Here is a 56,992-nt window from a genome sequence, read left to right as displayed (position 1 = left end):
AGGGGCTCGCAATTCGCGGCCGTCGATCACCACTCGACCGGCAGGCCCTGCGATCCACGAATCGACGCCGATGCGGACCACGCCACCACCACCCTCGATCTGGAGTGCCTCGGCACCCGCCGCACGCAATTCCTGCAGCGCGTCGAGCAACACCTCGGACCCGATACCGGAGTTCGGGTCATCGATCACGAGCGTCACGCCCGGCCCCTGGGCGGCGACCGTACCGACTTGAATCGACAACGCGGACAAACGTTCCTGCGCCTCTGTCATTGCGGCCTCCGATCCCGAACCGGACTGGCGCAGAGTCGCCAGAGTGGCCTGCAGTGTGCTGATCTCGTCGCGGATCGACGCCTCTCGGCGGGTGAGGGTGTCCAACACGACCAACAAGTCCTCGGGCCGGGCATTCTCCAGGTTGTCGGAGGTACCGGTCTCGCGTACCTGGGTGGCGATACCGATGCCGAGAACACACAGCAGAACGAGCGCGAGAATGCCGAACCCCGTTCCGCGCCTGCGGCGATCCGGATCGATCGCCCGCGCGCGCCAGCCGTGCCGACCGGTCCGTGCCGTCATCTACTACGCGCCGAACAGTCTGCGGCGCAACGCCGCCGCATTGCCGAAGATGCGAATACCCAGAACGACGACGATGGCCGTGGACAGCTGCGTTCCCACTCCGAGCTGATCACCGAGCCACACGATCAGGGCAGCGACGAGGACGTTGAAGACGAACGAGACGACGAACACCTTGGCATCGAAGATTCCGTCGAGAAACGCTCGCAGACCACCGAACACCGCATCGATCGCAGCGACGACGGCGATCGGCAGATAGGGCGCGATCACCGCGGGAACTTGCGGCCCGGCAACCGTACCGATCACCACGCCGGCGATCAGGGCAGTCAGAGCGGCGACGGCGTACATGCCGTGGGTAGGGGTGATCGGAGCATCCACGGTCGCGTCGGCATTCGGTTCGTCTACCTGTTCGGCCGGTACGGCCGTCGACTCGTGCTCGGTCATCGTGGGCCGACCTCCTCTGCCTCGAACGACTCTCTCACAACCGCGGGACCCAGTCGAAGATCATCGGCCGCGCGAATCGAGAACTCGACACCGTACAGCTGCGCCACGGTACTCATCCGGAGATACGCGTCGCTGACGAAGAACTGGACTTGAATACGCTGCGGGGGCCCGATGGCTCGAATGTCGTAGGGCGAGTCGATCGGTCGGTTGTCCAGCAACATGGCACCACCGGCCTGCCTGATCGTCACGTTCGGGCCTACTCGAACGCCGTCCACGGACACCGCCTCGGCTCCGCTCGCCCACAACGAGTTGACGATCGAGGCAATGTCCCGGTCGAGCACTGCCGCGCCCGAGCCCGGGCGAACCGTCGAACCGCCGGCTCCCGCAGGTTCGGTGACGACGACGGCGAGACCCGGGCCGGAGACGGTGTCGATACCCGCCGCAGATTCGACGGCACTCAATCGGTCCAGTAGTTCGCTCCCCGCGGCGTCGGACTGTAAGGCTCGATCGCGTTCGGTCGACACCTGTTCGGCCAGGCCGTCTCTCGTGGATTCGAGTTCGGTGCTGCGGTCCTGGGCAGCGCGGACGGCGGCCGACGCATCGGCACTGGCGCGGTCGACTGCGACAGACCCCGATGCCAGCCTGGAGAGCGCGATACCGAATATCAACCCGACCACGACAGCACCGGTCAGCAACCAGACAGCGGCAGGCACGCGTGACGTGCGGGTGTGTTGCGCCGTGCGTTCGGCGGCAGCGGCTGCATATCCGGGGTCGAGGTGGTCGGTCAGCAACGAGGTCAGGAGCGACGCGACAGGGTTCCTTCCGGCCCGAGGCCTCGGGCGTTCCGCAGGCTCCACTGCTGCCGGTTCCGCAGACTCCACCGTCAGATGCCGGCCGCTGTCGGTTCGACCGCTCTGGCCACCGCGATGGCTTTGCCGAGGTAGAGCAGGCCTGTCCAGGAGTACAACGCGGTGCCCCAGACGAGGAGTGCGTACCCGAGAGGTCCTGCCGCGTCGGCCACCGAACTGGTGCCCGCGGAGACCAGGAGCACCGGCAGCGCGATCATGACGACGAAGGTAGCGGCCTTGCCCAGGTAGATGACGTCAGGAGGCGGTAGGGACCGACGCCGGTAGACGAACATCGTCAATCCGAGAACCGCATCGCGTCCGATGAGTATTGCCGCCACCCACCACGGAATGATGCCGCGCACAACGAAAGCGACGAGGGTACTGACCACGTAGAGCCGATCCACCAACGGATCGAGTAGGGCACCCAACTTCGATGCCTGTCCGAGCATACGAGCGAGTTTGCCGTCCAGCCAATCGGTTCCGCCGCTGACCAACAGGATGACCAGCGCCCATCCGTCGGCTTCCGGGCCGAGCAGCAGGTAGAGGAAAAGCGGAACGCCGGCGAGCCGAATGGCACTGAGCAGGTTGGGAACGGTGACGATGCGATCGGACACTTCGAGCTCACGGTTGTCCGTCATCGACGATCACCTCCTGTCGCTTCTGCTGTCGTGCGGTCGGGCCGACTCTGCGGCCACGTTAGCGCCACGCGAACACGGGCTGCTCGAAGTCGGCGACTCTGGTGTGTCTTCCGTGCAACGCCACCTCGCGAAATTGATGGACTATCGCACCGGTCGGAGCGTGGATGGCACCGGTTCGGTACGGCCAGCGAACAACCGGGCGGGTCGATTCGGGAATCGTAACGAACTGCGCGTCGACGTCGAGTTCGTCGACCGTCACCTCGAAGACCTCGGACACCTCGTCCTCGTTGGGACACAACCTGGACGAGTAGTCACCGACCCACACCACGAACGGTGTGATGACGTAGCCGGACCGGGTGACGTAGTCGTCGAGCCGGCCGAGCACGTCGCCCACCGCCGCACCGATGCCCAGCTCTTCGTGTAATTCCCGTAAACAGGCCTGCATCGCGGACTCACCCGGGTCGACGCCTCCGCCTGGCAAGGCGTACTGGCCGGGGTGTGCGCGCAATCGGCTCGGCCGTTTCGTCAGCAGCATGCGCCGATCTCCCGGCGCTCCGCCGAGTGCAACGGCCACCGCCGCGGCCCGCAGCCCGGTCCCCTCGGCGGTGCGATGGGTGAAACGCGCCAGTTCGCGCGCGACAGAAGCGCGATCGAGCCGGTCCTCGTTCGACTCCACGAAAATTTCGTCACTCACAGCACGAACACTAGAGCTCCGCAGATGTGCGCGGGCGGAAGGCAGCGGGCGGCAGCAGATCGTCGGTGGCAACCGGCCAACCGAACGGGTCGTCGGCCAGGACCGACAGCTGTTCCACCTGCGTCCGGCACCAGGGTGACACGTCGACGGTGCCGTCGAGCACGCCCGCCGAGAACTCCGGCCACGACACCCACCGCGTCTCGTCGACCTCGAGTGGGTCGGGATCGAGCGTCGCGCGCTCGTCCACGCGCACTCGATACACCGGGCAGATCTCGTTCTCCACGATGCCGTTGTCCATGACGGCCCGGTAGCGAAAATGCGGAAGTATCAGTTCGGCCGAGGTCGCGCGCAGCCCCAGCTCCTCGCCGATCCGTCGCAGCACCGCTTCGGCCAGATCCTCACCGGGGGCGGGATGACCGCAGCAGGTGTTGGTCAACACGCCGGGCCACGTGGTCTTGTCGGACGCTCGTCGCGTGAGCAGAACCGCACCGTCCGATCGGACGACGTAGCTCGAGAACGCGAGATGCAGCGGCGTCTGCAGCGTGTGCACGGTTGTCTTGTCCTGTGTGCCGACGGCGCGGCCTTCGTCGTCGAGCAGCACCACGTGCTGCGCCCGGGATCGATCCATCGTTCCATGGTCCCATGACCGTTCCGGCGGTCTAATGTCGAACCATGGGAAGTGAAGTCGACGCAGACGACCAGATGCCGACCGAGGACACGAAGTCGGCCACGACCGATTCGCCGAAGGGCGGTCGACCCGGACCGGTGGACGGAGGTGGTGGCGGCGGAATGGCGACCCGGGCGAACGCACCGGACATTGCCGAAGATTCCGCTTGAACTTCTGCGAGCCGTTTGAAGAACAGAGTTTGCGTCAATACCCTCGTTGTTCTCGCGCTGGACGAGGACACGAACCTCCACGACTGGAAGGACCTCGATGAGCATCAACGACGACGACATCACCACCACGGGCGGAGCCGCAGGCGAAGGACCCGCTGACGGCGGATCGAACCCGGGCGGTCACGACGGCGGAGCAGACGGCCCCGCGGGAGCCGGCGAAGGCCCGGCCGACGGCGGTTCCAACCCGAGCGGGCACGACGGCGGTGCGGACGGTACCGCTTGACCACTGAGTTGAGCGACGAGCGCGGATCGGATTTCCGGTCCGCGCTCCGTCGTCTCACCGGTACCGACCTCGAGTCGTTCGCGGATCGGTTCTGGGGCATCGCTCCCAAGTTGACCCGGTCCGCCGAGCTGTCGGATTCCTTTCACGACCTGATGACGCTCGGCACCGTGGACGAGCTGATCTCCGAACGTGGCGTTCGAACCCCGTTCGTCCGCATGGCAAAAGATGGCCGCTTGTTGGACAAATCCGAGTTCACGGCGTCCGGCGGTTTCGGCGCCGAGGTAACCGATCAAGTCGACTCTGCAGCCGTTCTCGCGGCGTTCGCGGCCGGCAACACGCTCGTTCTGCAGGGCCTGCACCGACTGTGGCCCCCGCTCATCCACTTCGTGGGGGATCTCGTTCGAGAGCTCGGCCATCCGGTTCAGGTCAACTGCTACGTCACACCCGCTGCATCGCAAGGGTTTTCGCCACATTACGACGTGCATGATGTTTTCGTCGTGCAGATCGCCGGGACCAAGCGGTGGAGCATCCACTCGCCGGTGCACGTGCATCCCCTCAACAATCAACCGTGGTCGGACCGGCGGTCGGCCGTGGAGGACCACGCATCGAACACTCCCGAACTGGACATCGTTCTCGAGCCCGGAGACGTGCTCTACCTCCCGCGCGGGTGGATCCATTCGGCGCAGGCGCTGGGCGACACCACCGTTCACCTGACCATCGGCGTCGCGTCGTACAACGACTACGACCTCGCACATCAGGTCGTGAAGGCGTTCGGTGACATCGAAAGTCTGCGTGCTCCGCTGCCCGCCGGACTCGACCACTCCGACCCGGGCTCCATCGTCGCGCACGTCCACCGAGTTCTCGATGCCATGCGTACCGCAATCGACGAGATCGCCCGAGATCCCGGGGCGGTACTTCGTATAGCCGACCGCGTCGCAGATCGTCACGACGAACTGGTCCGGCCGAACCCGGTACGTCCTCTGGCGAGCGTCGCCGCGATGGGCGCGTTGCGCGGCGAAAGTTCGATTCGGTTGCGGCCCGGCATCTTCGCGCGAATCGCGCACGGAGAGAACGGCGTCTCGATGGTGCTCAAGAACAAGACCGTCACACTGCCACCCCAGTGCGCCGACGCGATCGAGAGCCTGATGAAGGGCGCTCCGTGCCGTCTCGATTCGATGCCGGGCCTCGACGTCCACGATGCATCGGTGGTTGCCCGCAGACTCATCCGCGAGGGGATCGCCGTGACGGTGGCCGAGTGACAGCGGTCAGGTGATCGTGACTCCGCCGTCGACAGCGATGGTCTGACCCGTCACGTATCCCCCGGCGTCGGAGGCAAGCCAGATCGCGGTGGCCGCCAATTCCTCGGGATCACCTTTGCGTCCGAGGATCATGCGCGGAGCCATCGATTCGAGATACCCGGGCTGGTAGGAATCGGTCATCTCGCTCTGAAAGAAGCCCGGTGCAATCGCGTTGACCCTGATGCCTTTTCGCGCCCCCCACTGCTGTGCCAGGTCGCGGGTGAGACCGACGATCGCTGCCTTGCTGGCGCTGTACGCTGCCTGCGGTAGCCCCGCGGTGGTCAGCCCGAGCACGCTGGAGATGTTGATGATGGAACTGCCGGGTGCCATGACCCGCCCACACGCCTGGGCTGCCCAGTAGGAGCCGTTCAAGTTGATGTCGATCACCGAGCGAAACTGCTCGGGGGTCTCGCGGGTCGCCGGGAAGGCGGTGCCGACACCGGCATTGTTGATCAACACGTCGACCTTGCCGAACTCCGTCACGGCGGCATCGACCATCGCGGTGCACTGGTCCGGATCGACCACGTCGGTAGCGACGGTGATCGAACGTCCTCCCACACTCTCGATCAGCTGCGCGGTCTGCGCCAACTTCTCCACTCGGCGTGCTGCGAGCACGACATCGGCTCCGGCCTCGGCAGCTGCCTTGGCAAAGGCGACGCCCAGTCCGGAGGATGCACCGGTGACGATGACCACCGAACCGTCCAGGCGGAATTTGTCCAAGATCGACATATGCGTGACTCTCCTTGTAGCTGGTCGTCAGAACCAGGCGGGGGACATATCGAGGGTGGTGCGATCCAGTCGCGCCAAGAGATCGAGCTGAACATCCACCTTCGGTAGCTCGTAGACGAAGAAATACCGTGCTGCCGAGCGCTTTCCGTCGTAGAAATCGCCGGACTTCGCGCCGACGGCGAGTAACTGCTCGAGCCACATCCATGCGATGACGATGTGTCCCATGGCTTCGAGGTAGGCCGTGGAGTTCGCCAGTGCCACGGCTGCGTCACCGGTCCCCCACACCGCCGCGGTGACCTCGACGATTCTGCTGAATCGTGCGTGCAGTTCCGCGCCGTAGGCTGCACTGTCACCGCCGACCGCGTCTGCACGAGAGACCGTCTTCGAGATCTCCTCTTCGAGAAGAGCCAAACCAGCGCCGCCCTGCATGACGACCTTGCGACCGAGCAGGTCCAACCCTTGGATACCGTGCGTTCCTTCGTGAATCGGGTTGAGTCGGTTGTCCCGGTAGTGCTGCTCGACATCGTAATCGCGGGTGTATCCGTAGCCGCCGTGCACTTGGATGGCCAGACTGTTCGCCTCGAGGCACCACTGCGAGGGCCAACTCTTGGCGATGGGGGTCAGTACGTCGAGCAGCAGTGTCGAGCGCGCCGATTCGGCATCGTCGGACGCCGAATCCTGTAGGTCGACCAGATGCGAGCAGTAGAGACCGAGCGCCAGCGCACCCTCGACATAGGACTTCTGGGCCAACAACATTCGGCGCACATCGGCATGTTCGATCAGAGCCACCGGCGGCGCTGCTGGATCCTTCGCGCCGAGCGGTCGTCCCTGGGTACGCGTCTTCGCGTACTCGACCGATTTGAGGTACCCGACGTAGCCGAGGGCAATGGCGAGAAACCCGACGCCGATCCGGGCCTCGTTCATCATGTGGAACATGTAGGACAACCCGCGGTTCTCTTCGGCCACCAGGAACCCGACCGCACCGGGTTGCCCTGCGGGCGAGTGGGTTCCGTCGCCGAACGCAAGCAATGTGTTGGTGGTGCCGCGGTTGCCCATCTTGTGATTGAGGCCGGTCAGCACGATGTCGTTTCGCTCGCCTGCGCCACCGTCGCCGTTCGGAAGGAACTTGGGAACGATGAACAGTGAGATTCCCTTGACACCGGGAGGGCCGCCGGGTGTCTTCGCGAGCACCAGATGCACGATGTTCTCGGTCAGTTCGTGATCGCCGCCCGAGATCCACATCTTGGTACCGGTGATACGAAAGCTGCCGTCGCCCTGAGGGACCGCTTTGGTCGTGATGTCCGCCAGCGATGACCCTGCCTGTGGCTCCGACAGGCACATGGTCCCGAACCATCGTCCTTCGAGCATGGGCCCGACGTAGTCACGCACCTGATCCGGCGTGCCATAGGTGGCGATCAAGTTGGCATTGGCCATGGTGAGAAAGGGGTAGGACGAGGTCCCGGCGTTGGCTGCCTGGAAGAACGCCATGGCGGCCCGCGACACCGTCGCAGGCAGTTGCATGCCGCCGATCGACTCGTCGAACTGCCCGGCGATCAGACCTGCCGACGCATACACGTCGAGCGCTTCCTTGACCTCGGGAATCAGCTCCACCGAGCCGTCCGCATTCATGGTCGGCTCGTGCGCGTCGGCCTTCTTGTTGTGCGGCGCGAAGTGTTTGCGGGCGATGTCCGCGCTGAGATCGAGTACTGCATCGAAGGTCTCGCGCGAGTGTTCGGCGAAGCGGGGACGGGCGGTCAGGCCGGCTACGTCCAACCACTCGTACAGCAGAAAATCCAAGTCGCGGCGCGAGAGGACATCCGACATTCACTTCTCCGATCGCGAGGGGTGACGCGTGCGCACGATGATGACGAGCACTGTGACGCACGTGACTGTGGATTCACCATACAAGTTGCGCTCCCCCGATTTCACCGAGCACCCACGCGAGCTGTCGCCGTGGATCCGTGCGCGCAGCATGGGCTCGAAAAGCACAGCCAGACAGACTTTTCCGACCAATCGGACTATGAGCAGCGTCACGATTGATCGACCCGCCGTCTGCATATACTTACTTTTGATAACGATTAAAGCCGGACAAGCGCGAGGGAGTCGAGCATGACGCAGACATTGGCCGTCGACAGCCGACAGGATCGTCAGGGCAGGCAACACGATCGATTCCTGAAGCTGCACGAGTCCGACCGGGAGTTTCGTGCCGCCGAACCGGACAGCTCGGTGGCCGACGCTGCCCAGGAATTGTCTCCCAACCTGGCCCGCGTGGTGGCCGAGATCATGACGCGCTATTCGGATCGCCCGGCCCTCGGGCGCCGAGCGCGAGAGATCACCCGGACCGGTGAAACACACACCCTCCGACTGCTCCCCCGCTTCGAAACCGTCACCTACGGGCAGGCCTGGAAAGACGCCGGTGCATTGGCATCGGCGCTGGCGCACGACGGCGTCGGCCCGGGCACCTTCTTCGCAACCCTCGGGTTTGCAAGTGTCGACTACGTCATCGCCGAATTGGCCACGATCCGACTCGGTGCGATTGCCGTCCCGCTCCAGGCGGGTGCCACCGCGGGCCAACTGTCGGCGATCGCCGACGAGGTCGAACCCGTAGTCCTCGCAGCAGACGTCGACAATCTGTCCGTCGCGGTCCAGGTTGCCACTCACTGTCGGTCCGTTCGACGAATCGTCGTCCTGGACTACGACGGCGCCGTCGACACGCAGGCCCGGATCATGAAGTCCGCGCTCGACGAAGCCGAACAGGCAGGAATCGTCATCCGACCGCTGAGCGAACTGATCCAGGACGGCGAGCAGCTACCGGAAGTTCCACTGCCCGATGCCGAAGATCCCGATCGACTCGCGACACTGATCTACACCTCGGGCAGCACCGGAACTCCCAAGGGAGCGATGCACACCGAGCGGATCGTCTGCGGGGCCTGGACCGGGGCCTGGCACCCAACCGGAGCGTCCGCCGAATCCGGGGACGGGCCTGCGTTCCCCGTCGTCACACTCGACTATCTGCCGATGAGTCACCTGGCCGGCCGCGGCCTCGTCTTCTCTGCGCTCGCCGCCGGCGGGACTGTGCACTTCGCCGGAGCCAGTGACCTGTCCACATTGTTCGATGATTTCGCGCTCGCTCGACCTACGATGGCGCTGTTGATTCCCCGTGTCTGCGAGATGATTCGGCACGACGTCCTTGCCGAGATCGACCGCGAGGTGGAACGCTCGAGCGATGCAGACGAAGACCGGGTTCGGCGAGATGTGCTTGAGCGCAGTCGAAACGAGCGATTCGGCGGACGCATCCTGGCAGCGATGGTCGGCACGGCACCGATCGCTGCGGAGGTCAAAGATTTCGTCACCGAGCTCCTCGATATCGAGGTCCGCGACAACTACGGCTCCACCGAAGCAGGAATGGTGCTGCACGACGGCGTCGTCGCGCGCCCACCGGTGATCGAGTACAAACTCGAGGACGTACCCGAGCTGGGTTACTTTTCCACCGACACACCGCATCCGCGCGGGGAACTCCTGCTCAAGACCGCGTCCATCATTCCCGGGTACTACAAGCGCCCGGACGTCACCGCGGAGGTGTTCGATTCGGAGGGCTTCTATCGCACCGGAGACGTCGTCGCCGAGATCGAGCCGGACCGACTTGCCTACGTCGACCGCCGCAAGAACGTTCTCAAACTGGCCCAGGGTGAGTTCGTGGCCCTGGCCCGTCTCGAGGCAGTGTTCGGTACCAGCGAACTCGTCGACCAGATATTCCTCTACGGCAACAGCCAACGCGCATATCTCCTGGCCGTCGTCGTCCCGGCTCGGCCGGATACGACCACTGCCTCGATAATCGAGTCACTGCAAGAAATCGCTCGTACGGAATCGCTGAACTCGTACGAAATTCCGCGCGACGTGACGATCGAGCACCAGCCGTTCACTCAGGACAACGGGCTGCTCTCCGGTGCCGGGAAGCAGCTTCGGCCGAAACTGGTCGAACGCTACGGTGCCGACCTGGAGCGTCGCTACGCAGACCTGGAATCCGGGCAGAACGATCGCCTACGTGAGCTCAGACGCAGCGGTGCCGACGCTCCGGTGCTGCAGACCGTCGGCGATGCCGCGCAAGCATTGCTCGGATGCGATGGATCCGATGTCCGACCGGACGCCCACTTCAGCGATCTGGGCGGAGACTCGTTGTCGGCGTTGACGTTCTCGACACTCCTGCGAGACATCTACGGAATCGACGTACCGGTGGGAGTGATCACCGGGCCGGCCATGGATTTGTCCGCCTTGGCCGACTACATCACCTCGGCTCGGGACAACGATTCCGACACAGCAACATTCGCCTCGGTACACGGACGCGACGCTACTGTCGCCCATGCCTCCGACCTACGCCTGTCCGCATTTCTGGACGAGCAGTTCCTCGAGACTGCCCAGCACGTCTCGGGCTCTCGTACCCGAACGGAAACCGTGTTACTGACCGGTGCCAACGGATATCTCGGCCGCTTCCTCTGCCTGGAGTGGCTCGAGCGTATGGCCGAGGTCGGCGGAACGGTGGTGTGCCTGGTTCGCGGACGCTCGGCCTCCGACGCGCGGTCCCGACTCGATGCAGCGTTCGACAGTGGGGATGCCGAGCTGACCGCTCACTACCGAGCGCTGGCCGAGACTGCCCTCGAGGTAGTAGCGGGAGATCTCGGCACGCCTCGATTCGGCTTGGACAACAACGAGTTCCAAGCGCTTGCCGAGCGGGTCGATCGTATCGTTCACCCTGCTGCGCTGGTGAACCACGCACTACCGTACGAGCACCTGTTCGGCCCCAATGTCGTCGGCACGGCAGAGGTGATTCGGCTCGCGCTCACCGACCACGTCAAGCCGGTGACCTACCTGTCGACGGTTGCCGTCGCTGTGGGCGTCGACGACTTTCGGGAGGACGGCGACATCCGCACGGACAGCCCGTCTCGGTCGGTCGACGATTCTTACGCCAACGGCTACGGAAACTCCAAGTGGGCCGGCGAAGTGTTGCTGCGCAATGCATTCGACGAATTCGGTCTGCCTGTGTCGGTCTTTCGCTCGGACATGATCCTCGCGCACAGCAGGTGGTCGGGCCAGCTCAATGTGCCGGATGTGTTCACACGGCTGATTCTGTCGGTCGTCGCCACCGGCTTGGCCCCTCGGACGTTCTACGCCACAGGAACCGGTGCGCCCACGGACGACAGTGGGCGACCGCTGGCCCATTACGACGGACTTCCTGCCGACTTCAGCGCCGATGCCATCACATCGATCGCCGGTGCCGACGTGTCGGGCTACCGAACCTTCGACATTCTCAATCCGCACGACGACAACATATCGCTGGACACGTTCGTCGATTGGATCCGTGAGGCGGGTCGTGACATCGAGATCGTCGAGAACTACGACGAATGGTTCGAACGTTTCAGCGCCGCAGTGGAGGGTCTGCCGGAGAAGCAGCGTTCGCACTCGTTGCTTCCGTTGATCCACTCGTACGCACAACCGCAGCAGCCGTCATCGGGTGCGATGTTGCCGGCGGACGAATTTGCTGCAGCAGCCGGGGAGATTCCGCACCTCGGTCGTGGGCTGATCGAGAAGTATCTGTCCGATCTCGTTGCCCTCGGTCTGGTGAGCACGCGGTAGTCCACTTCCCTGTGCGGGCGATCGGCCCGCACAGGGAACCGGCCGATCGGCGGCGTTAGACTCGAAGGTCTATGTGGATTGGATGGATAGAATTCGATTTCCTTCTCGGCGATGTGCACTCACTCAAAGAGAAACGTTCCGTTGTCCGGCCGGTGATCTCCGAGATGCACCGAAAATTTGCGGTATCGGTCGCAGAGACCGATCATCGCGAACTTCACCGGCGAGCAGGTGTCGGCGCTTCGGTCGTGGCCGGCGACCTCGATCACGTCACCGATGTTCTCGATCGACTCGAGCGCGTTGCGGCGTCTCGGCCCGAACTCGAGCTCGTATCGGTTCGCCGGCGCACCATCCGAAGCGACGACATCTGATACTCCGTCGGCAACTAACGGCGGACGTCGAACACCTGCTTCTGGATACCGTTTCCGTAGACCTCGTGTTCCACCAGATCGAGATGCGTGGTGTCCTTGTCGGCCGAACTGAACAGGCGCTTTCCCGCACCGAGCAGGATCGGGAACACCAGTAGGTGGTAACGATCGACCAGCCCGGCATCGGCCAGACTGCGACCGAGAGTGGCGCTGCCGTGCACGGAGATGGGTCCCCCGTCGGAGTTCCTGAGCTCGGCGACATCGTCCACGCTGCGCAGAATGGTTGCGGGCCAACGGGAATCATCGCTTTCCAGCGTGGTCGACACCACATATCTGGGCATGGCGTTGTATTCGGCGAAATCGTCCATGGTGGGCCAAACCGGCGCGAATGCCTCGTACGAAGTGCGGCCGAGCAGCAGCGCAGACGCCTCGCTTTGCTCACGGCCCTTGATTTCGTACGCCGCCGGATCGAACTCGATGTCCTTGAACGTCCACCCGGAATTGCGATAGCCCACTTCACCGCCCGGTCCTTCCATCACTCCGTCGAGCGAAATGAACGCGGTCACGATCACAGTGCGCATCGGTGGTCCTCACAGTCATGGGTGTCGGGTGCCGGAATCGTAGACCATGTGATCATCGGTCCACCGATACCATCGTTCGATGACGGTAACCGGCCCCATCGACACCTCCCGGCCGGCGTGGGACGACGACCCTGCTGTCTCCGGTTGGCGGGGCTTGCCAATGTTGGACGGCGACTGCACCGCAGACGTCTGCGTCGTCGGTCTCGGCGGTTCGGGCCTGGCTGCGGTCGCCGATCTGCTCGACCGAGGCCTCGATGTCGTCGGGATCGACGCAGGGCGAGTCGCAGCATGTGCTGCGGGCCGTAACGGGGGCTTTCTGCTGGGCGGCCCGGCAACGTTTCTGCACACGGCTCTGTCGAAGTGGGGGCCGTGCGCCGTCGATCTCTACCGGGCGACGTTGGCCGAGATCGATTCGTTGGAAGCGCTCCTGGGATCGGCGGTTGTTCGCCGAACCGGATCCATCAGGCTTGCGGGCGTCCCGGGTAGGCAGGCCGACCCGGCCGACGCGCAGGATTGCGAGGATCTTCGGAAGTGCCTGGACGAAAACGGTATTGCCGTCGAGCAGTATCAGGACGAGTTGGGACACGGCATCTACCTGCCCGATGATGCGGTGATGAACCCTGCTCGCCGGGCGATCGGGATGGCCGCGATCCTCTCCCCGCGCGCCAGGCTTCACGAGCACACACCTGCTGTGCGTATCGAGTCCGGAGCGGTGACGACGCCCACCGGGGTGATTCGCTGCGATCTTGTACTGGTGGCTATTGACGGTCGTCTCGAACACGTACTCCCCCAGCTGGACGGTCGTGTTCGAACTGCTCGCCTGCAGATGCTCGCCACCGCTCCTGTTTCGGCGGGTCGGTTGCCGTGCCCCGTGTACGGACGGTGGGGGTACGACTATGCACAGCAGGACGCGTCGGGACGCCTGTACGTCGGTGGTGGCCGCGACGTATTCGCCGAGGAAGAGTGGACTTCGGCCGGCGAACCGACGGCCCGAGTGCAGAACTACCTCGACTCGCTCGCCGAGTCCTTTGCCGGTGGACACGTCTCGGTGAACGCCCGGTGGGCTGCGCCCGTGGGGTTCACCGCGGACGGGCGGCCCGTGTGCTGCTACGTCGATGACGGAGTGATCGCGTTCGGTGGCTACAACGGAACCGGCAATCTGGTCGGGCCGGTCGCCGCTCGCGCTGCTGTTGCCCTCGGACTGGACGCGATCGAGGTTCCGAGGTACCTGAGCAGCTGACTCGTGGCAGGGTGGAGCCATGACTGACGATCTGGAACGCACCGAAGACGGGCACTATGTCGTCATCAAGGGGCGGCGTTGGCGTGCAACGGATCCCGACATCCCCGAGGAGCGAAACGCCGAGCTGCGGTCGATTCTGATGGCATGGCGCAGGGAGGTCAAACGGACGTCGGGTGCCCCGGAATCTCGCGCGGGCGTGCAGGCGACCAAGGTCGCTCTCGGCGAACGTGGAACACCGTGGTGGGAGCAGTCCGACGACGAACGGCGGGCCCGGTGGGAGTCCGAAGTACCCACGCCGACAGACGCCGATACCTCGTCCCGGTGACTTTTCGTCGTAGCGCCGGTCTACCGTTTCGACGGATGCCGTCGGTGTACATCAGCGAAGAGGAGCCCTGCCATGTCCATTCTCAATCCGTATCTGTCCTTTGGAGACAACGCCCGCGAGGCAATGGAGTTCTACCGGTCCGTCTTCGGAGGCGATCTGACCGTCACCACGCTCGGCGAAGCACAGGCCAGTGAGGATCCCGCCGATCGAGACAAGATCATGCACGGCCAGTTGACCACTCCGAACGGATTCACCCTGATGGGTGCCGATACGCCATCCTCGATGGAACACACTCCCGGCAGCGCGATGAGCGTGTCGCTCAGCGGCGACGACGAGGACGAATTGACGGGATATTGGGACAAGCTGGCTGCCGACGCTCAATTCACGATGGGCCTCGACAAGGCTCCATGGGGCGACACCTTCGGCATGCTGACCGACAGGTTCGGCGTGCAGTGGATGGTGAACATCGCGGGATCCGCAGGCGGAGCCGGTGGCGAGTAGCCGATGCTAGGCGGTGAGGGTCTTCGGCGGGATCACCTCGCGGAGACCCTCCGGCCCCCAACCCCGGTCGAGCGCAATGATCAATGCTGCACAGCCGATTCCGGACAACACCAACGCAGAACCGAACATCGCCGTATAGCCGAACAGATCGCCCACCACACCGGCTGCGATTCCGGCTGCTCCTTGCGCGAAGACGACCGCACATGCCATGAGCGTGTAATCGCTTCCTGCGAAACGTTTCTCGGATGCGTCCATCATCAGTGCGAATACCGCGACCGTGGCCGCCCCGCCGAGCACGTGTTCGGTGATGTTCGCCGCGATCAGTAGTGGGAATCCACCGATCCCGACAGATGCAATGACGTACAACGCAAGGCTCAGCGTTTGGCTCCCGCCACCGATCAGGAGCGCCCGGCGACGTCCGTGCCGGAAGGTCAGCCATGCACCGAGGGCGGCTCCTCCGAGCGCGGCCACCGAGGACAGTCCGCCCTCGACCAAGGCGATCTGTGGCAGGGACAGTCCACTGTCCGACAGGAACGGTCCCACCAGCGCCGATCCCATCGAGTTTCCGAATTTGAACGCGATAATCAGCAGTATGAACGCCACCATGCCGGGTCGGCGGAGTCTGGACCACCACGCAACCGCAAGCCGAACCGGCGATTCCGACTCGGCGTGCTCATCGGGGACGGCATCCGCCGCGTCCAGCTGCTTGCGCATCCACCACACCGGGACAGTCGTCAACACGATGAGCAACGCCATTGCGACGAACAGCACCCGCCACCCGGCGAAGGTGAACAGCCACAACAGCAGTCCGCCGCCGCACACCATTCCGATCCGGTAGGCACCGACTTGGAGACCATTTCCCAGCCCGCGCTGAGCCGCGGTCAACGTACGCACGGCTATGCCGTCGGTCGCGACGTCCTGGGTGGCCGAGAGCGCGTTCATGACGAAAATTCCGACGAACAGCCAACGCAAGGTCGACGACAGGTCCAGAAACGACAGCGCCAGAGCCACCAACGCAGCCGAACACTGCAGGGACAACAGCCACCGGCGTCTGGATCCGTACCGATCGACGTACGGTGCCCAGAGAAACTTCAGCGCCCACGGCAGAAACAGCACACCGGTGGCACTGATCTTCACCAACGAGAAACCGGACTCTCGCAGCACAACCGGGAGTGCCTGGGTGAAGAATCCGAACGGCAGTCCTTGGGCAAAGTAGAGAGCCCCGAGCAAGGTGAGGGTCCCGACGGTGAACGAAGCCGGACGCACCGCATTGGTCATGTCGGCCATCGTGTCAGAGCGTCGTCGGACCCGCTGACCGCACGACCGGTCGACCGAGAACAGTGCGGCGTCTTGCCGTCGTGGGAGCTCGCATTTCTCGTAAGCTGACGCGACCGACGCTTCGGACTTCGCGCTGTGTCTCAGACGTCGGCGTCGATTTTCTCCTGTTCGCCGCGACGCATCGCCATGTACTCGGAGAGTTCGCGCTTGACCACAGGCAACAGCAGGTACAGACCGGTGATATTGACCAGGGCCAGCAGGAACAGAGTGGCATCGGCGAAGTCGAGAACCGAGCCGAGCGACAGTACCGTTCCGATGACGGTGAACACGCAGAACATGATGTTGAAGAAACTGCGCGAGAGACGGCTGCGTCCGAACAGTGACGTCCAGGCCTGCAGCCCGTAGTACGCCCAAGTGATCGCCGTCGACAGCGCGAACAGCGCCACCGCCAACGTGAGGACATACGGGAACCACGGGAGAACGGTCTCGAAGGCGTCCGAGGTCAGCGTGACGCCGCCGGCAGGTAGTTCACCCGTTTCGGCGACGATCGCGCGCTGGTCCTGCCAAGACACGGTGTTGGCTATGACGATGGTCAGCGCCGTCGCGGTACAGATGACGACGGTGTCGATGAAGGGCTCGAGCATTGCCACGAAGCCTTCGGTGACCGGGTGTCGGGTCTTGACGGCCGAGTGTGCGATGGCCGCAGATCCCAACCCTGCCTCGTTGGAGAACGCGGCGCGCTGGAACCCGATGATCATGACGCCGAGTACGCCGCCCGCCACTCCTTCCGGCGAGAATGCACCCTCGAAGATCGCTCCGAACGCGGTGGGGACCGACCGGAAGTTCACTGCGATGACCACGCCGCACGCGACGACGTAGATCAGCGCCATCGACGGGACGAGTTTGGCGGTCACGGCCGAGATCGACTTCATCCCGCCGATGATGACGAGTCCGATGATCAGCGCGATGACGAGACCGAACACCGCTTTCGCACCGTCGGAGCCGAGGAAGCCGTCCTCTCCGCCGGTGACCGAGCGAACCTGTGCGTACGTCTGGTTGGCCTGGAACATGTTGCCACCGCTGACGGCGAAGAACGTGATGATGATGGCGTAGAAGACGGCCATTACCTTGCCCACCTTGGCGAGCCCACGCTCGGCAAGTCCCTTGGTGAGGTATTTCATCGGCCCGCCGGACACGGTGCCGTCCTCGTTGATGTCTCGGTACTTCACCCCGAGGGTGCACTCGACGAATTTCGATGCCATGCCCAGCACGCCCGCGAGAATCATCCACAGCGTGGCACCGGGGCCACCGAGCGTCACTGCGACCGCGACACCGGCGATGTTGCCGAGCCCGACGGTTCCGGACACAGCGGCCGTGAGAGCTCGGAAGTGGCTCACTTCCCCGGGTGCATCGGCCTCGTCTTCTTTTCCGCTCACCAGGATCAACGACCTTTTGATCCCGCGGAATTGGATGAATTTGAAGGTGACCGTGAAGATGACGGCACCGAGGATCAGCCACAGCACTATCAAGGGAACCGCTGCTCCGCCGATGTTCACGGTGAAGAAGACGAAGTTGGACACTGCTGCGGAGATCGGATCGAACGCATTGTTTATCGCTGTCTCGATGGAGCTGAGTGTGCCTCCATCCGCGGCCAGATGTTCGGTGGCGAGGGGGTGAGAGCTCATACCTTACGAGTGAACATCACCCGAAGCACGGTCGAAGCCATTTACCAATATCTGAGCGAATGTTTACCTGAATTTGACCGAGTCGGTCGGCCGATCATGGTGTGGTCCGAGCAGGAATTCGTCTGAGAAGCACTGTGGCCGCGTCGAGTACCGCGTCGCGGTCGTAGGTCAGGCGGTAGTCGAAGAGCGTCGTTCCGTCGGGCGCGACTCCGCACTCGACGGCGATCAACGCCGCGCTCGACATCGGTGCCACGACCACCGTCGAGCGCTCCATGTTCAACGGCTCGTTCTCCCCCACCGCTACCGACCGAAAGCGGTGCTGGATCAGCGCAGGATCGGAGCCGAACACGGCTACGAGAGCAGTGCGCGCGGCCAGGTCGTCGAGGACGGCGGCACGTGCGGGCGTCAGCCTGTTCGACACATTTGCTGTTGCCAACACGACCGTCGACGGTCCGGTGCCGAACGCACTGGTCAGCAGGCTGTTCTCGATGGCCTCGAGAAAAGCCGTACCGGCGTGCCTGCGGGCACCGAGCTGGTGGGTCAGACCGAACGGTGTCACCGCGACCGGAGCGCGGACGGTCACCGTGGCATCCAGCGAAGGCGATCCGACAGGGCTCGACAGGTCGCCGAAATCCGGGAGGGGCCCCGGAGCGCCGTAGAGGAAACCCTGACCGAGAACGGCACCCATGTCGCGTGCACAACGTTCGTGCGAGTCGGTCTCGATTCCCTCGGCCAACACGAGGGCACCGGTGCGTTCGGCCTCGGCGGCGACGGCAGCGACTATGGCGGCAGTCCGATCCGTCGGTCGCTCGTGCACGAGAGTCATGTCGAGCTTGATGACGTCGGGACGCAACAACGGAATCAACGCCAGACTGGACGAGTCCGCACCCACGTCGTCGATGGCCACTCGCCAACCCATGTTTCGAGCGTGCTCGGCCGCGCGCAGCAGACCGGCCGGATCACCCATCAAGTCTCGTTCGGTGATTTCGACGGTGATCGACATCCGCGCTGCGTCGTCGATCAGCTGCAAGCGGTCCCGGGGCGGCGGCGTATCCAGCGCGGAGGGTTCCGCATTGACGAACAGCGGCAGCTCGGCGGGGTAGCCGGCCTCGATGGCACGGTCCAGTGCGCTCGCCCTGCACCGCCAGTCGAAGTCGTTGGTGACACCTTGTTCCCGTGCGGCGCGCAGAAGTTCCGATGGAGAAGCCGACGGACCATCGCCGCAGGTCCGGACGAGGGCCTCGAACCCCACCACGGCGCGGTCGTCCAGCGAGACGATCGGTTGGTACGCAGAAGTGATGTCGATCGACATCGGCGAGATCTGCGCATTCGTCGATCGGGTACGCACGGGTAGGACCTTTCTCGACGGCTGTTAAGTCTGTTCCCCACCCCGGTGAGCCATCATGCCCGATGAATCCGCGGGATCGAGAACCCGCTGCGCTTCGGACGACGATTCGTTCGCTATAGGGTGCTCGAAGTAGTCGACGAACGGCGGTCAATCACGATGGAACAGGATCCAGGTTCCCGCGCTGCCCGAGATGGAGTGTTCGCGGGGCGATACCGACTGGGCGCAGTTCTGGGACGCGGTGCGATGGCCGACGTCGTGTACGCAGAAGATCAGGTGCTCGGCAGGTCGGTTGCGGTGAAGATGTTCCGCCACGGCGAGCCTCGGGACTCGGTCCAACGGATCGACGCGGAAATTCGCACCCTGGCGTCGCTGTCGCACCCGGGCCTCGTCACGTTGTACGACGCTGGAACTGCGCCGGACGCCAGCGGGATCTCGTCGCCCTACCTGGTGATGGAATTGATCGACGGACCGACGCTGAGCACCTTTCGCCAGAACAGGTCCATGCCCGGCGTCCACGTCGCACGCCTGGGTAGCGAGATAGCAGAAGCGCTCGCGTACATCCACCAACGTGGGGTGGTGCACCGAGACATCAAACCAGCCAACATCCTGATCGCGCGGGCCCCTGACTCAGGTTCGGATCACTGCGTCAAGCTGGCCGATTTCGGTATCGCCCGCATCGTCGACGCCGAGCGACTCACCGAGCACGGCACCACAGTGGGCACCGCGCACTATCTCAGCCCGGAGCAGGCGACGGGTACGTCCGCCGGCCCTCCTACCGACATCTACACTCTCGGCCTCGTTCTCATCGAATGCCTTACCGGCACAATGGTATTCGAGGGCAGCGCGGTGGCCGCCGCAGTCGCTCGCCTACACCGTGATCCCACCGTTCCCGAGGAGCTCGGGCCGCAGTGGCACTCCTTGCTCACTGCTATGACGTCGCGGCAGCCGGAGGATCGCCCGGACGCAACCGAAGTCGCACACCGACTGCGCAGAATCAGCCGAACTTCGACCCCGATCTCCCCGACTGCCGTGATGCCTGTCGAGCGCACCGACGTAGTCGCTGCTGATGCGGTCGGGCCCGCACACCTTCCTCCGCGTCGACGGTGGATCGTTCCCGGGGCGGCCGCGCTCGTGCTCGCACTCGGAGCGGGGATCTTCTGGATTGCGTCCAGCGCAAGCGACGATCCGGTTCAGGTGCCTGCTACCCCGGCGCTACCGACACCTGACGCGTCGACGATCGAAGTGCCCCGGACACAAACGCCGGAGGCTTCGGTCACCGACATCTCGAACCCATCCGCCGCCGAGATCACACTTCCATCCAACCCGGCACCGGTTTCCGCAGCCGCACCCGCCGCACCCGCCGCACCCGAGCAGAACCAAGACCCGGGGACCGGAAACGGCAATTCAGGCAACGCGAACGGCAACGCGGGCCAGGGAAACCCAGGAAATGGCAATTCGGGTCCGGCAAAGCCCGGAAACGGCAATTCGGGTCCGGGTAAACCCGGTCGAGGGAACTGAGCAGGCCCACGTGATCGGAGCAGCCATGACCCATGTAGACACGATCGTGGTCGGAGCAGGAATCTCCGGTCTTACCGCCGCCAGGATTCTGCACGGTGCGGGTCGGCGGGTCCTCGTTCTCGAGGCACGCGACCGCGTGGGTGGCCGAGTGTGGACGATGCGCGCCGACGGTGACATCCTCGACGCCGGCGCCTCCTGGATTCACGGAATCGACAACAATCCGCTTGCCGAGGCCGTGCATGCGTTCGGGATTCGCACCACCGAATTCACCGTGGGCAGCTATCAATCGGATGGCCGGCCCATCGCGTACTACTCGCCCACCGGCATCAGGTTGAGCGAAGACGAGGCCGCGCGGTTCGCCGCAGACGTACACGACTTCGACGAACGATTCGCCGGAACAATCGCCGAGTGTCCTGCACGGACATCGTTCGGCGAGGCGGTGGAAGCGACTCTGGCGCAGCTGGATTGGGGCAACGATCGAATCGACCGAGTTCGTGAGTTTCTCGGCCACCGAGCGGAGGAACAACTGGGGGTGGACCCAGGCGATCTCGACGCACACGGTTTGGACGACGACGCCATCGACGGCGACGAAGTGGTGTTCCCCGACGGCTACGACGAACTCGCAGTCCGTCTCGCCCAGGGGCTCGACGTTCGCCTGGGACATGAGGTGATGCATGTCGGCTGGAGTGAGGACGGAGTGGTCGTGAAGACCGCCACCCAGTCGTTCTCCGCCGAATGCGCCGTGATCACGGTGCCGATCGGGGTGCTGAAATCATCGGACTTCATCGTCGAACCTCCCCTGCCGGAGCCTGTTTCGGGTGCACTCGATCGGCTCGAGATGAACGCCTTCGAGAAAGTCTTCCTCCGATTTCCGGTCAAGTTCTGGGACGAGGACGTCTACGTGATCCGGCAGCAGGGCGAGGCCGGGCGTTGGTGGCACTCGTGGTACGACGTGACCCAGCCGGGCGGCAGTCCGACACTTCTCACGTTCGCCGCGGGGCCGTGTGCACAGCAGACCCGACACTGGTCGGACGAACGCATCGGGGAATCCGTCACCGACGCACTGCGCGGCATCTACGGCGACCTCGTCGTATCGCCGGACACCGTGTACGTGACTCAGTGGCAGGACGATCCGTTCTCCCACGGCTCGTACTCGTACATGACGGTCGGTGCGCAGACTCGTGATCACGACGATCTCGCGACGCCGATCGGCGGTGTGCTGCATCTTGCCGGCGAGGCAACCTGGACCGATGACCCGGCTACGGTCACCGCTGCCTTGAAGTCGGGACATCGTGCTGCAGAGCGCATTCTGCAGCGCTCGGTTCCGTTGCGCGAGATCTGGAATCCCGCGGACCACTGTCGATAGGTACCCGGTAGTCCTGCTCGACTTGATGCGAGGCGGATTCTTGCTCAATCCGATCGCCATCGCACTGATCACCATTGCCGCGTCCACGGTGTTCGCATGGCCGCTGGGTATTGCATTCTGATTGCCGAACAGACTCGGCCGCAGGAAAAGAAAATTCATCGATTTCGCCCATGAAACGAACTTGGGGAATACCATAACGGTTTCATCCAGGCGGATGACCCGTTCCTGGGGCACGACGCCATCCCCTGGTCGGTGCCGATGCGGCGTTGTTCTCCGCCTCGGCGGGCACGGGGGTGGGGCATGGTTTCGGACGTGATCGATTGCAAGGTTGTGTTCGCACACGACATCGACCAAGTGTGCGAGGTCTTGAGCGCGGTCGAGATGTACCCACGCTATTTCCCCGGTCTCGAATACTGCACCCTCGGTGAATCCGCCACCGGTTATCGGTGCGGCGTCGGCGGTATCGAGCACGCCCTCGAGCTCGTTGTGAACCGGCGAAATCAACCGATCATCACCGTCGAGCACACCGCTTCGGGCGGCTTCATCAGATTCACCTTGACCAGACGCGCGGCCGGCGAGACGAAGATCGACGTCACCGTGTTCAAGGCGGGCCTCGGTGGGGCCTACGTACCTCAACCCGAGAACAACCGCGCGGTCGTCGACTGGGTCATGGGAGGGCTTCGTACACTGCAGAACTCGCTCTCCGGTACGGCGAACTCGGTGGTGTCCAACAGCGGGGACTCTCGCTCGCTACAACTGGCAATTCTGAAAACCATGGTCGCAACCGGCGTGGTCCGTGCTGCCCGACCCGACCGTGCGTACCGACAGTTGAACTCCCTGTCCAAATGGGGCTTCACCCTCGGCGGCGGATTCGCGGCCGCCGCAGCTCGGTCCCCCGATGAGATCGCCGTGATCGACGACCGCGGAACTCGCACGTTCTCCGAGATCCACCACCGGTCGCGTCGCATCGCTGCAGGTCTCGCGGCATCCGACATACGCCCGGGAAGCACCGTCGGAATACTGGCGCGAAACCACTCGGCCATGATCGAATGCACCGTCGCTTGCGGCATGCTGGGAGTTGAGGTGGTACTTCTCAACACCGGTCTGGCCGCGCGCCAGATCGAGGTGATCGCCGAACGACACCAGCTCCGAATGCTGTTCGTGGACGACGAATTCGACTCGATCGTTCGCTACCTGCCGGACGACGTCGCGCGGGTCAGCCTGTCCTCTCGTACCGGCATTCCGCACCGGCGCACCCTGGAGAATTTCGTCGCTCCACCGTCCGCCACCTTCGCCATGCCGGATCGTCCCGGGTCGGTGGTCGTGTTGACATCCGGCACCAGCGGGGCACCCAAAGGCGCGCTTCGACCCACGCCCAGGGGATTCGGAACCATCGCTGCCATGTTGTCTCGCATGCCTCTGCGAATGAACGAGCGGATGCTGATAGCAGCACCGATGTTCCACAGCTGGGGATTGGCAGCACTGCAGATCAGTACACCTCTACGGGCCACGGTGATACTCCAGGATCGATTCGATCCCGAGGACTGCCTGCGCGCAATCGAGGAGCATCGCTGCACTTCTCTGATCGCCGTGCCCATCATGCTTCAACGCATACTCGATCTTCCCGAAGCAGTGAGATCGCGCTATGACACCTCGAGCCTGCGGGTTGTCGCATGCAGTGGGTCGGCGTTGACCGGATCGACCGTCAGCCGCTTCATGGCCGTATTCGGCGACATCCTCTACAACTTCTACGGTTCCACCGAGGTTTCGTGGGCGACGATCGCCAATCCCGACGACCTTCGCGCTTCTCCGGGCACTGCGGGACGACCCCCACTCGGTACCACGATCGCGGTACTCGACGCCGACGGCAATGCGTTGCCGGTGGGAAGCCTGGGGCGAATCTTCGTGGGTAACGACATGTTGTTCGACGGCTACACCAACGCCGAGCCGCCCTCGACGGCCTCCGCTCGCGGAGCGGCACTGATGGACACCGGCGATCTGGGATACATCGACTGCAACGGCCGCCTGTTCGTCTGCGGTAGGGACGACGAAATGATCATTTCCGGGGGCGAAAACGTCTTCCCGGGGCCGGTCGAAGATGCCATCGCCAACCTTCCTCAGGTCGGCGAGGTCGCGGTGGTCGGCGTACCGGACAACGAATACGGACAGCGCCTCGCGGCCTTCGTCGTAGGCCGCGGAGCAGCCGGGCTCGATGCCGACATGGTGCGTGCCTACATCAAGAATCGTTTGAGCCGCTTCAGCGTTCCCCGGGACATCACGTTCTTGGACGAGCTCCCTCGCACTGCCACCGGCAAGGTGATCAAGCGGATGCTTATCGAGCCACCCACCGTCGCCGGAATGTGAACGTGTCCTCGCTTCTCGTACGGCGGCACACACTGCAACGTCCCTAGGAACCGTCGACGAACAGCGGTCGTCGACCGTCTCCACGCCGCTCGGCTACTATCTCAGTTGTTTGACTATTCAGAATCTGAGACTGTTGCCGGACTCAGCGGTGCCGTGCGCATTCCGCACAGCCGATACGGGAGGGACGCGAATCGCCATGCCTGAGCAGCACGAGGAACCTCGCGGAGAGAAGTCGACCCAGGATCGCCGCGAGCACTCGTCCTTTCTCCAACTGTTCCTCGAAGCCACACGTCACGAAGAACCACCCGGCGACGACGCGTCGTCCGAGAGTCACTGATCGGATCTGCAGCGTTCTCGGTGCCCAAGAATCCGGAAGACATCCCGGACAGTTCACGTCATGCCTACGGAACGGAGACCGTCGCCAGACCCGGAGTGATGATGCCGCCGCTCGAGACGATCGTGATCGCAACCTGACCCGGGCCGGTCGCAAGTGTTGCTTCGGGAACGAGGCCTTGCAGTCCCGCCGAGGTCACCGCGGTGCCGACCGCCCCGCTCGACAGGTTCACCCAGTACACCTGTGACGAGATGAGGCATCCCCAACCGCCCTCTTTTCCACCGGTGATTCGGATCGTGCCGGCCTGCTCTCCGACGACAGCGACACATCGAACAGAGGGAGCATCGAAGCTCCCGTTGGGATTTCCGAACGGTGCCGGGTCGATCTGAAACGGTACTGCTGTAGCCGCGGACGCAGTACCCACCGTCGCCAGAGCAGATCCGAGAACAATCGATGCGCAAACAACAAGCGTGCGAACAAGTTTCATGTCGACAACCTCCGTAGCTTGGATAATGACTCCGGGGCCAGTCTCCTCGCCCGGTATGGATACGACAAGGGCCGCTGCGCAATCGAGACCTGGTCGCGATGTCCTGCAATGATCCAACAGATCACGCCGATCGATTTCGTCTGAGATACTTCGATCCGATTCGACGCGGCGCAGGGAGCATGATGTCCGACATTCGAGTAGTGATCGCCGACGACGATGTGCTGTTGCGTGAGGGGTTGTCCAGCCTGCTCACCCAAGCGGGACTGAGCGTCGTGGGGCGGGCCGGCGATGCCGGGGAGTTACTGGCCCTTCTCGAAACCGATCGACCCGAGCTCGCGATCATCGACATCAGAATGCCTCCGACGTACACCGCCGAGGGGCTCGATGCAGCATTGCGCATTCGGTCCGAATTCCCCGAGGTCGCGCTACTTCTTCTGTCTGCCCATGTCGAGGTCGATCATGCACTGGAGCTACTCGACAGCGGAAACAACAGCGCGAAAGGTGTCGGTTATCTGCTCAAGAGCAGGGTGACCGATGTCGCGGACTTCGTCTCCACAATTCATCGCGTCGCCGCCGGTGCATCCGTCATCGACCCAGCGCTGGTCTACGAGCTGGTGGCAGCAAAGCGTCGCGGAGATCCGCTGGGCGCGCTCAGTGGCCGCGAACGCGATGTCCTCACGTTGATGGCCGAGGGACTGTCCAACGCCGGTATCGGGCGTCGCCTGTGGATCACCGAGGGAACCGTCGAAAAGCATGTGCGGAGCATTCTCACCAAGCTCGACCTGGCGGAGACAGCCGACGACCACCGTCGAGTACGGGCCGTGATCCTCTACCTCGACACCGTCGGCTGATGGTCGATCACGGGCGCAGCATGGTCTCGATGGCGGCAGCGGAGAGCTCGAACTTGGGCAGAAAACCAAGGGCCGAACTCGCTTCCACCATGTCCGCAAAATCGTCTTCGTCGTGCGTCGACACCAAAATGATGGCCGGCCTCGGCGTGAGCGCTGTCGAGTCGAGGGCTTCGACCACGTCGAAGCCGTTGTCGGTGCCGAGATCGATATCCACCAGGACCAGACTCGGGTGGGTCGATCGTGCGGCGCGAACGGCCTCGACCAACGTCGATGCCGTTCCGACCACGTGGATGCCGGCCGATTCGAGCAACCGACTCGCAGCGACGCAGTACGCGTCGCTGTCGTCGATTATCAAACACCGCAGGCTCGAGGACGTCACTCCACCGAGACTGTCAGAAACACCGGAGTCCGGCATTGCGGTTAACGGTACTTTCGTACTCCGGATTCGGCGATGACCGCCGCGACAGCTCTCCGCGATCGGCTCACGACCCTGATACTGCGGCCGAGCTCTCCCCCGGTGGCGTGGGGGGCGGTACTGGCCGCGGCGCTGATCGCGCTCGAGGTCTTCGTCGTACTCCTCCTCAAACGCGTCGCCCCCGAGAACGCCTTCGGAGCCGTCTTTCTGTTCGGCGTTCTGGTGGTGTCTGCGGGTTGGGGCTTTCGTTTGTCGATAGCGACGTCGGTGGCGAGCGCTGCCGCCTACGCCTACATCCACGTCATCGAGAGCAGTGAAAGTCTCGTCCCAGCGGTCATCGTCTTCCTTGCCCTGGCACTGCTCACCAACATGCTTGTCGGTCAATCACGTTTGCGCGCAGCCGAATCCGATCAACGTCGCCGTGAAGCAGACCTGCTCGCTCTGTTCGCACGAACGATGTTGCGCTCGGATTACACACCGGAAATGCTCGACGCAGCCAGCAGCCGCTTGTCTGCCGTACTCGATTTGCCCTACGCGGTGTTGGGGTCCGGGGATGCTCCCGCTGCGTCGGATCAGGAGAAGATCCTGATGCACGACGGGCCTGCCGTGACCGCGTCCCTGGTCGTACCCGCGAATTTGGATCCGACGGTGTCTCGCCGTATCCGACGGGTCGTACCCTCGATCGAGGCTTTGCTGGCAGCCGCGCGCGAGCGGCAGGACATGCACGGACGCACCGTTGCACTTGCGCGACAACAGGCTTCGCTGCGACGAGTTGCCACACTGGTTGCGCTGCGAGCCGAACCCGAGGAGGTGTTCGCGGCCGTTGCGCACGAGTTGGCCGACGGGCTGGACAACGAACATGTCTGTGTTGTGCGGTACGCCGAGGATCGCTACACGATCATTGCCCACCGCGACGAGGTCGAACACTCGCTGAGTGTGGGCGACGAGCTGCCGATCGGTGGGCGAAACGTTGCCACCATGGTTCGGGAGACCGGTCTCGCCGCGTCCATCGACTTCGCCACTGCGACAGGAGACATCGCGGTGCGGCTGGAAGGTCGAGGAATCGTGCAGTCCGAGGGCGTACCCATCTCGGTGAACGGTGCGACGTGGGGAGCAATCATCATCGGCACCACTGCCGTTCGAGACTTCGTGGGCGACGGTATGCGTGACCGCTTGACCGATTTCGCCGACCTCATCGCCCTCGCCGTGTACAACCACGACACACGGCTCGAGCTGACCCGGTCTCGATCTCGCGTGGTCGCCGCGGCAGACCAGGCACGACGCGGCATCGAACGCGACTTGCACGACGGCGCACAGCAACGAATCGTCTCTTTGGGAATGGAACTTCGGGTTGCGCAGGCTGCTGTTCCGAGCCACCTCGGCGACTTGCGGGACAGCTTGGATCGCAGTGTCGACACTCTGTCTCAGGTGCACAACGACCTACGAGAGCTCTCGCGCGGCATACACCCCGCGATTCTTTCCCGCGGCGGATTGGCCCCCGCCCTCAAAACTCTGGCGCGGCGCAGCCCCGTGCCGGTCTCCCTCAGCACCGACATTCCCTCCCGCTTGGCCGAATCCGTCGAGGTAGCAGCGTATTACGTTGTTGCCGAGGCCTTGACGAACACGGCCAAGTACGCCGCTGCCACGGACGTCGAGATCACGGCACGCGTGATAGACGAGAACCTCGAAATGACGGTGGTCGACAACGGCAGGGGCGGCGCTGATGCGAACAACGGGTCCGGTCTCATCGGCCTGCAGGATCGGGTGGCAGCGGTCGGTGGAACGCTGACCATCGTCAGTCCGCACGGTGCCGGCACCGTGCTCTCGGTGCGGATAGGCCTCACTACCGGGTAGCCGGTAGTGAGGCCGCCGGTATCCACTCCCCCGTGTTGGACGCCAGCAGCGAGGCTTTCCCCGGGCTCTCGGACGAAGGTTGTCGGTACCCCGCAGGAACACCGACACGTAGGAGAGACCATGCCGTACATCACCACCACCGACGGAACCCAGATCTACTACACCGAGCAGGGCACCGGAAAGCCGGTTCTGCTCAGCCACGGCTGGCCACTGTCCTCCGACGCGTGGCAGCTCGAGCTCAAGCTCCTCGCCGATGCCGGCTACCGCGCCATCGCTCACGATCGCCGCGGACACGGCCGGTCCTCGCAGACTGCCGTCGGCCACGACATGGACACCTACGCGAAGGATCTGGCCGAATTGGTCGAAGCCCTCGACTTGCAGGATCTCACCCTCATCGGGCATTCGACCGGTGGCGGCGAAGTGGTGCGGTACGCCGCGCAGCACGGTGGCAATCGCGTCGCTCGCATCATCACCGCGGGCGCCGTTCCCCCGATCATGCTGAAGTCCGAGGCCAATCCTGAAGGCACCCCGATCGAGGCACTCGACGACATCCGTAACGGCGTTCTCTACGATCGCTCGCAGTTCTACAAGGATCTGTCCGAGGCGTTCTTCGGAGCCAACCGCGAGGGCTCCAACATTTCCCAGGGCGCCAAGGACGACTTCTGGCGACAGGGCATGTTGGTCAATCTCACTGCTGCGTACGACTGCGTGAAGGCGTTCTCCGAGACCGACTTCACCGAGGATTTGAAGGCTCTCTCAGTTCCGATCTTCATCGCCCACGGCGATGACGACCAGATCGTTCCGATCGCCGCGGCGGCGCTGAAGACCGCCGAACTCGTCAAGGACGGCACTCTCAAGGTGTACCCCGGTGCGCCGCACGGCATTTACGGCGAGTACCAGAAGGCCTTGGACGCAGACATTCTCGACTTCATCGCCAAGTAATAGCTCCGCTATCGCCCTCCGGAAGCAAAGGTGACATCACGATGATCAGACCGTACACAGTCGTTGGAGCAACCGGAGGGCAGGGCGGCGCAGTGGTGGATGCCCTACTGGAGCAGGGGCAACCGGTGCGTGCAGTGGTGCGGCGCTCGTCGGCCCGGGCGGATCGCCTACGTGAGCGCGGTGCCGAGATCGTCGTCGCAGACATCACCGATCGCGAATCGTCCGCGGCTGCACTGCGGGACAGTGCCGGCGCGTTCGTGATGACGACGCCCTTCGAGGACGGTCCCGCGGCCGAGTCGGCGCAAGGCGCAGCCCTCGTCGATGCGTGCATCGCCGCAGAGGTTCCGCACGTGGTGTTCTCCTCGGTTGCGAGCGCGGATCGCCGCACCGGCGTCCCGCACTTCGAGACCAAAGCCGAAACCGAGGCACTGCTGAGTCGGTCGGGACTGTCGCACACGATCGTCGGTCCAACCTACTTCTACGACAACCTCCTCGGCAGACTCGACGATGTTATGGCCGGTCGGCTCGATCTGCCACTTCCGATCGACACGCAGCTGCAACAGTTGTCTCGGAGGGACCTGGGTCGCTTCGTCACCCTCGTGCTGATGGAGCCAGCGAGATTTCGTGACAAGCGAATCGATCTTGCCTCGGACGACCCGACGCCGGCGGCGATGGCAACGACTCTCGGGCGCGTCTTCGGGACGACGGTGCGGCCCCACTCGAGCCGAGCAGCGGACATCGCGTCCGAGGATATGAGAGCAATGTTCCAATTCCTGACCGACGTCGGATACGACGCCGATATCGACGGTCTGAGATCCACCTACCCCGAGGTCGAGTGGCAGACGTTCGCGCAGTGGTCGGCGGGACTGGCATGACCACCACCGACACGCCACCGGCGGCTCCGTCCGCGTGGTCACCGCTGCGCAACACCGTCTATCGCAGCCTCTTCATCGCCCAGTTGGTGTCCAACATCGGTGCTTGGATGCAAACCGTCGGCGCACAGTGGTTCTTGGTCGAGCGCGAGGCGTCGACCACCGTTATCGCAGCTGTGCAGACAGCGAGTCTGCTCCCCACACTGCTGCTGGCCCTGCTGGCGGGCGCACTCGCCGACGCCCTGGATCGCCGAGTTCTGCTCATCGTGGTCGGTGCCGGGTCGATGCTGACCGGAATCGTGCTGACCGTGTTGTCGTGGACCCACACCTTGACTCCATGGGGCCTGCTCGCCTGCACCTTCGTATTGGGTTGCTGGACATCACTTTCCGCACCCGCATGGCAGGCGATTCAACCCGAGCTGGTTAGCCGTGAAGAAATCCCGGCCGCCTCGGCTCTCGGCAGCGTCACCGTCAACGGGGCGCGTGCCATCGGGCCGGCGCTCGCCGGCGTGCTGGTGGCATTGGCCGGCCCGACGTTCGTATTCGCCATCAACGCCGCGTCGTTTCTCGCGACACTGAGCGTGTTGATTGCCTGGAAGCGGCCCAAGCACCCGCAGACCGACCGCGAAGGCCTCGCCGAGTCGATCCTTTCCGGTATTCGGTACGTCCGATCCGGACCGATCATTCGACGCATCATTCTTCGCTCCGCAGTGTTCGCCTTCCCCGCGTCCGCGTTGTGGGCGCTGCTGCCGTCCGCGTCGTCGAAGGTTCTGGGGCTCGGTGCAGTGGGCTACGGCGTGATGTTGGGTGTGCTGGGAGTCGGGGCCGTGATCGGCGTCGCGGTGACACCGAGTCTGCGCACGCACTTCTCGGGCAACACACTGCTGGCAGGCTCCGCCGTCGGATACGCCATCGGAGTTGCCGCGCTCGCCTGGCTACCGCTGTGGGCGGTCGTCCCGGCACTGTTGTTGTCCGGAATCGCGTGGATCACGACACTGACAGCCCTCAATGCTTCGATCCAGCTGTCCCTCTCGACCTGGGTGCGAGCGCGCGGGATGTCGGTTTACCTCCTCGTGTTCATGGGTTCTCAGGCCATCGGGTCCCTGCTGTGGGGCTGGTTGGCGTCGAAGATCGGAATCGTCGACGCTTTGGCGGTGGCGGTGGCCGCACTGGCCCTCGTCGCGGTCAGTGTCGCCGTTCTGCCCCTGCACCCCCAGACCGGCGTGCTCGATCGAGCGGTGTCGGTGGCCTGGCCGACCCCCACAGTGGTGTTCGAACCCGATCCGGACGACGGGCCGGTACGCATCACCGTGTCGTATCGCGTCACGAAAGACACCCTGGATCAGTTTCTGACATCGATGGCACCGGTCGGAATCGCGCGTAAGCGAACGGGGGCGTACGCCTGGAACCTCTACCGAAGTCTGGACGTCGACGACACCGTGGTCGAACAGTTCACCGTCCCATCGTGGAGCCAGTATCGCCGTCAGCGAGAAGAACGATGGACAGGCTCGGACCACGACGTGATGCGCGATGCGCTGCGCCACACCGTAGACGGCGCCACCCGAACCGAAACCCATGACATCGCACTGTCGGTGCGAACGAACCCGAACGGAAAATGATGGACAACGCACTCACGGGCGTGGGGAACGTCTTCTACTTCTCGGACGATCTCGCCACTGCCGTCGACTGGTACCGAACGCTTCTGGGAACAGAACCGGTCGACGTGCACGAGCAACTCGCTGCCTTCGACGTCTCCGGAACCCGGCTCACCGTCCATGTCACCGACACCTACAACCGGCCCGCGGGTACGGCCGGTGCGGTCTCGTACTGGGACGTTGCCGACGTGGATGCCGTGGTTGCCAACTGTGTCGATCGCGGAGGCGTCGTACATCGAGGTCCGAAGTCGGTGTTCACCGGTGAACGTCTGTGCCAGGTTCTCGATCCCTTCGGCAACCTCATCGGCTTCCGGCAGCCAGGTTCCGGTCGTGAACACAGCTGACAACACCCCTCGGTGGGCGACTGTGCGTCGAGACCTGGGCGCGGTCACACGGACGGACTTGGTGTCCTCGCTGGTGCTGGGAGTCGCGTGCGGGGCGGTGTATCTACTGATGGTCGACGGCGTCGGCCGGGTGCTGTCCCAGGCTCGCGAATCCCGAGAGATCGGTGCGATGTGGGCCGTCGTGGCGACCATCTTCGTCTTCCGCTCGACACTGTCCGATCGCCTGGCAGACACACGGTCTCGACTGGCTGCCACGGTGATGAGCTTGCTCGTCTGCCTGGTTTACCTCGTCTTCTTCCCGGTTACCGCCGTGGGGATCGCGTTCGTGATCGTTCTCGGTAGCGTCCTCGCCATTGCCGCGGGTCGGCCGCAGGACGCCGCCCTGACCGGCATCACGTCGACCGTCGTTCTGATCGTCGCGGATCTGGGCAGACCCGCACCGCAATGGGTTCAGCCCTTGTTGCGTCTGCTGGACACGGCGATCGGAATCGCTGTGGGCTTGTGCGCGGCGGCACTGTTCGGATGGTTGGTTCGCCGAATGGTCAGGTGAGGTTGGGATCGACGAATTGGGTACACCCGCTCCATGCCCGAACTCCCCGAAGTCGAAAACGCTCGACAGGTCGTCGAAAAAGCCCTCGGACGTGTCATCGTCGACATCGACGACACAGACACCTTCGAGTGCCGCCCGCACATGCCGGGCGATATTGCCCATGCTCTGAAAGGCGGCCAACTCACCGAGGCGTGTCGGCGCGGCAAGGCGATGTGGTGCGAAACCGTCACCGCCGACGGGTCCAGTGGTCCGACGCTCGGAATTCATCTCGGGATGGGTGGCCGGGTGATCGTGACCGCGCCGGACGGTGAGCAGACGTCTCGTTACGGCGGCGGAGATCCCCATGTGGGCGAACGCGATACCGACAAACCCGAGTGGACGCGTTTCTCGATGACATTCGAGGACGGTGGCCAGCTTCGACTCTTCGACAAGCGACGCCTCGGCCGAGTTCGACTCGAGCCCGATATCGACTCGCTGGGGCCGGACGCCGCAGAGATAACACGGGACGACTTCCGGCACCGAATCGGTTCCAGTGGAGCACCTTTGAAAGCACGACTGCTCGACCAAGCAGCGATCGCAGGTGTCGGCAATCTACTGGCCGACGAGGTGCTCTGGCAGAGCGAACAATCTCCGTCCAGACGGGCAAAAACTCTGACAACCGACGAACTCGACGAGCTTCGCGTCGTTCTGCGGCGCGCGATCAGGTCGGCGATCAAAAAGGGTGGCGTGCATACCGGAGAGATCATTCCGTTCCGCAAGACGGACGCCGCGTGCCCGCGTTGCGGTGCGCCGATGACTCGCGGAACAGTCGGCGGCCGTACTACTTGGTGGTGCTCACGCGAGCAATCGTGAGCGGCACATACAAGAAGGCCGGCCCCGAGGGGCCGGCCTTCTCGGCATATGTGTCGCTAACTCGGTCGATCAGAACGTCGGTCGATCAGGACGTCGCCTCGACTGCGAGGCGAGCGAGAGTGTCGTTCAGCTGATCCTCGGTGACCAACGGGAACTTGATCTGCTCGAGCAACTTCTTGTCCGTGACCTTGGACCAGTCGTAGGTGTGCCGCACCAACGTCTCGCCCGGACCCTGAGACTCCAGCTCCCACAACCACTCCCAGCCGGGAGGCTCGTTGCCGGCGGGAGCCGTCTTCCATGCGAGCAGCTTGTCCTTGACGTAACCGGAGACGACGTTGTCGGTCTGGTACTCGCCGCCCATGTGGTCGCCCTGCATGTTCATCGTGAATTTCTCGCCGACCTTCTGAATTCGATCGGCATGATCCACGCTCCGCACGAAGCCCGATCCATCGAGTGCCGGATGGCGCTCCGGGTTGGACAGGACGTCGAATACGGCGTCGACGGGCGCTTCGATGGTGCGTTCCACTGTGACCTTGGCATTGTCTGTCATGCCTACCGAGTGCCCACTGTCCACGTTCCTCAATCATGACCTTCGGACAGAAGTCACTCGGCCCGAACCGGCTGGACAGCCAACTGCGTAATCGACGGGTCCGTTGTGCTGCATCCGGTTGTGGGGTAAGCCAAGTACACCACCTCAGTGGTGTTGGGCGAGTACACGTCGATTCCGGATACCGGCGCGGGCTGACACGCCTCCGTCGAATAATTCTGTGCCACAGTTGCTTTCACCAAAGACTGTGCCGATGCCCCGGGGGTCAACGTGACCGCCTCAGGCTCGGACTCGGATCGAACCGCCGCCTGCCCCACTTGCGCACCGCCCGGGCTCGACACGTAGGAAACCCCGGGATATCCGTCCAGCGTGCACGTTCGATTGCCGATGTTGGTGAACACGATCGGGAGCAGCGCGGAACCGGCAGCACCTTGTTCTGCACCGAGGGAGACCGACAGCTCTGCTGCGGCGCAATCCGAGGCGTTCGGCGCAGTGTCGTTACTGGGCAACGCTGGCTCGACCGAGGGCGCATCTTGACTGCTCGGCGCGGCTTGGGGCGTGCTCGAGTTGCTCGACGCCGCGGACGAAGCGGACGTCGACGGCGTGTCCAATGGCGGCTGCGGAGCAGAATCCTGCCCGGCGCACGCTGTGACCGCGACCCCGGACGCGAGCAGTAGAGCCGGCAGGAACTTTCTCGTTGCACTCATCGTAAGCAATGCTACTGACTTTCCTGGACTACGCAATCAGTGCCCGTCACCGACAGCAAGCCGCTCCGTCGAGCGGAATTCGGTCGGTTCTGCGGACACCACGTCGCGAATGTCGTTCAGTCCAGCAGCTCCGGGTGCTGCGCGACGATGCGGTCGTACATCGGTTGGAACTGGAACCACCCCGCGTACTCCAGACCCACCTGGTTGTACGTCAGCTTCGCCGTCACGTCATCCAACGGTTTCGGCTCACCCGCAGCCATGGCGATGAGCTGCGCCTGACTGGATCGCTCCATTGTGATGAACCACCACGCCGCCGAGTCCACGGTCCGACCGACAGTGAGCAGACCGTGGTTCGACAACACGATCGCCTTGCGTTGGCCGAGTGCCGCACCGATTTTCCTCCCTTCCTCCAGCTCGGCGACGACGCCCGTGTAGTCGTCGAACACGGCGTGGTCGTCGTAGAACGCACATGCATCCTGGGTCAGAGGTGCGATTCCCATCCGCAAGCTCGACAGCGCTTTGCCGTACAGCGAATGTGCGTGTGCGGCCGCAACCACGTCCGGCCGCGCCGCGTGCACCTGGGAGTGAATGACGAAAGCAGCACGGTTGACCGGACGATTGCCTTCGACGATGTTGCCTTCGTGGTCGACCAGGATCAGATCGCTCGCTTTGATCATGCTGAAATGCATACCGAACGGGTTGACCCAGAAATGGTCGGTCTTCTCCGGATCGCGAGCGGTGATGTGCCCCGCCACTCCTTCGTCGAAGCCGCACTGACTGAAGAGCCGAAAAGCGGCCGCGAGCCGCTGCTTTCGGTGCTGCCGTTCGTCGTCGACCGACTCGAACACCGGTGGAGCGGGTACGTCGATACCTGGGCGGGTCTGTGCCAGTTCGGACATCGTCTTCCTTCGAGTCGTAGGTGTCGTTTTCGCCGCACCACCCCGGGGATGGCCGACGCTGAGCGGACGGTACCCAGGACCGACCTCGCGGCAAAGCATCGCTACTGGGTCATGCTTCAGTTCTACACCCGCGAGTCGCACGGTCGACCGCGAAAGCCCGTATGCATCCGATGCACCTGCTGCTGCTGCTGCGGCTCGAGCGGTAGCAATCGGTACGCTTCACACAATCTCTGTTGCAGCGTCCACGGCGACGTCCCGGCATTGCACGGCGACCGACAGTTGCGATCACCCAGAGAGTGTCGCGCCGAACTACCACCGTTGTGCTTGTGCAGCAACGGTTTTGCGGTCGCCGACATTACTGGCTCAACCATCCCCGACAAGAGTGGAACTACCGCCACAAAACCTGGCGGCCGCCGGATCATCGGTCGTCCACTACGCGGAGCTGTCCAAACGGTTCGTTGCACCACCTGCAATGTGCATCGATGTAGTCATGGCCGTCTTCACGTTCGCACTCGTCCACTGCGCATCCGCTGCCGCATGACAGCATTTGTCCACATCTGCACCGCTCACCGTCACAGCCCGGGTGGTGGAGCGCTCGTGGCGGGGTGCCGCAGTCGTGACATTTGCTCCTGCCGTTGGGTATTCGACTGGGCCGCCAAGTGCACCCCACCGAATCGAGCATTTCCAGGTCACACGCCATGCAGATCGCCATGCCGTGCAGAGTCGCACAGGGCACCGACACAGAAGGCTCCTCGCGTTCTGCATCCTCGGTGTCACCGAGACGACCGCACAAAAACTGCTCGCCACGGATCCGACAGTCGCGGAGGGTGGCCCGGGAAGAGTTCTCCATTGTGCGTTCACCGACCGCCTCGCGCTGTACGGTGACCGCGGGGATCGGTACGGCTCACTCAAGCTCGGGGGGATCATGACACTGTTCGGTGTACTCGATCGCGTACTCATTCGACGACTACCCCTGGAGCCTCCGGACGATCCCCATGCAGCGATCCTTCCGACGCCAATCGACAACGACGCCTTCTTCCTCACCCCTCCCGGTATCGAAGACCTCGCACCCGGTGCGGTCATCCGGCGGCGCACCACCCGCGGTCTGGTGCCCCGGCCACGAACCGCCCTGCATCAGTTCATGGTGCGATCGACCGACGCGCGGGGTTTCCCGGCCGGCGTCACCGCATCGCTGCTGATCCCGAGGCGGCCGTGGACCGGGCGCGGACCGCGGCCCGTCGTCGCCCACAACGTGGCCATCGATTCACTCGGAGCCAAGAGCACGCCGTCGTACCGGCTCGTGCACGGTATCGGTGCAGACCTCCCGCCGGTGATGCCGCTCTGGCTCGCCCGCGGATACGCCGTCCTCGTCGCCGATCACCAAGGCCCGCGGATGTCGTACTCCGAAGGCACGATGGCCGGGCATGCCGTTTTGGACTCGCTACGCGGCATGACGGTCGTCGCCCCGGAGCTCGCAGACAGTCCAGTGGTGGCCTACGGCTACAGCGGCGGCGCGATCGCCACCACGTGGACAGCGCAGCTGCAGCCGAGGTACGCGCCGGACGTGAGATTGGCGGGCGCCGTCGCCGGTGGAACGCCCACCGACTTCACGATGCTGCTGGACACCATGAACGGCACTGTCGCGGCCGGCCTTTTGGGCGCGGCGAGTATGGGTCTCGCGCGTGAGCACCCCGAGATGGTGGAGTTGTTCGGCCCGAAGGCGTTGCTGTTGGCGTCCTGGGTGAAGGACATGTCCGTCCTCCCCCTGGCCTTGGGCGGGTTGGTTCGCATGCGAATCGAGGAATTGGCGTCCCAGCCCAACCCGTTCGACTCCGACATCGCACGGCGGGTAATTGCCGCGAACCGTCCGGGTGCCGACGCGCCGTCGGTGCCGGTCGCGTTCTTCCACGGTTCCGCGAGCAAGATGATCGGTGATCGCTTCATCCCCGAGGCCGGCGTGACCGCCCTGATCGAGCAGTGGCGTAGCAAGGGTGCCGACGTGCACTACGAGCCCGTGGCAGGCGATCACTTCATCGGTGCCATGACGGGGCTTCCGTTCATGTTGCGTTGGACCGCAGCACAATTCGCAGCAAACGGGTCAGGTTAGATCGCCGAAATCGGCACGTTGACCCGGTACTGTCAGCGGGTCGCCACAACGGCGAACGTGCGCGCAAACTCGATTCCGTCACCTATCGTCAACGGTCCCACGCGAGAGCACTCGATGCCGGCTCCATCACGTCGTCCGGTGCTCAGATGTAACGCCCGACATCGCACGCAGATATGTGATCGGCAATCCATCGACACAGAAACGGGACGCATCAATGTCGCGCAAGTACACCGGAGCATTGTGGCTCCTCGTCCCCGCCATCGCCGCGCTCCTGCTGACAGGTTGCAGTAGCACCAACGGCGTCCCAACAGCAGAAAGCAGCAACAGAATCGGGATGCCTACTGCGCCACCCACCGATTCGGCGGTTCCGATCGGAGCCGCACAGGATGTCACCGACGACGACGTGACGACTCGCATCACCGTTCAAACCCTCACCCCTGCAGTAGGATCGAAGTACGGCCTCCCCGCCGCCGGTGAACTGCAGCAGATCACGGTCACATTGGAAGGCATCCGAGGGACCACAAACGTCAATCCCCTCTATTTCACCGCCAGGGCGGCTGACGGCACCTCCTACGACGCAGCCCTCGGGACCGTCGACGGGCAACTATCGACAGCAACCGTCACATCGGGCGACCTCCTCAAAGGAGTAGTCGCCTTCGATGTCACCGGACCGCCGATTGCATCCATCCGCTACAACGGTGCCCTCGGAGACGAGTTGGCGAAGTGGGTCGGACAATCAACAGCATCCGCGCCATCGACAGTCCCCTCGTCAGCAACCGCACCTGCGTCATCGTCCGGCTCGGCGAGAGGCGACCTCGGCCTTGCCTCCGCGATGTCAGTCCCGTCGTGTGACGGCACAGGAATCGTCGTACTGTATTCAGCCACCAATCCCACTAGCTACGCGCAGGAGGTTGCCGCGCAACTCCTCGCCAACCCAGGTTCGCAGTATCTGCGCACCGACAATTCCTGCGCGTCGCTTCGACAGGCAACTGCCGACGGAAACCCTATCTATGCCGTCTACCGCATAGCTGGCACTACCGAACCCGAGGTGTGCGCCGCCGTCGCGGCATCCGGAGGCGACTCGTACGGAAAATGGCTCGACACCACCACGGACCCGAGCTACATCATCCCGTGCTGAACCCGAACGCCGGTCGCTGCTGTATCCAACGCGTCAACAGGGCCGGATCCGAGCAAAACCCGAGCCGACCCACTGGTGCAACCCGCAGTTTCCGATTCGCACGGACCCTACGGACTCTGTAGCTACATAACAGCGAACCAGCCGAATCAAGTGTCTTCGTTTCGCTTAGGTCCCTTTATTTAACTAGCGCAGATTTCCGGACACCAGTGGATCCTTCTGGACACGGCCTCAGCGTCGAGTTGGACCCCGCAAACACCAAGTAGTGACAATCCCGCGGCACTCAGACGAAGAAGGCGGCCCCGGATTTCTCCGAAACCGCCTCTGGCCTGCATCTACCTGTGTCGGGCTGACAGGAATTGAACCTGCGACCCCTTGACCCCCAGTCAAGTGCGCTACCAAACTGCGCCACAGCCCGCCGCGCCTCGAAAGGCGCTTGATGAGATTACCCCAGCCCTACCCCTGAGAGGAAATCGCCTGCTCAGGGGCGGGGACGGGCTCCATCAGCGGTTGTTGCCCTTGCCCGGCCGTTCCCGCTTCTCGCGGATACGGACCGAGACGCGGACGGGGCTGCCGTCGAAGTTGAACTCTTCACGCAGACGCCGCTCGATGAAGCGGCGGTAGCCGGCCTCGAGGAAGCCGGTGGTGAACAGTACGAACGTCGGCGGCCTGGTGCTGGCCTGCGTCGCGAACATGATGCGCGGCAGACGTCCGCCACGCATCGGCGGCGGGGTGGCTGCCACAACCTCCTTGAGCCACGTGTTGAGGCGTCCGGTGGGCACGCGCTTGTCCCAGGACTCCAGAGCGGTCTCGAGCGCGGGAACCAGTTTCTGTACGGCACGGCCGGTCTGCGCCGAGATGTTCACACGCTGCGCCCACGGCACCCGAGCGAGATCGCGGTCGATCTCCTTTTCGAGCTGCTGACGACGATCGTCGTCCACCAGGTCCCACTTGTTGAACGCCAACACCAATGCACGGCCGGCGTCGGACACCATACTGAGCACCCGCAGGTCCTGCTCCGAGATCACCTGCGAGGCATCGAGAAGCAAGATCGCGACCTCGGCGGCCTCGATCGCGGACTTGGTACGCAGCGACGCGTAGAACTCGGCACCACTGGCATGGCTGACGCGCTTGCGCAGACCTGCGGTGTCGACGAATCGCCATGTCTTGCCGCCCAATTCGACCAACGAGTCGACCGGGTCGACGGTAGTACCGGCAACGTCGTGCACCACCGAACGCTCGTCACCGGAGAGCTTGTTGATCAGCGAGGACTTGCCCACGTTCGGCTTACCGACCAGAGCGACACGCCTGGGTCCCCCACCTGGAATCCCTTCACGTGGTGTTTCGGGCAATGCCTCGAGCACACGGTCGAGCAAATCGCCGGTACCGCGGCCGTGGGTGGCCGAAACCGACAACGGCTCCCCCAGACCCAAGGACCACAGTGCGGCAACCTCGGATTCGGTGCGGCCGTCGTCGACCTTGTTGGCCACCAACAGAACCGGAGTCTTCGAGCGTCGCAGCACTCGCGCTACTGCCTCGTCCGTCGTCGTCGACCCGACGCGGGCATCGACGACCAACAGAATCGCGTCGGCGGTGTTCATCGCCAACTCGGCCTGGCGCGCAACGGATTGCTGCAGCCCCTTGGCGTCGGGCTCCCAACCGCCGGTGTCCTGCACCAGGAAGCGTCGACCACTCCAGTTGGCCTCGTACGACACTCGGTCGCGGGTGACTCCGGGAACGTCCTCGACCACTGCTTCGCGTCGGCCGATGATGCGGTTGACGAGCGTCGACTTACCGACGTTCGGACGACCCACCACAGCGAGAGTCGGTACGGCTACGGCATCTTCGCCGTCTTCGCCCTCGTTGAGGTCGACGTACTCCCACTCGCCCTCGTCGCTCCACGTTCCGTCGCCCGCGGCTTCCGCTGCGCCGGAGAAGAATTCTTCACTCACTGCACTGCTCCACTTCTGTCGTTCACCACGAGCAGCAAACGCTCGATCACGCCGTCGAGATCCAGCTCGCTGGTATCGACGATCACCGAATCCTCGGCGGGACGAAGCGGTGACACTGCTCTTGTCGAATCTGCATGATCGCGTCGCTGCACGTCCGCGAGCACGGATTCGTAGTCGTCGCCGCGACCTTGTTCCACGTTCTGCTTGTTGCGCCGTTCCGCACGTGCCTCGGGTGAGGCCGTCAAGAAGACCTTCACGTCGGCGTCGGGAAGAACGACGGTGCCGATGTCCCTGCCCTCCACCACGATTCGAGTCGACGAGCTCGCGAGGTCGCGCTGCATCTGCACCAAGAGCTCGCGCACCGCAGGTACCGCGGACACGGCGGAGACGGCTTTGGTCACTGCCTCGCCGCGAATCTCGCCGCTGACGTCCTCACCAGCGAGCAAGACCGTCTCGGACAGCGGGTCCTTTCCGATCTCGAGGGGAAGGGCAGCAACAGCTTTCGCCACTGCGACTGCATCGGTGGGCTCGACGCCCGAACGCAGCACCCACACCGTGGCGACGCGGTACATCGCACCGGTATCGAGGTAGCTCGCTTCGAGTGCCGACGCGAGCCGACGCGACACCGATGACTTACCTGTGCCCGAGGGACCGTCCATCGCGACGACGAGCGTACTCATCACAGGCCTACGGATTCGTAGAGCTTGCCGATTTCGCCGCGGCCGAGAACACGCAGAGTTCCGGGACGCTGATCGCCGAGCACGATGTTGCCGACATCGGTACGCACGAGGCGCCCCACGGGGAATCCGACCTTGTCGAACAATCGACGCACGATGTGCTTGCGGCCCTCGTGCAGCGTGACCTTGACGAGCGACTTACCGTCCGAGATGTCGAGCAACTGGAAACCGTCGACCTTCACCGGACCGTCGTCGAGGGTGACGCCTTCGCGGAGCTGCTTGCCGAGCGTGCGGGGAATGGTGCCGAACAGCGTCGCGAGATAGGTCTTGGACACCTCGTACGACGGGTGCATCAAGCGGTGAGCAAGGTCACCGTCGTTGGTGAACAACAACAGCCCCTCGGTGTCGGCATCGAGTCGACCGACGTGGAACAGTCGCTGGCCTGCCTGCACACGCTCGGCCACGATATCGCCGACGCACGGACGACCCAGATCGTCCGACATGGTGCACTGCCATCCGCGCGGCTTGTTCATCGCGAGATGAACCAATTCTTCCTTCACGACCACGCGGGTGCCGTCGACGCGAACGACGGCAATATTCGGGTCGATCCGAATGCCCTGCTCGGTGACGATGCGTCCGTCGACCTCGACGCGGCCGTCGGCGATCAGTTCTTCGGCGGCACGACGCGACGCGACACCGGCCTGCGCGAGAACCTTCTGCAACCGAACTCCCTCACCGGCAGGCACGTGCTTGCGCGGGGACGAATCGGTGTGCTGATGCTTCGCCGGCTTGGCGTTGCTGATCGTGGTCGACGGAACCTGCTTCTTCTGCGGCTTCGGCGGCTTGGGGCGCGACGGCTTCTTGCGAGGCACCGCGTCGTTGCTGCGGTCGTTGATGCCCGTCTCGACGGGCTTATTCTCGAACTCCCCCTGCTCGACGCCTCTGCGCGGGGCCGGTCGGCCAGTGGCGCGTGGCGCGCCGGCACGGGGTCCTCCAGTTCGAGGAGCCCCCGTACGGGGAGCGCCGTCACGGGGCGCGGCGTCGCGGGAGCGGTCTCCGCGGCGTGCGTCACGCGGGGTGTCCGACCGTCCTGCGGCGGGCTTCCTGCGTGGGTCTTGTCTCTTGTTACGGTCCGGTGTGCCATCACGGCGAGCGGGCTTGTTCACTTGTTTTCTTACCTATCAGTCGTCCGAGTCGAGCTCGGCTGCCGGATCGGGTTTCGATCCGCGGTTCTTGGTGGAGCGTGTCGTTCTCGGGTCGGTGACCATGCTGTCACTGATCTCGTCGATCAGGTCCACTCCGGGCAACAGCGGTGCCAGTTCGGGTAGATCACCGAGCGATGCGAGCCCGAGCCGTTCGAGGAACAGCTCGGTGGTGCAGTACATCGTGCCGTTCGTCTCCGGGTCCGTTCCTGCTTCGGAGATCAGTCCACGGGCGAGCAACGTACGCATCACTCCATCGACATTGACTCCACGTACGGCGCTGACTCGTGCGCGGGTCAACGGTTGACGATAGGCGATCACGGCCAGGGTTTCCAATGCTGCACGTGTGAGCTTGGACCGAGCGCCGTCGAGAAGCAGTCGTTCGACGTAGGGGGCATAGGCGGTGCGGGTGTAGAAACGCCACCCGTCACCGGCGTAGCGAAGGTCGATTCCGCTGGTTCGCTCGGTCAGCGCTGCAGCCATCTCGGTCAAGGAGGCGCGCACGCGGGCTACCGATGTGCCCACAGCCGAGGCGAGCTGCTCATCCGACGCGGGGGTGTCGACGATCAGCAACACGGCTTCGAGTGCCGACGCGAGAGTGGCGTCGTCGAGTTCGTCGGAATCCTCCACGCCCTCGAACTCGAGTTCGGGGTCGACGCTCATGCGTAGTCCTCTTCCGTGACCACGATGGGTCCGTCGTCCTTACCGGTCCAGCTCACTCGGAGATCGCCGAGCGGCTCCGGCTGCTCGAAGGCGATCACCTGTTGCCGGAACAGCTCCAGCAACGCCAGGAACCGTGCAATTATTTCGACCTGTACTTCGCAGTCCTGCACCAGCTCCGAGAACGACGCCCATTCGTTCAGGCCACGGCCTTGCAACTTCTCCAGCAGCCACTCTGCCTGCTCGGGAATCGAGACGGCGTGCTGATGGATGTGATCGAGACCCACCTGTGGAATCGGCTTGGGCCGGAAAGCGGCAGCGGCGATGTCTGCAAACCTGGCCGGGTCGACCCCCAACAACACCTCCGGAATCAGATCGGCGAACCGATCTTCCACCGATACCGAGCGCGGATAACGCCGCAGCGCAGCAGCTTCCAGCTCACCGAACAGCAGGGCGACCTGCTTGTAGGCGCGGTACTGCAGCAACCGGGCGAACAGGAGATCTCGCACTTCGAGCAGCGCCAGATCTTCCGCATCCTCGACGTCCCCCGAGGGCAACAGACGAGCGGCCTTGAGATCGAGCAGCGTCGCGGCGACGACGAGAAACTCCGTCGTCTGATCGAGGCCTACATCGGCACCGAGCGATTTGGTGAACGAGATGAAATCGTCGGTGACCGTGTGCAGCGCCACTTCGGTGACATCCATGCGGTGCTGGCTGATCAGCGACAGCAGCAGATCGAACGGGCCCTCGAAATTGAGCAATCGGACCCGGAACTTCGAGGGGTCCGCATCGGCGGGAACCTCGATCGGGGCCTCGTCTGCAGCGTCGACCGTCACGGACCCGACCGGTAGATCACCTCGCGCGCAAGAGCGCGGTAGGCCTGCGCGCCACCGGATTTGGGAGCCCACGTGGTGATCGGCTCCCCCGCGACGCTGGTTTCCGGGAACCGGACCGTGCGAGTGATCACAGTGTCGTAGACGACGTCGCCGAACACCTCGACCACCCGCGTCATCACCTCGCGCGAATGCAGCGTTCGGGCGTCGAACATCGTCACCACGATGCCGGCCAGCTTCAAACGAGGGTTGAGGCGATCGCGCACCTTCTCGACGGTGTCGTTGAGCAATGCCAGACCGCGCAGACTGAAGTACTCGCACTCCATCGGAATGAGTACTTCGTCGGCACAGGTCAGCGCGTTGACCGTCAGCAGGCCGAGCGACGGCTGGCAGTCGATGAGGACGTAATCGTAGCGATCCAGAATCGGATGAAGCACTCGTCCGAGCGTCTGCTCGCGGCCCACCTCGGTCACCAGTTGAATCTCGGCGGCCGAGAGATCGATGTTGCTGGGCATCAGATCGAGGTTCTCGACGCGGGTCCGCATGATGATGTCGTCGGCCGACACCTTCGCCTCGACGAGGAGGTTGTAGACCGTCAGATCGAGTTCGTGATGCGCAACGCCCAGTCCCGCGGACAGTGCGCCCTGCGGGTCGAGGTCCACCAGCAGTACGCGACGGCCGTAGCCGGCCAGCGATGCACCGAGATTGATGGTCGACGTCGTCTTGCCGACGCCACCCTTCTGGTTGCACATTGCGATGATCTTGGCCGGGCCGTGGCTGGCCAGCGGTTGGGGGTCGGGAACCGACCGCGTCTTCCGACCGGTGGGGCCGAGTTCGTTCGGAGCAGGAATGATGTCGCGAGACTCTCGGCTGGTCTCCGGCTGACGCGTATGGAACAGCGCGCCTTCCAGATGCGCACGCTCCGAGGCTGACTCCGCCGCTGGCGGCTGCGGTGTCGACACGTTCCAGCGCTCCCCTGTCCCGTTCGTCTTCGAGTAGTTCACGCAAACGCTACCGCTTGAGGGACCGACGCTGTCACCGGACACGCTGACGGGCGGCGTCGACCTCGTGCTACCGCGCCCGCGGATGCGCTCCCGCCCACACTTCACGCAGTGTGGTGACGGTGACGAGGGTGTAGATCTGAGTGGTCGTCACCGACGCGTGCCCCAGCAGCTCCTGCACCACGCGGACGTCGGCACCGCCGTCGAGCAGATGCGTGGCGAAGGAGTGCCTGAGAACGTGCGGCGAGACACCGGAGGTGATTCCGGCTCGTTCGGCCGAATCCTGGAGCACCTGCCAGGCGCTCTGTCGAGACAGCCTGCCGCCGCGGACGTTGAGAAACAGTGCTGGGGTGGATCGCGCCACCAACCCCGGGCGTCCGCGCACCAGGTACGCGTCGATGGCCTCGATCGCCGGCCTGCCCACCGGGACGATGCGATGCTTGCCGCCTTTGCCGCGCAGTAGAACCGAGCGCGACTCGGTGTCGATATCGTCCACGTCCAGCCCGACGGCCTCGGAAATTCGGGCACCGGTGGAATACAGCAATTCCAGTAGTGCTCGATCACGTAGTCCGCGCGGCGCGTCCGGGCCCGCAATCGACGCCGATTCGAGCAGGGCCACGACCTGGTCGACGGGAAGCGATTTGGGCAACCGCTTGGCCGGCTGCGGGGGTTTGACCTCGCTTGCGACGTTGCGCTCGACCATTCCCTCGGCCAGAGCGAAGCGGTGCAGACCGCGCACTGCGATCAAGGTTCGAGCCGCCGAACTCGCGGCGAGAGCGGGAAATTCGTCGTCGCCGCGCCGGAGGTACAGCACGAACTCGGTGACGTCGTTCTCGCTGACCTGTGCCAGATCGGTGATGTCGTAGCCGCTCAGAAACCGCTCGTACCGCACCAGATCGCGGCGGTAGGAGGACACCGTGTTCTGTGCCGAACCACGTTCGACCACCAGATGGTCGAGATACGTCCCAATCTGCTCGGCGATCACGGTGGCTACTTTCGTGAACTCTTCCGCTTCTCGAAAGCCGTCGGCAGATCGGCCCACGGGGCATCGGCCGGTCGCAGTTCGCTGCCGACGGCGCGGGCTGCAGCGAAGGCCAGCACTCCCGCCACCGCCGACGCGTTGACTATCTCTCCCGCCAGCGCTCGACGGACGGCCTCGTCCATCGGCACGAAGGACAGTTCGATGTCCGCTTCCTCGTCGTGCGCCTCCGGCCGATCGACCTCGTGCAGATCTTGCGCCAAGAAGATCCGCACTGCTTCGTCGGTGAAGCCGGGTGAGGCGAGCACGTCCACCAGCACCGACCACTTACCGGCCGCGAGACCGGTTTCCTCGGCGAGCTCACGCTGCGCCGCCAGGACAGGCTGCTCCCCCGGCGCGTCGAGCAGACCGGCCGGCAATTCCCACAGTCGACGCCCGACGGGATGCCGATACTGCTCGATCATGGCCACTCGGTCCTGATCGTCGACGGCCAGAATCCCGACCGCGCCGTGATGCTCGATCACCTCGCGTTCGGCCTGCCGACCGTTGGGCATCGCCACCTGATCCAGCCGAAGCGCCAAGATGGCACCGGAGTACGCCGCCGTCGAGTCGAGGGTGGCGAACTCGTGTCGGGGCTCGCTCATCCGACGGTCTCGGCGGCAGCGTCCGATTCCTCGACCGCGACGGTGTCGCCGTGAATGTCGACCGGCAGTCGCTCGGCAGCCTTGTACTTCAACGCTGCATTGATCAAAGAGGCGAACAACGGGTGCGGACGGGTCGGCCGACTCTTGAGTTCTGGATGCGCCTGAGTGGCGACGAAGAACGGGTGCACCGAGGCAGGTAGCTCGACGAACTCGACCAGATGGCCGTCCGGAGAAGTACCGCTGAACACCAAGCCGCTCTTGGCAATCCGATCGCGGTATTCGTTGTTGACCTCGTAGCGGTGACGGTGACGTTCCGAGACGTTCTCGGTACCGTACGACGCGGCGACGACCGAACCTTTCTGCAGAATCGCCGGGTAGGCCCCGAGGCGCATCGTGCCGCCGAGATCGGCGTCACCGGCCACTGCGTCTTCCTGATCGGCCATCGTGGAAATCACCGGATCCTTGGTGTCCGGATCGAATTCGGCGGAGTTGGCGTCGGTCAGACCGACCGAACGAGCCGCCTCGATGACCATGCACTGCAATCCGAGGCACAACCCCAGGATCGGGATCTTGCGCGTGCGGGCGAATTCGATTGCCCCGAGCTTGCCCTCGATACCGCGAATGCCGAAGCCACCGGGAATGAGCACAGCATCGACATCGCCCAACGCGGCCTGCGCCCCCGCAGGCGTCGAGCACTCGTCGGACGGAACCCACTTGATCTCGACCTTGGCGCGATGGGCGAATCCACCGGCACGCAGCGCCTCGGTGACCGAGAGGTAGGCGTCGGGCAGATCCACGTACTTGCCGACGAGGCCGACACGCACGGTCTCGCGGGGCTGATGGACACGCTCGAGCAATCCGCCCCAGATGGTCCAGTCGACGTCGCGGAACGGCAGACCGAGCTGCCGGACGACGTAGGCATCCAGGCCTTCCTTGTGCAACACCTTCGGAATGTCGTAGATCGACGGCGCGTCGGGCGTGGAGATGCAGCCGTCGACATCGACGTCGCACATGAGCGCGATCTTGTTCTTCAGTCCCGGCGGCACGTCACGATCACACCGCAGAATCAGAGCATCCGGCTGAATACCGATGCTGCGCAGCGCAGCCACGGAGTGCTGGGTGGGCTTGGTCTTGAGTTCGCCGGACGGAGCCAGGAACGGAACCAACGACACATGTAGGAAGAAGACGTTGTTACGGCCGACGTCGTGGCGGACCTGGCGCGCTGCCTCGAGAAACGGCTGCGACTCGATATCACCGACGGTGCCACCGATTTCGGTGATCACGACGTCAGGCTGGTGACCCTGCAGATCCGGTCCGTTCATGGCCAGAATCCGGCGCTTGATCTCGTCGGTGATGTGCGGGATGACCTGGACGGTATCGCCCAAGTACTCGCCGCGACGCTCCTTGGCGATGACCGTCGAATACACCTGGCCGGTGGTGACATTGGCGAATCCCGACAGATCGCGGTCGAGAAATCGCTCGTAGTGGCCGACGTCGAGGTCGGTTTCGGAGCCGTCCTCGGTCACGAACACTTCACCGTGCTGGAACGGGTTCATCGTGCCGGGGTCGACGTTGAGGTAGGGGTCGAGCTTCTGCATGGTCACGCGGAGTCCGCGTGCGGTCAGTAGCTGGCCGAGGCTCGACGCCGTCAGACCTTTTCCGAGCGAAGACGCGACGCCCCCGCTGACGAAGATGTGCTTGGTGTCCGAACGCGACTGAAGGCGTGACAATGAGGCTCCCGTGACGAGTCTGCAGGGCTTGCTCCTACCAGGGGGCTGATAGAAGAGGTAGAGCGTGGAAATTGGGCCTGCTACCCACGGGACTTCACGGTAACACCAGTACGTACTCCACCGCCAACGACACGCTCGTTCCGGGCACGAATCAGCTCGCTGGGGCTCCGACGGTCACGGCATTCGCGTTCGCTCCGGTGCCGTACCGACCCGACGCACCGTCCAGCTGCTCCGCCAAGGCGAGAACGGTCGTGATCCGTCCGGCTTCACGGTCGACGTTGTCCACCGTGCTCAGTGAGGACGACAGAGCCGAATCGGCGCGGACGACGGCAATGGATTCGTTACCCTCGGCGGCACCGGACCGGCCGGCCAGCACTGTCCCTGCACCGCGCGAGTCGAGGGCACCGGCGAACCGAGCCACGATGGCCCCACGATTGCCGTCCTCGACGTTCGAGGAACCGGAACCGGTCACGACGACAGCGAGCTGCGCCGGTGCGACGGCACCGTTGTCGTAGGCGATGAAACCGCCGCTGCGCAGCGTTTCCAGAGCGAGCGACAGTTCTTCCGGTGTCGACTGGGGTTGCGCCGTCTGCGCATTCAGCAGCAGCACCGAACCCAGCAGATCACCTGCCAGGCTTCCCTGATCCACAGCCCCGGTACGCAACTGGACTCCCGCGGGGATGACGTTGGTCAGTCGCGTACGCAGATCGTCACCGTTCGCCGCGGAGACGAATGCGTCGGTCAGCGACACGCGTCCCGTGACGGTGGCACCCGAAGCCCCGATCGAATTCGTGACTCCGTCGACATCACCGGGATCGGCATCGGGCGTGGTGATGACGACGACGCTGCGATCGACGAGCGTGTCCCGCAGCACGCGGCCGGCCACTGCCGCATCGAAACCGTCGGCCGAGTTCAGTTGCTCGTTGAGCCGATTGTTGGTGGCCTGCAGATCGTCCACCTGGTTCTCGAGACCGGTCTTGTCGTCGCGAAGGCCCGATACCAGACCGCTCGACAGCAGACCTGAACCGAGCACTATGCCGATGGCCAGCGCCACGAACACCGCTGCCAGCGAAATGGCATGTTGGCGAAGCGAAATCACGGAAGCAACCCCTGGAACCAGAGAGCGAACCGGTTCCACAGGTCGATCGCCCAGTCCAACGACTCACCACCGATGTTGGACACCGCCAACGCCACGATCACGGCAACGAGGGCCGCAAGGATCAGCAGGGCGATCGCGCCACCGGACACCCGGCTTCGATACAGAGTCGCAACAGCTTTGGCGTCGACCAACTTGGCACCGACCTTCAGCCGCGTCATGAACGCGGCCGGGTTGGTGTTGCGACGACCACGGTCGAAGAACTCGTCGAGGCTCGCCGGGCTGCCGACCGAGACGATCAGCGTGGCACCGTGGTGATCGGCCAGTAGCAGGGCCAAATCCGCAGCGGCTCCCGTGGCCGGGAACGTCATCGCACCGATCCCGAGATCCTGAATGCGTTCGAGGCCCTGTGCGTGCCCGTCCGAGTCGGCCGGAAGAACCACTTCCGCACCACATTTGAGAGTTTGAGCCGTGACGTCCTCGGGATCGCCGACGATCAGATCGGGCCGGTGGCCCGCCTTCATCGCGGTATCGGCGCCTGCTCCGACGCCGATGATGACAGGTGAGTACTCCTTGATGAACGGCTTGAGATTCTTCAGGTCCTCGGCATGGCCGGGCCCGTCGGCAACGATCACGACGTGACGACCCTGGAGGTCGATATCGATGTCCGGCACGCCGACGCCGTCGATGAGCAGTGGACTCTCGGTCCTGATGAACTCGATCGTGTTGCCCGAGAACGCTTCCAGGTGATCGACCAGACCCGTCTTGGCTTCGATCATCTTGTCCGAGATCTCGGCTTCGCTCTGCTCGTCACCCTTGGCGAGACGGCGATCGCCGGTGTAGACACCGCCGTCGTTCAAGCGAATCTTGGTGCCGTCCTTGATCTTCTTGAAGATCTCGGTGCCGGCCGAGTCGATCAAGGTGATGCCGTTGGCCACGATGACCTCGGGACCCAGGTTGGGGTAACGCCCGGAGATAGACGGCGACGCGTTGACGACCGCGAGCACCCCCGCCTCGACAAGCGCATCCGCGGTGAGGCGATCCAGGTCCAGCTCGTCCAGAACGACGATGTCGCCGGGCCCGACCCGTTTGAGCAGCTTGGCCGTGTTGCGATCGACTCGCGCGATACCGGTGATTCCGGGCAGCGAATCCTGACTACGTGACAGCAGAGCCGGCATCTTCATGTCAACCATGATGACCCGACCGACACGCCCGGCGATGGAGGCGCGCCGAAACAACTACCACACTGATCACATCAGCAACACCACTTACAACGCGGCTCGTTCCGCATTGGCAGTGGCCAGCAGCTCCTCGGCGTGCGCTCGTCCGGTCTCGGTGTCGTCGAGCCCCGCGAGCATTCTGGCCAGTTCCACCACGCGTTCCGACGAGGACAGCGTCCGAACGCCGCTGTTCGCCGCACCCTTCTTGGCGTCGGTCTTGTCGACCACCAAGTGCGTATCGGCGAAGGCTGCAACCTGCGGCAAATGTGTGACCACGATGACCTGGTGGGTGCGAGCCAACCGGCCGAGCCGGCGCCCGACCTCGACGGCAGCGCGACCACCGACTCCGGCGTCGACCTCGTCGAACACCATCGTCGCGCCCTTTTCCGAGCCCGCGAGAACCACCTCCAGCGCCAGCATCACCCGCGAGAGCTCACCGCCCGACGCGCTCTTGCTGATCGGTAGCGCCTGGGCACCGTCGTGTGCAGACAGGCGGAACTCGACCTCGTCGACGCCGCTACTTCCTGCATGCAGTTCGGCACCGTCCACGACGATGGGGGCGGTGTCCGACGGCCCGGCAGGCAGGGCTCGGACATCGATCTGCAGTTTCGCCTTTCCCATGGCCAAACCCGCCAGCTCGACGCTGACTGCCTTCGAGAGTTTCACCGCGGCCTTCGCACGGGCCGCACTGAGCTTGACCGCTGCGGCAGCGACGTCGACCGCGGCTGCATCGACCTTCGCACTCAACTCGGCGAGGGCATCGGCGGAGGTGTCGATGTGCGAGAGTCGCTCACGGGCATCCTCGGCCCAGGCGATGACACCGTCGACATCGGCTGCGTATTTGCGCGTCAACGACTTCAACTCGGCCTGCCGATTCAGTATCGAATCGAGCGCTCCCGGATCGGACGGCAGGTCCGTCAGATACGAGGTGAGATCGGCACCGATGTCACCGACGATGGCCATCGCGTCGTTCAGGCGCGGCAACAGCTCCGTCAGAGCAGCGTCGTCGGCATGTTCGAGGCGAGATCGGGCTTCGCCCAACAGGTACAGCGCAGACGTCGTGTCCGACGCCTCCTCGGTGCTCCCGACGAGTGCGGCCGCGGCACCCTCCGCGGTTTCGCGCAGAGAATCGAGATCGCCCAATCGACGTACGTCCTCGGCCACGGAAAGATCCTCACCGGGCTCTGGGGACAACGAATCGATTTCCTGTAGGCCGAACTGAAGGCGGTCGGCTTCTTGTGCCAGTTCGCGGCTGCGTTCGGTGCGGTCGATCAGCTCGTTGCGCGCATCGAGCCACGTCTTGCGAGCGGTGCGGTACTTCGAGACCAGAGACGCCACCGCGTCGCCGGCGAATCTGTCCAGGGCAGCAAGTTGCTGATCGGGCCGCAGCAAACGTAATTGATCGTTCTGACCGTGCACCGTCAGCAACGAGTCGGTGAAGTTGGACAGTACCGACGCCGGCACACTGCGCCCACCGAGGTGGGCACGAGAACGACCATCCGAGTTGACGGTACGCACGGCAATGATCGAATTGTCCTCGTCGCGTTGGCCTCCCGACGACTCGAGCACCTTGTCGACGTCGTCGATCACTTGCTCCGATGCGGTATCGGTACTGAATCGCCCCTCGACGACGGCTCGCTGCGCGCCCAGGCGAACCCGGCCGGCGTCCGCGCGCGCACCCGAAAGCAAGTGCAGGCTGGTGACCACCATGGTCTTGCCGGCACCGGTCTCGCCGGTGAGTACGGTCAGACCCTCGTGAAACTGTGCGCTGGCTCCGGAAATGACTCCGAGGCTGTCGATCCGAATCTCTTCGAGCATCCCTACCTCGCTCTCCCCCGCCACCCGGTCACGGGCAGTTCGAATTTCTTGACCATGCGATCGGCGAACGGTGCCGAATCGAGTCGGACCCACTTGATGGGTGAGGCTCCTCGGACCACCTCGACACGAGCGCCGGCCGGAAGGCTCAATGTCCGCCTGCCGTCGCAGAACACGAATCCTGCGTGTCCGCCCGCATCGATCTCGACTGCGACGATCGATTCCGGGCTGGTGACCAGAGGGCGGGCGAACAGAGCATGTGCATTGCTCGGAATGACAAGTATCGCTTCGAGTTCCGGCCACACGACCGGTCCTCCGGCCGAGAATGCGTACGCCGTCGAACCTGTCGGTGTGGAAATCAGGACACCGTCGCAGCCGAATGCGGACACCGGTCGACCGTCCACTTCGAGGACCACTTCGAGCACCCCGAGCCGAGAACCGTTCTCGATGCTCGCTTCGTTGAGCGCCCATCCGCGCTCGACCACCTGATCTCCGACCCGAACCGCGATGTCGAGGGTCATGCGTTGCTCGATGCGGTAGTCGCCGGCGATCACGCGCGCCAGAGCATCTTCGAGATGGTCGGCCTCTGCCTCGGCAAGAAATCCGACGTGCCCGAGGTTGATGCCGAGTACCGGAATGGATGCTGCCTGTGCGAGTTCGGCTGCGCGCAGGAAGGTTCCGTCACCCCCGAGTACGAGGACCATCTCGCAGCCGACCGCAGCGTCCGGCCCGAATTCGACGACGTTGAGCCGCATGTCCGCAACGAACACGTGGTCGTGTTCTTCCGAATCGGACGCCTCGATCTTCGAGGGCTCTACCTCGTCCACCAACACGCGCAGGCAGATCCCTGCTTCGTCGAACACTTTGCCCACTCGACGCGCCGTCTCGGCGATGTCCGGTCGACCAGGATGAGCGACGAGAAGAATCTCTCGCGTCGACTCCAGTTCCGGTGCTGCGTGGGACGGAGTCACTGTGGTCCTTCCTCGATCGCGAGCCGGACGAGTTCCGTGATGTCGGCGTGGGGCGCGTCATCGCCCGCACCTGCCCTCAGCCACAAAAAGTACTCGACGTTGCCCGACGGCCCCGGCAGTGGGCTTGCAGCTACCGCGCGAACAGTCAGATTCAAGCCGACGGCCGCCGTCGCCACCGCTTCGACCGCCTCGGCTCGCAGTGCGGGATCTCGTACCACGCCCCCGGCACCCACCCGATCCTTACCTACCTCGAACTGTGGTTTGACCATCAGCACCATATCGGTGCCCGGCTTCGAACACGCGACGAAGGCCGGGAGAACGAGTTTCAGCGAGATGAACGACAGATCCGCGACGATGATCTCGACCGGTCCCCCGATGGTCTCGGCATCGATGGACCGAACGTTGGTGCGGTCTATGACGTGCACACGGTCGTCGGACTGCAGCCGCCACACCAGCTGGCCGTATCCGACGTCGACGGCCACCACCTCGCGCACTCCTCGACTCAGAAGGACGTCGGTGAACCCACCTGTCGACGCTCCGGCATCGAGGCATCGGGCATCCCGGACGGTCAACCCGAGGGGCTCGAACGCGTCGAGGGCACCGAGCAGTTTGTGTGCACCCCGTGAGGCCCAACTGACCTCGTTGTCTTCCTCGGCCACCAACAGTGGCGTTCCCGGCTCCACCGCGGTTGCCGGCTTGGACGCGACAGTCCCGGCGATCTTCACTCGCCCGGCCTCGATCAGCTCGGAAGCGTGTTCACGAGATCGTGCCAAACCACGACGTACCAGTTCGGCGTCGACTCGAGCGCGACGAGCCACGTCAGGTCTTGTCGACGGTGGTCAGGGCGCGCACCAGCACCTCGTGCGCCCGGTCCAGCAGATCTGCATCGCGCGTGAGCGCGTCCGAATCCACTGTCTCGAGATCGTCGTGCCCAGAGCCGATGGTGAGCCGACTCAGCAACTCAGCGACATCCGATCGTACGGAGTCGGGATCTGCCGACGACTCATCTCCGGCACTGCTCGGCCGGTGCTGTCCTGGTAGTGGAATCGACGTGCTCATCGCCCTTCACGCTATCCGATGGGTACGACGAACGCCCGATCGCCGCCGCTCTACGAACGCGGTGTCAACACCCGAGTAGTGACTTCAGATCGCCGAGGCTGTCCCCATCGAAGCGCACCTCGTCGAAGTCGGTACTCGACCACGCAACGTGCAGCACGGCCAGAGCACCCTCGAACGTATCCGGCGTCGTATCGCGGTCGAATCGCACCGACAGCAGCCCGTGCTCGATGCCGACCGTCCAACCGTCCTTGCTCCCCACGCGCGACGCGGACTCGTCCTGGTTCAGAACCCCGAGGTCCGAACCGATGTAGGTGGGCCGCAGATGACGAGGAGCACGCAGCAGCTCGGCAGCGGTGCTCACACCCGTCAGTACCAGCAGCGAGGGCAGGTCGGATTCATTTGCGCCTGCTATGTCCGTGTCCAGCCGGTCTCCGACGACCAGCGCAGAACGTGCTCCGCTGCGTTCGATCGCGTCGTGCATGATCGGAGCGGCCGGCTTTCCCGCGACGAGGGGCTCGACGTCGGTGGCGTTGCGAACCGCTGCGACCATCGAACCGTTCCCGAGCACGAGTCCTCGCTCGGTGGGCAGGGTCGCATCGATGTTCGTTGCAACCCAGAGGGCACCCGCCCTGATGGCGAGGACTGCCTCGGCGAGGATCCTCCAGCCGGTATCGACCGAATGCCCCTGCACCACTGCGACCGGGTCCTCGTCGGCAGATCTGACCGGCTCGAGGCCCACCTTGGATATTTCGTTCGCCAATGCGTCGGTGCCGACGACGAGAACACGCGCACCCGCGTCCAGTGTGCCGGCGAGGACGCGCGCAGCTGCCTCGGAACTGGTGACGACAAACTCGGCAGACGTGTCGAACCCGAGTTCACGAAGGTGCTCGGCCACATCCTGTGGCGCACGACTGGCATTGTTCGTCACGAAGTACTGCTTCTCGGAACCACCCGAAAGCGCTTCTACTGCACCGGGAATGGGGTCCTTACCGGCGTAGACCGTACCGTCCAGATCGAGAAGCAGCACGTCGTGGGCGTCGCGCAGCAACGTCACTGTCCGCCTCCGGACAACTCCTCGACTCGCTCTTCCGCGTCCGTCTCACCATCGACATCTGCCGCAGCAGCGTTGAGGAACCACTTCACACCCTCGTCTACACGACCGGCGGCAACCAGTGCATCGGCATAGACGTAGAACAGGCGAGCCGCCGCAGTTCCCGAGCGAGATGCGTCGAGGTCCGGGGTCTGCAGAGTGACGACGGCTTGGTCGTATTGATTGAGGTCCATCCGAGCGCCGGCCACCACAATGCGGAGCTCCGACGCTTCCTCGCCGGTCAACTCACGAGCTTCGTCACTGCGACCGAGCTCGATGGCCCGCTCGGGGCGTCCGAGTCCGCGTTCGCAATCGGCCATGACCGCGATGAGACCTGGGCCGCCAGCCATGCGACGTGCGGCCCGCAGCTCCGATAGGGCCTCCGCCCACTCACCTGCGTGGTAGGCCGCGATGCCAGCCGTCTCACGAACGACGGCGATACGACCTGCTCGCTGACGAGCAGCGCGCGCGTGCAGCAGCGCCAACTGCGGGTCGTCGTCGAGCAGCCTGCTCGTCATCACGAGGTGACGGGCCACAGCTGTCGCGTTGTTCTTGTCCAAGCTCAGAAGATCCCGCCGGACGGCCGGCTCGAGTTGACCGGCTTCGACCTCATCGGGCAGATCAGGTTCCTCGGGGCGTGGGGGCCGACGATCGGACGGCGCGCTGTTGCCACGTCGATCTCCGGAGAAGCCACCTTCGCCTCCCCGCCTGCGCGGAGGTCCGTCCGAACGACGCGAATCGCCGCGGCGGTCCTGAGCACGAGGGTTGCGATCGCGCGACTCGCTGGAGCGATTGCCACCGTCTGCTCGGGAGGGGCGACGATCGTTGTTGTCTTCCGACACGGGCGTCCTTTCGGATTTTCGGGTACAAACGCAAAAAGGGGACCCACCAAGTGGGTCCCCTTCTTACAACGGGTGTTCGGCGGTGTCCTACTCTCCCACACCCTGTCGAGTGCAGTACCATCGGCGCTGG

The 56,992-nt window shown here is 64.1% G+C and carries 55 protein-coding genes, 1 tRNA gene and 1 pseudogene (1 of these 57 cut by a window edge); 22 read left to right on the top strand and 35 right to left on the bottom strand.

What is annotated here, in order from left to right:
• The 6 genes from ACFI9K_RS17575 to idi form a co-directional block, all read right to left on the bottom strand.
• Positions 1 to 570, bottom strand: partial view of a DUF881 domain-containing protein gene (locus ACFI9K_RS17575; RefSeq protein WP_462664688.1) — the 5' portion only. 180 nt of this gene lie to the left of the window's left edge; the window shows 570 of its 750 coding nt (coding positions 1-570); its start codon is at positions 568 to 570; the stop codon falls past the left edge of the window.
• 3 nt (positions 571 to 573) lie between these two features.
• On the bottom strand, positions 574 to 915 hold the full coding sequence (locus tag ACFI9K_RS17570) for a small basic family protein (RefSeq protein WP_462664770.1): 342 nt from the start codon (positions 913 to 915) through the stop codon (positions 574 to 576).
• Positions 916 to 1,007: 92 nt separating this feature from the next.
• Positions 1,008 to 1,802, bottom strand: coding sequence for a DUF881 domain-containing protein (locus tag ACFI9K_RS17565; protein WP_462664687.1), 795 nt, complete (start codon positions 1,800 to 1,802; stop codon positions 1,008 to 1,010).
• 92 nt (positions 1,803 to 1,894) lie between these two features.
• Entirely contained in the window at positions 1,895 to 2,497 is a 603-nt protein-coding gene (locus ACFI9K_RS17560; RefSeq protein WP_462664686.1) for a CDP-alcohol phosphatidyltransferase family protein, read from the bottom strand.
• A 58-nt stretch (positions 2,498 to 2,555) separates the two neighbouring features.
• Positions 2,556 to 3,191: an NUDIX hydrolase gene (locus tag ACFI9K_RS17555; RefSeq protein ID WP_462664685.1), complete on the bottom strand. Its 636-nt coding sequence runs from the start codon at positions 3,189 to 3,191 to the stop codon at positions 2,556 to 2,558.
• 10 nt (positions 3,192 to 3,201) lie between these two features.
• Positions 3,202 to 3,819, bottom strand: a complete 618-nt coding sequence (idi, locus tag ACFI9K_RS17550) for an isopentenyl-diphosphate Delta-isomerase (RefSeq protein WP_462664684.1) — start codon at positions 3,817 to 3,819, stop codon at positions 3,202 to 3,204.
• Positions 3,820 to 3,863: 44 nt separating this feature from the next.
• On the opposite strand from idi, the gene ACFI9K_RS17545 reads away from it, so the two are divergent.
• The 3 genes and pseudogenes from ACFI9K_RS17545 to ACFI9K_RS17535 all read left to right on the top strand — a co-directional run bounded on the left by ACFI9K_RS17545 (position 3,864) and on the right by ACFI9K_RS17535 (position 5,570).
• Positions 3,864 to 4,028 (top strand): hypothetical protein, encoded by a 165-nt coding sequence (locus ACFI9K_RS17545; RefSeq protein ID WP_462664774.1) that lies wholly within the window; start codon positions 3,864 to 3,866, stop codon positions 4,026 to 4,028.
• 97 nt (positions 4,029 to 4,125) lie between these two features.
• Positions 4,126 to 4,308 (top strand): annotated as a pseudogene (locus ACFI9K_RS17540) (BatC protein); the annotation flags it as partial.
• Positions 4,308 to 5,570 (top strand): cupin domain-containing protein, encoded by a 1,263-nt coding sequence (locus tag ACFI9K_RS17535; RefSeq protein ID WP_462664683.1) that lies wholly within the window; start codon positions 4,308 to 4,310, stop codon positions 5,568 to 5,570. The pseudogene ACFI9K_RS17540 and the gene ACFI9K_RS17535, both read left to right, overlap by 1 nt.
• A 6-nt stretch (positions 5,571 to 5,576) precedes the next feature.
• On the opposite strand, the gene ACFI9K_RS17530 is transcribed toward ACFI9K_RS17535, so the two are convergent.
• Positions 5,577 to 6,338, bottom strand: a complete 762-nt coding sequence (locus ACFI9K_RS17530) for an SDR family NAD(P)-dependent oxidoreductase (protein WP_462664682.1) — start codon at positions 6,336 to 6,338, stop codon at positions 5,577 to 5,579.
• Positions 6,339 to 6,365: 27 nt separating this feature from the next.
• Positions 6,366 to 8,162 carry an acyl-CoA dehydrogenase gene (locus ACFI9K_RS17525; RefSeq protein ID WP_462664681.1) on the bottom strand — a complete coding sequence of 599 codons (1,797 nt, stop codon included), beginning with the start codon at positions 8,160 to 8,162 and terminating at the stop codon, positions 6,366 to 6,368.
• A gap of 285 nt (positions 8,163 to 8,447) precedes the next feature.
• Here ACFI9K_RS17525 and car point away from each other — a divergent pair, with 285 nt between their 5' ends.
• Both car and ACFI9K_RS17515 read left to right on the top strand, forming a co-directional pair.
• Positions 8,448 to 11,969 (top strand): carboxylic acid reductase, encoded by a 3,522-nt coding sequence (gene car, locus ACFI9K_RS17520; protein ID WP_462664680.1) that lies wholly within the window; start codon positions 8,448 to 8,450, stop codon positions 11,967 to 11,969.
• A gap of 71 nt (positions 11,970 to 12,040) precedes the next feature.
• Positions 12,041 to 12,337, top strand: coding sequence for a DUF503 domain-containing protein (locus ACFI9K_RS17515; protein WP_222094690.1), 297 nt, complete (start codon positions 12,041 to 12,043; stop codon positions 12,335 to 12,337).
• A 14-nt stretch (positions 12,338 to 12,351) separates the two neighbouring features.
• On the opposite strand, the gene ACFI9K_RS17510 is transcribed toward ACFI9K_RS17515, so the two are convergent.
• Positions 12,352 to 12,915 (bottom strand): dihydrofolate reductase family protein, encoded by a 564-nt coding sequence (locus ACFI9K_RS17510; RefSeq protein ID WP_462664679.1) that lies wholly within the window; start codon positions 12,913 to 12,915, stop codon positions 12,352 to 12,354.
• Between the two features lie 79 nt (positions 12,916 to 12,994).
• Here ACFI9K_RS17510 and ACFI9K_RS17505 point away from each other — a divergent pair, with 79 nt between their 5' ends.
• The 3 genes from ACFI9K_RS17505 to ACFI9K_RS17495 all read left to right on the top strand — a co-directional run bounded on the left by ACFI9K_RS17505 (position 12,995) and on the right by ACFI9K_RS17495 (position 14,981).
• Positions 12,995 to 14,155: an NAD(P)/FAD-dependent oxidoreductase gene (locus ACFI9K_RS17505; protein WP_462664678.1), complete on the top strand. Its 1,161-nt coding sequence runs from the start codon at positions 12,995 to 12,997 to the stop codon at positions 14,153 to 14,155.
• Positions 14,156 to 14,174: 19 nt separating this feature from the next.
• Positions 14,175 to 14,480: a hypothetical protein gene (locus ACFI9K_RS17500; protein ID WP_462664677.1), complete on the top strand. Its 306-nt coding sequence runs from the start codon at positions 14,175 to 14,177 to the stop codon at positions 14,478 to 14,480.
• 72 nt (positions 14,481 to 14,552) lie between these two features.
• Positions 14,553 to 14,981 (top strand): VOC family protein, encoded by a 429-nt coding sequence (locus ACFI9K_RS17495; protein ID WP_462664676.1) that lies wholly within the window; start codon positions 14,553 to 14,555, stop codon positions 14,979 to 14,981.
• A 6-nt stretch (positions 14,982 to 14,987) separates the two neighbouring features.
• On the opposite strand, the gene ACFI9K_RS17490 is transcribed toward ACFI9K_RS17495, so the two are convergent.
• The 3 genes from ACFI9K_RS17490 to ACFI9K_RS17480 all read right to left on the bottom strand — a co-directional run bounded on the left by ACFI9K_RS17490 (position 14,988) and on the right by ACFI9K_RS17480 (position 19,292).
• On the bottom strand, positions 14,988 to 16,259 hold the full coding sequence (locus ACFI9K_RS17490; protein WP_462664675.1) for an MFS transporter: 1,272 nt from the start codon (positions 16,257 to 16,259) through the stop codon (positions 14,988 to 14,990).
• A gap of 140 nt (positions 16,260 to 16,399) precedes the next feature.
• A complete protein-coding gene (locus ACFI9K_RS17485; protein WP_462664674.1) occupies positions 16,400 to 17,944 on the bottom strand; it encodes an alanine/glycine:cation symporter family protein in 1,545 nt (514 codons plus the stop codon).
• A gap of 94 nt (positions 17,945 to 18,038) precedes the next feature.
• Positions 18,039 to 19,292, bottom strand: a complete 1,254-nt coding sequence (locus ACFI9K_RS17480) for an EAL domain-containing protein (RefSeq protein ID WP_462664673.1) — start codon at positions 19,290 to 19,292, stop codon at positions 18,039 to 18,041.
• A 156-nt stretch (positions 19,293 to 19,448) separates the two neighbouring features.
• Between ACFI9K_RS17480 and ACFI9K_RS17475 the strand changes: the two genes are divergently transcribed.
• The 4 genes from ACFI9K_RS17475 to ACFI9K_RS17460 all read left to right on the top strand — a co-directional run bounded on the left by ACFI9K_RS17475 (position 19,449) and on the right by ACFI9K_RS17460 (position 24,877).
• Complete coding sequence (locus tag ACFI9K_RS17475; RefSeq protein WP_462664672.1) at positions 19,449 to 20,810, top strand: serine/threonine-protein kinase; 1,362 nt, start codon at positions 19,449 to 19,451, stop codon at positions 20,808 to 20,810.
• A 25-nt stretch (positions 20,811 to 20,835) separates the two neighbouring features.
• Positions 20,836 to 22,176 (top strand): flavin monoamine oxidase family protein, encoded by a 1,341-nt coding sequence (locus ACFI9K_RS17470; RefSeq protein WP_462664671.1) that lies wholly within the window; start codon positions 20,836 to 20,838, stop codon positions 22,174 to 22,176.
• 300 nt (positions 22,177 to 22,476) lie between these two features.
• The gene (locus ACFI9K_RS17465; protein ID WP_462664670.1) at positions 22,477 to 24,540 is read left to right on the top strand and encodes an AMP-binding protein; all 2,064 of its coding nucleotides are present in this window, start codon (positions 22,477 to 22,479) and stop codon (positions 24,538 to 24,540) included.
• Between the two features lie 196 nt (positions 24,541 to 24,736).
• On the top strand, positions 24,737 to 24,877 hold the full coding sequence (locus ACFI9K_RS17460) for a hypothetical protein (RefSeq protein ID WP_462664669.1): 141 nt from the start codon (positions 24,737 to 24,739) through the stop codon (positions 24,875 to 24,877).
• A 64-nt stretch (positions 24,878 to 24,941) separates the two neighbouring features.
• Here ACFI9K_RS17460 and ACFI9K_RS17455 read toward each other — a convergent pair whose 3' ends face one another.
• Positions 24,942 to 25,361, bottom strand: a complete 420-nt coding sequence (locus tag ACFI9K_RS17455; protein WP_462664668.1) for a hypothetical protein — start codon at positions 25,359 to 25,361, stop codon at positions 24,942 to 24,944.
• Between the two features lie 182 nt (positions 25,362 to 25,543).
• Here ACFI9K_RS17455 and ACFI9K_RS17450 point away from each other — a divergent pair, with 182 nt between their 5' ends.
• Entirely contained in the window at positions 25,544 to 26,212 is a 669-nt protein-coding gene (locus tag ACFI9K_RS17450) for a response regulator transcription factor (protein WP_222094679.1), read from the top strand.
• A gap of 7 nt (positions 26,213 to 26,219) precedes the next feature.
• Here the strand turns inward: ACFI9K_RS17450 and ACFI9K_RS17445 are convergent, their stop codons facing one another.
• Positions 26,220 to 26,591, bottom strand: coding sequence for a response regulator (locus ACFI9K_RS17445; RefSeq protein WP_462664667.1), 372 nt, complete (start codon positions 26,589 to 26,591; stop codon positions 26,220 to 26,222).
• Positions 26,592 to 26,663: 72 nt separating this feature from the next.
• Between ACFI9K_RS17445 and ACFI9K_RS17440 the strand changes: the two genes are divergently transcribed.
• The 7 genes from ACFI9K_RS17440 (at position 26,664) to ACFI9K_RS17410 (ending at position 33,696) form a co-directional block, all read left to right on the top strand.
• A complete protein-coding gene (locus ACFI9K_RS17440; protein WP_462664666.1) occupies positions 26,664 to 28,481 on the top strand; it encodes a sensor histidine kinase in 1,818 nt (605 codons plus the stop codon).
• Between the two features lie 120 nt (positions 28,482 to 28,601).
• Positions 28,602 to 29,423, top strand: coding sequence for an alpha/beta fold hydrolase (locus tag ACFI9K_RS17435; RefSeq protein WP_462664665.1), 822 nt, complete (start codon positions 28,602 to 28,604; stop codon positions 29,421 to 29,423).
• 41 nt (positions 29,424 to 29,464) lie between these two features.
• Positions 29,465 to 30,298 (top strand): NmrA/HSCARG family protein, encoded by an 834-nt coding sequence (locus ACFI9K_RS17430; protein WP_462664664.1) that lies wholly within the window; start codon positions 29,465 to 29,467, stop codon positions 30,296 to 30,298.
• Positions 30,295 to 31,914, top strand: coding sequence for an MFS transporter (locus tag ACFI9K_RS17425; protein WP_462664663.1), 1,620 nt, complete (start codon positions 30,295 to 30,297; stop codon positions 31,912 to 31,914). Before ACFI9K_RS17430 ends, ACFI9K_RS17425 begins: the two co-directional genes overlap by 4 nt.
• Positions 31,914 to 32,294, top strand: a complete 381-nt coding sequence (locus ACFI9K_RS17420; RefSeq protein ID WP_462664662.1) for a VOC family protein — start codon at positions 31,914 to 31,916, stop codon at positions 32,292 to 32,294. Before ACFI9K_RS17425 ends, ACFI9K_RS17420 begins: the two co-directional genes overlap by 1 nt.
• Positions 32,281 to 32,844, top strand: coding sequence for an FUSC family protein (locus tag ACFI9K_RS17415; RefSeq protein WP_462664661.1), 564 nt, complete (start codon positions 32,281 to 32,283; stop codon positions 32,842 to 32,844). The genes ACFI9K_RS17420 and ACFI9K_RS17415 overlap by 14 nt, the downstream gene beginning before the upstream one ends.
• A gap of 33 nt (positions 32,845 to 32,877) precedes the next feature.
• On the top strand, positions 32,878 to 33,696 hold the full coding sequence (locus ACFI9K_RS17410) for an Fpg/Nei family DNA glycosylase (RefSeq protein WP_462664660.1): 819 nt from the start codon (positions 32,878 to 32,880) through the stop codon (positions 33,694 to 33,696).
• Positions 33,697 to 33,781: 85 nt separating this feature from the next.
• On the opposite strand, the gene ACFI9K_RS17405 is transcribed toward ACFI9K_RS17410, so the two are convergent.
• The 3 genes from ACFI9K_RS17405 to ACFI9K_RS17395 form a co-directional block, all read right to left on the bottom strand.
• The gene (locus ACFI9K_RS17405; RefSeq protein ID WP_222094670.1) at positions 33,782 to 34,246 is read right to left on the bottom strand and encodes an SRPBCC family protein; all 465 of its coding nucleotides are present in this window, start codon (positions 34,244 to 34,246) and stop codon (positions 33,782 to 33,784) included.
• A 53-nt stretch (positions 34,247 to 34,299) separates the two neighbouring features.
• On the bottom strand, positions 34,300 to 34,950 hold the full coding sequence (locus ACFI9K_RS17400) for a DUF4232 domain-containing protein (RefSeq protein ID WP_462664659.1): 651 nt from the start codon (positions 34,948 to 34,950) through the stop codon (positions 34,300 to 34,302).
• Positions 34,951 to 35,066: 116 nt separating this feature from the next.
• Positions 35,067 to 35,849: a class II aldolase/adducin family protein gene (locus tag ACFI9K_RS17395; protein ID WP_462664658.1), complete on the bottom strand. Its 783-nt coding sequence runs from the start codon at positions 35,847 to 35,849 to the stop codon at positions 35,067 to 35,069.
• 925 nt (positions 35,850 to 36,774) lie between these two features.
• Between ACFI9K_RS17395 and ACFI9K_RS17390 the strand changes: the two genes are divergently transcribed.
• Together ACFI9K_RS17390 and ACFI9K_RS17385 are read left to right on the top strand one after the other, a co-directional pair.
• Positions 36,775 to 37,956, top strand: a complete 1,182-nt coding sequence (locus tag ACFI9K_RS17390; protein ID WP_462664657.1) for a lipase family protein — start codon at positions 36,775 to 36,777, stop codon at positions 37,954 to 37,956.
• Between the two features lie 214 nt (positions 37,957 to 38,170).
• Complete coding sequence (locus ACFI9K_RS17385) at positions 38,171 to 39,094, top strand: DUF1942 domain-containing protein (RefSeq protein WP_462664656.1); 924 nt, start codon at positions 38,171 to 38,173, stop codon at positions 39,092 to 39,094.
• Positions 39,095 to 39,435: 341 nt separating this feature from the next.
• On the opposite strand, the gene ACFI9K_RS17380 is transcribed toward ACFI9K_RS17385, so the two are convergent.
• From ACFI9K_RS17380 to ACFI9K_RS17295, 18 genes are all read right to left on the bottom strand, one after another.
• Positions 39,436 to 39,509: transfer RNA gene (locus tag ACFI9K_RS17380), tRNA-Pro, on the bottom strand.
• Between the two features lie 85 nt (positions 39,510 to 39,594).
• Positions 39,595 to 41,043, bottom strand: coding sequence for a ribosome biogenesis GTPase Der (der, locus tag ACFI9K_RS17375; RefSeq protein ID WP_397516438.1), 1,449 nt, complete (start codon positions 41,041 to 41,043; stop codon positions 39,595 to 39,597).
• Positions 41,040 to 41,723, bottom strand: coding sequence for a (d)CMP kinase (gene cmk / locus ACFI9K_RS17370; RefSeq protein WP_462664655.1), 684 nt, complete (start codon positions 41,721 to 41,723; stop codon positions 41,040 to 41,042). Before cmk ends, der begins: the two co-directional genes overlap by 4 nt.
• On the bottom strand, positions 41,723 to 42,886 hold the full coding sequence (locus tag ACFI9K_RS17365) for a pseudouridine synthase (protein ID WP_462664654.1): 1,164 nt from the start codon (positions 42,884 to 42,886) through the stop codon (positions 41,723 to 41,725). The genes cmk and ACFI9K_RS17365 overlap by 1 nt, the downstream gene beginning before the upstream one ends.
• Before the next feature lie 15 nt (positions 42,887 to 42,901).
• On the bottom strand, positions 42,902 to 43,585 hold the full coding sequence (gene scpB, locus ACFI9K_RS17360; protein ID WP_462664653.1) for an SMC-Scp complex subunit ScpB: 684 nt from the start codon (positions 43,583 to 43,585) through the stop codon (positions 42,902 to 42,904).
• A complete protein-coding gene (locus tag ACFI9K_RS17355; protein ID WP_462664652.1) occupies positions 43,582 to 44,418 on the bottom strand; it encodes a segregation and condensation protein A in 837 nt (278 codons plus the stop codon). Before ACFI9K_RS17355 ends, scpB begins: the two co-directional genes overlap by 4 nt.
• Entirely contained in the window at positions 44,415 to 45,377 is a 963-nt protein-coding gene (locus tag ACFI9K_RS17350) for a ParA family protein (RefSeq protein ID WP_462664651.1), read from the bottom strand. The genes ACFI9K_RS17355 and ACFI9K_RS17350 overlap by 4 nt, the downstream gene beginning before the upstream one ends.
• A gap of 109 nt (positions 45,378 to 45,486) precedes the next feature.
• Positions 45,487 to 46,401, bottom strand: a complete 915-nt coding sequence (gene xerD / locus ACFI9K_RS17345; RefSeq protein WP_462664650.1) for a site-specific tyrosine recombinase XerD — start codon at positions 46,399 to 46,401, stop codon at positions 45,487 to 45,489.
• Between the two features lie 5 nt (positions 46,402 to 46,406).
• Positions 46,407 to 47,039: an NUDIX domain-containing protein gene (locus tag ACFI9K_RS17340; RefSeq protein ID WP_462664649.1), complete on the bottom strand. Its 633-nt coding sequence runs from the start codon at positions 47,037 to 47,039 to the stop codon at positions 46,407 to 46,409.
• Positions 47,036 to 48,769, bottom strand: coding sequence for a CTP synthase (locus ACFI9K_RS17335; protein WP_462664648.1), 1,734 nt, complete (start codon positions 48,767 to 48,769; stop codon positions 47,036 to 47,038). The genes ACFI9K_RS17340 and ACFI9K_RS17335 overlap by 4 nt, the downstream gene beginning before the upstream one ends.
• A 151-nt stretch (positions 48,770 to 48,920) precedes the next feature.
• Positions 48,921 to 49,868, bottom strand: a complete 948-nt coding sequence (locus ACFI9K_RS17330; RefSeq protein WP_462664647.1) for a copper transporter — start codon at positions 49,866 to 49,868, stop codon at positions 48,921 to 48,923.
• Entirely contained in the window at positions 49,865 to 51,049 is a 1,185-nt protein-coding gene (gene steA, locus ACFI9K_RS17325) for a putative cytokinetic ring protein SteA (protein WP_462664646.1), read from the bottom strand. Before steA ends, ACFI9K_RS17330 begins: the two co-directional genes overlap by 4 nt.
• An 84-nt stretch (positions 51,050 to 51,133) precedes the next feature.
• The gene (gene recN / locus ACFI9K_RS17320; protein ID WP_462664645.1) at positions 51,134 to 52,903 is read right to left on the bottom strand and encodes a DNA repair protein RecN; all 1,770 of its coding nucleotides are present in this window, start codon (positions 52,901 to 52,903) and stop codon (positions 51,134 to 51,136) included.
• A 2-nt stretch (positions 52,904 to 52,905) separates the two neighbouring features.
• Positions 52,906 to 53,871: an NAD kinase gene (locus tag ACFI9K_RS17315; protein WP_462664644.1), complete on the bottom strand. Its 966-nt coding sequence runs from the start codon at positions 53,869 to 53,871 to the stop codon at positions 52,906 to 52,908.
• Positions 53,868 to 54,689 (bottom strand): TlyA family RNA methyltransferase, encoded by an 822-nt coding sequence (locus ACFI9K_RS17310; protein ID WP_462664643.1) that lies wholly within the window; start codon positions 54,687 to 54,689, stop codon positions 53,868 to 53,870. The genes ACFI9K_RS17315 and ACFI9K_RS17310 overlap by 4 nt, the downstream gene beginning before the upstream one ends.
• A 1-nt stretch (position 54,690) precedes the next feature.
• Positions 54,691 to 54,930, bottom strand: coding sequence for a hypothetical protein (locus tag ACFI9K_RS17305; RefSeq protein ID WP_462664642.1), 240 nt, complete (start codon positions 54,928 to 54,930; stop codon positions 54,691 to 54,693).
• 64 nt (positions 54,931 to 54,994) lie between these two features.
• The gene (locus ACFI9K_RS17300) at positions 54,995 to 55,984 is read right to left on the bottom strand and encodes an HAD-IIA family hydrolase (RefSeq protein ID WP_462664641.1); all 990 of its coding nucleotides are present in this window, start codon (positions 55,982 to 55,984) and stop codon (positions 54,995 to 54,997) included.
• Positions 55,981 to 56,862 (bottom strand): tetratricopeptide repeat protein, encoded by an 882-nt coding sequence (locus ACFI9K_RS17295; RefSeq protein WP_462664640.1) that lies wholly within the window; start codon positions 56,860 to 56,862, stop codon positions 55,981 to 55,983. The genes ACFI9K_RS17300 and ACFI9K_RS17295 overlap by 4 nt, the downstream gene beginning before the upstream one ends.
• Between the last annotated feature and the right edge of the window lie 130 nt (positions 56,863 to 56,992).

The sequence above is a fragment of the Rhodococcus sp. PSi06 genome (assembly GCF_054960675.1).
Note: the sequence above shows the minus strand (reverse complement) of the source record. Positions and strands in the feature narration are given on the sequence as shown.

What these genes read in the sequence shown, in the direction of transcription:
- ACFI9K_RS17570 (WP_462664770.1), bottom strand. Translation starts at nt 915, where the DNA reads ATGTACGCCGTCGCCGCTCTGACTGCCCTGATCGCCGGCGTGGTGATC.
- ACFI9K_RS17560 (WP_462664686.1), bottom strand. Translation starts at nt 2,497, where the DNA reads ATGACGGACAACCGTGAGCTCGAAGTGTCCGATCGCATCGTCACCGTT.
- idi (WP_462664684.1), bottom strand. Translation starts at nt 3,819, where the DNA reads ATGGATCGATCCCGGGCGCAGCACGTGGTGCTGCTCGACGACGAAGGC.
- ACFI9K_RS17545 (WP_462664774.1), top strand. Translation starts at nt 3,864, where the DNA reads ATGGGAAGTGAAGTCGACGCAGACGACCAGATGCCGACCGAGGACACG.
- ACFI9K_RS17530 (WP_462664682.1), bottom strand. Translation starts at nt 6,338, where the DNA reads ATGTCGATCTTGGACAAATTCCGCCTGGACGGTTCGGTGGTCATCGTC.
- ACFI9K_RS17525 (WP_462664681.1), bottom strand. Translation starts at nt 8,162, where the DNA reads ATGTCGGATGTCCTCTCGCGCCGCGACTTGGATTTTCTGCTGTACGAG.
- car (WP_462664680.1), top strand. Translation starts at nt 8,448, where the DNA reads ATGACGCAGACATTGGCCGTCGACAGCCGACAGGATCGTCAGGGCAGG.
- ACFI9K_RS17515 (WP_222094690.1), top strand. Translation starts at nt 12,041, where the DNA reads ATGTGGATTGGATGGATAGAATTCGATTTCCTTCTCGGCGATGTGCAC.
- ACFI9K_RS17510 (WP_462664679.1), bottom strand. Translation starts at nt 12,915, where the DNA reads ATGCGCACTGTGATCGTGACCGCGTTCATTTCGCTCGACGGAGTGATG.
- ACFI9K_RS17505 (WP_462664678.1), top strand. Translation starts at nt 12,995, where the DNA reads ATGACGGTAACCGGCCCCATCGACACCTCCCGGCCGGCGTGGGACGAC.
- ACFI9K_RS17500 (WP_462664677.1), top strand. Translation starts at nt 14,175, where the DNA reads ATGACTGACGATCTGGAACGCACCGAAGACGGGCACTATGTCGTCATC.
- ACFI9K_RS17495 (WP_462664676.1), top strand. Translation starts at nt 14,553, where the DNA reads ATGTCCATTCTCAATCCGTATCTGTCCTTTGGAGACAACGCCCGCGAG.
- ACFI9K_RS17490 (WP_462664675.1), bottom strand. Translation starts at nt 16,259, where the DNA reads ATGACCAATGCGGTGCGTCCGGCTTCGTTCACCGTCGGGACCCTCACC.
- ACFI9K_RS17485 (WP_462664674.1), bottom strand. Translation starts at nt 17,944, where the DNA reads ATGAGCTCTCACCCCCTCGCCACCGAACATCTGGCCGCGGATGGAGGC.
- ACFI9K_RS17475 (WP_462664672.1), top strand. Translation starts at nt 19,449, where the DNA reads ATGGAACAGGATCCAGGTTCCCGCGCTGCCCGAGATGGAGTGTTCGCG.
- ACFI9K_RS17470 (WP_462664671.1), top strand. Translation starts at nt 20,836, where the DNA reads ATGACCCATGTAGACACGATCGTGGTCGGAGCAGGAATCTCCGGTCTT.
- ACFI9K_RS17465 (WP_462664670.1), top strand. Translation starts at nt 22,477, where the DNA reads ATGGTTTCGGACGTGATCGATTGCAAGGTTGTGTTCGCACACGACATC.
- ACFI9K_RS17460 (WP_462664669.1), top strand. Translation starts at nt 24,737, where the DNA reads ATGCCTGAGCAGCACGAGGAACCTCGCGGAGAGAAGTCGACCCAGGAT.
- ACFI9K_RS17455 (WP_462664668.1), bottom strand. Translation starts at nt 25,361, where the DNA reads ATGAAACTTGTTCGCACGCTTGTTGTTTGCGCATCGATTGTTCTCGGA.
- ACFI9K_RS17450 (WP_222094679.1), top strand. Translation starts at nt 25,544, where the DNA reads ATGTCCGACATTCGAGTAGTGATCGCCGACGACGATGTGCTGTTGCGT.
- ACFI9K_RS17440 (WP_462664666.1), top strand. Translation starts at nt 26,664, where the DNA reads ATGACCGCCGCGACAGCTCTCCGCGATCGGCTCACGACCCTGATACTG.
- ACFI9K_RS17435 (WP_462664665.1), top strand. Translation starts at nt 28,602, where the DNA reads ATGCCGTACATCACCACCACCGACGGAACCCAGATCTACTACACCGAG.
- ACFI9K_RS17430 (WP_462664664.1), top strand. Translation starts at nt 29,465, where the DNA reads ATGATCAGACCGTACACAGTCGTTGGAGCAACCGGAGGGCAGGGCGGC.
- ACFI9K_RS17425 (WP_462664663.1), top strand. Translation starts at nt 30,295, where the DNA reads ATGACCACCACCGACACGCCACCGGCGGCTCCGTCCGCGTGGTCACCG.
- ACFI9K_RS17420 (WP_462664662.1), top strand. Translation starts at nt 31,914, where the DNA reads ATGGACAACGCACTCACGGGCGTGGGGAACGTCTTCTACTTCTCGGAC.
- ACFI9K_RS17410 (WP_462664660.1), top strand. Translation starts at nt 32,878, where the DNA reads ATGCCCGAACTCCCCGAAGTCGAAAACGCTCGACAGGTCGTCGAAAAA.
- ACFI9K_RS17405 (WP_222094670.1), bottom strand. Translation starts at nt 34,246, where the DNA reads ATGACAGACAATGCCAAGGTCACAGTGGAACGCACCATCGAAGCGCCC.
- ACFI9K_RS17400 (WP_462664659.1), bottom strand. Translation starts at nt 34,950, where the DNA reads ATGAGTGCAACGAGAAAGTTCCTGCCGGCTCTACTGCTCGCGTCCGGG.
- ACFI9K_RS17395 (WP_462664658.1), bottom strand. Translation starts at nt 35,849, where the DNA reads ATGTCCGAACTGGCACAGACCCGCCCAGGTATCGACGTACCCGCTCCA.
- ACFI9K_RS17390 (WP_462664657.1), top strand. Translation starts at nt 36,775, where the DNA reads ATGACACTGTTCGGTGTACTCGATCGCGTACTCATTCGACGACTACCC.
- ACFI9K_RS17385 (WP_462664656.1), top strand. Translation starts at nt 38,171, where the DNA reads ATGTCGCGCAAGTACACCGGAGCATTGTGGCTCCTCGTCCCCGCCATC.
- cmk (WP_462664655.1), bottom strand. Translation starts at nt 41,723, where the DNA reads ATGAGTACGCTCGTCGTCGCGATGGACGGTCCCTCGGGCACAGGTAAG.
- scpB (WP_462664653.1), bottom strand. Translation starts at nt 43,585, where the DNA reads ATGAGCGTCGACCCCGAACTCGAGTTCGAGGGCGTGGAGGATTCCGAC.
- ACFI9K_RS17340 (WP_462664649.1), bottom strand. Translation starts at nt 47,039, where the DNA reads ATGAGCGAGCCCCGACACGAGTTCGCCACCCTCGACTCGACGGCGGCG.
- steA (WP_462664646.1), bottom strand. Translation starts at nt 51,049, where the DNA reads ATGAAGATGCCGGCTCTGCTGTCACGTAGTCAGGATTCGCTGCCCGGA.
- recN (WP_462664645.1), bottom strand. Translation starts at nt 52,903, where the DNA reads ATGCTCGAAGAGATTCGGATCGACAGCCTCGGAGTCATTTCCGGAGCC.
- ACFI9K_RS17305 (WP_462664642.1), bottom strand. Translation starts at nt 54,930, where the DNA reads ATGAGCACGTCGATTCCACTACCAGGACAGCACCGGCCGAGCAGTGCC.